At 35.7% G+C, this 57,671-nt stretch carries 59 protein-coding genes and 2 tRNA genes (2 of these 61 running past the window's edge); 33 read left to right on the forward strand and 28 right to left on the reverse strand.

The window, feature by feature from the left end; translation table 11 throughout:
• Positions 1-412 carry the 3' portion of a GNAT family N-acetyltransferase gene (locus BCF58_RS10160; RefSeq protein WP_121461673.1) on the forward strand. Its footprint begins 119 nt before the window's first position, so only the last 412 of its 531 coding nucleotides appear in the window; its start codon lies beyond the left edge, outside the window; it ends in the stop codon at positions 410-412.
• Complete coding sequence (locus tag BCF58_RS10165; RefSeq protein WP_121461674.1) at positions 409-780, forward strand: cupin domain-containing protein; 372 nt, start codon at positions 409-411, stop codon at positions 778-780. Before BCF58_RS10160 ends, BCF58_RS10165 begins: the two co-directional genes overlap by 4 nt.
• 4 nt (positions 781-784) lie before the next feature.
• On the opposite strand, the gene BCF58_RS10170 is transcribed toward BCF58_RS10165, so the two are convergent.
• From BCF58_RS10170 to BCF58_RS10180, 3 genes are all read right to left on the reverse strand, one after another.
• Positions 785-1,681, reverse strand: coding sequence for a hypothetical protein (locus tag BCF58_RS10170; RefSeq protein ID WP_121461675.1), 897 nt, complete (start codon positions 1,679-1,681; stop codon positions 785-787).
• 153 nt (positions 1,682-1,834) lie between these two features.
• Positions 1,835-2,164: a helix-turn-helix domain-containing protein gene (locus tag BCF58_RS10175; protein WP_228434773.1), complete on the reverse strand. Its 330-nt coding sequence runs from the start codon at positions 2,162-2,164 to the stop codon at positions 1,835-1,837.
• Positions 2,140-2,565, reverse strand: a complete 426-nt coding sequence (locus BCF58_RS10180) for a transposase (RefSeq protein ID WP_121461677.1) — start codon at positions 2,563-2,565, stop codon at positions 2,140-2,142. The genes BCF58_RS10175 and BCF58_RS10180 overlap by 25 nt, the downstream gene beginning before the upstream one ends.
• A gap of 1,109 nt (positions 2,566-3,674) precedes the next feature.
• Between BCF58_RS10180 and BCF58_RS17585 the strand changes: the two genes are divergently transcribed.
• Genes BCF58_RS17585 through BCF58_RS10200 form a run of 4 tightly spaced genes read left to right on the forward strand, consistent with a single transcriptional unit; the run spans position 3,675 to position 7,247 of the window.
• Positions 3,675-4,691 (forward strand): tetratricopeptide repeat protein, encoded by a 1,017-nt coding sequence (locus BCF58_RS17585; protein ID WP_228434774.1) that lies wholly within the window; start codon positions 3,675-3,677, stop codon positions 4,689-4,691.
• Positions 4,692-4,716: 25 nt separating this feature from the next.
• Complete coding sequence (locus BCF58_RS10190) at positions 4,717-5,610, forward strand: hypothetical protein (RefSeq protein ID WP_121461679.1); 894 nt, start codon at positions 4,717-4,719, stop codon at positions 5,608-5,610.
• A 12-nt stretch (positions 5,611-5,622) separates the two neighbouring features.
• Positions 5,623-6,465 carry a hypothetical protein gene (locus tag BCF58_RS10195; protein ID WP_121461680.1) on the forward strand — a complete coding sequence of 281 codons (843 nt, stop codon included), beginning with the start codon at positions 5,623-5,625 and terminating at the stop codon, positions 6,463-6,465.
• A 2-nt stretch (positions 6,466-6,467) separates the two neighbouring features.
• A complete protein-coding gene (locus BCF58_RS10200; RefSeq protein WP_121461681.1) occupies positions 6,468-7,247 on the forward strand; it encodes a hypothetical protein in 780 nt (259 codons plus the stop codon).
• Positions 7,248-7,380: 133 nt separating this feature from the next.
• Here the strand turns inward: BCF58_RS10200 and BCF58_RS10205 are convergent, their stop codons facing one another.
• The 4 genes from BCF58_RS10205 to BCF58_RS10220 all read right to left on the reverse strand — a co-directional run bounded on the left by BCF58_RS10205 (position 7,381) and on the right by BCF58_RS10220 (position 10,370).
• Complete coding sequence (locus tag BCF58_RS10205) at positions 7,381-8,124, reverse strand: dienelactone hydrolase family protein (RefSeq protein WP_121461682.1); 744 nt, start codon at positions 8,122-8,124, stop codon at positions 7,381-7,383.
• 107 nt (positions 8,125-8,231) lie between these two features.
• On the reverse strand, positions 8,232-9,011 hold the full coding sequence (locus BCF58_RS10210) for a hypothetical protein (RefSeq protein ID WP_121461683.1): 780 nt from the start codon (positions 9,009-9,011) through the stop codon (positions 8,232-8,234).
• A 75-nt stretch (positions 9,012-9,086) separates the two neighbouring features.
• Positions 9,087-9,701, reverse strand: coding sequence for an HAD family hydrolase (locus BCF58_RS10215; protein ID WP_121461684.1), 615 nt, complete (start codon positions 9,699-9,701; stop codon positions 9,087-9,089).
• Positions 9,702-9,944: 243 nt separating this feature from the next.
• On the reverse strand, positions 9,945-10,370 hold the full coding sequence (locus BCF58_RS10220; protein WP_121461685.1) for a type I restriction enzyme HsdR N-terminal domain-containing protein: 426 nt from the start codon (positions 10,368-10,370) through the stop codon (positions 9,945-9,947).
• 6 nt (positions 10,371-10,376) lie between these two features.
• Here BCF58_RS10220 and holA point away from each other — a divergent pair, with 6 nt between their 5' ends.
• From holA to crcB, 3 genes are all read left to right on the forward strand, one after another.
• Complete coding sequence (holA, locus tag BCF58_RS10225) at positions 10,377-11,414, forward strand: DNA polymerase III subunit delta (RefSeq protein ID WP_121461686.1); 1,038 nt, start codon at positions 10,377-10,379, stop codon at positions 11,412-11,414.
• A gap of 238 nt (positions 11,415-11,652) precedes the next feature.
• Positions 11,653-12,594 (forward strand): thioredoxin-disulfide reductase, encoded by a 942-nt coding sequence (trxB, locus tag BCF58_RS10230; RefSeq protein WP_121461687.1) that lies wholly within the window; start codon positions 11,653-11,655, stop codon positions 12,592-12,594.
• Positions 12,595-12,644: 50 nt separating this feature from the next.
• Positions 12,645-13,013 carry a fluoride efflux transporter CrcB gene (gene crcB, locus BCF58_RS10235; protein WP_121461688.1) on the forward strand — a complete coding sequence of 123 codons (369 nt, stop codon included), beginning with the start codon at positions 12,645-12,647 and terminating at the stop codon, positions 13,011-13,013.
• 245 nt (positions 13,014-13,258) lie between these two features.
• Here the strand turns inward: crcB and BCF58_RS10240 are convergent, their stop codons facing one another.
• Complete coding sequence (locus BCF58_RS10240) at positions 13,259-13,624, reverse strand: helix-turn-helix domain-containing protein (protein WP_121461689.1); 366 nt, start codon at positions 13,622-13,624, stop codon at positions 13,259-13,261.
• 274 nt (positions 13,625-13,898) lie between these two features.
• Positions 13,899-15,494, reverse strand: coding sequence for a DUF6119 family protein (locus BCF58_RS10245; protein WP_121461690.1), 1,596 nt, complete (start codon positions 15,492-15,494; stop codon positions 13,899-13,901).
• 270 nt (positions 15,495-15,764) lie between these two features.
• On the opposite strand from BCF58_RS10245, the gene BCF58_RS10250 reads away from it, so the two are divergent.
• Positions 15,765-15,849: transfer RNA gene (locus BCF58_RS10250), tRNA-Ser, on the forward strand.
• Between the two features lie 387 nt (positions 15,850-16,236).
• Positions 16,237-16,782, forward strand: a complete 546-nt coding sequence (locus BCF58_RS10255) for a hypothetical protein (protein WP_121461691.1) — start codon at positions 16,237-16,239, stop codon at positions 16,780-16,782.
• A 297-nt stretch (positions 16,783-17,079) separates the two neighbouring features.
• Here BCF58_RS10255 and BCF58_RS17390 read toward each other — a convergent pair whose 3' ends face one another.
• The 3 genes from BCF58_RS17390 to BCF58_RS10260 all read right to left on the reverse strand — a co-directional run bounded on the left by BCF58_RS17390 (position 17,080) and on the right by BCF58_RS10260 (position 18,012).
• Positions 17,080-17,226 carry a bacteriocin-like protein gene (locus tag BCF58_RS17390; protein WP_166668319.1) on the reverse strand — a complete coding sequence of 49 codons (147 nt, stop codon included), beginning with the start codon at positions 17,224-17,226 and terminating at the stop codon, positions 17,080-17,082.
• 31 nt (positions 17,227-17,257) lie between these two features.
• Positions 17,258-17,401 carry a bacteriocin-like protein gene (locus tag BCF58_RS17395; protein ID WP_170149002.1) on the reverse strand — a complete coding sequence of 48 codons (144 nt, stop codon included), beginning with the start codon at positions 17,399-17,401 and terminating at the stop codon, positions 17,258-17,260.
• Positions 17,402-17,514: 113 nt separating this feature from the next.
• The gene (locus tag BCF58_RS10260) at positions 17,515-18,012 is read right to left on the reverse strand and encodes a hypothetical protein (RefSeq protein ID WP_121461692.1); all 498 of its coding nucleotides are present in this window, start codon (positions 18,010-18,012) and stop codon (positions 17,515-17,517) included.
• A gap of 410 nt (positions 18,013-18,422) precedes the next feature.
• Here BCF58_RS10260 and BCF58_RS10265 point away from each other — a divergent pair, with 410 nt between their 5' ends.
• Positions 18,423-20,141 carry a sensor histidine kinase gene (locus BCF58_RS10265; protein WP_228434775.1) on the forward strand — a complete coding sequence of 573 codons (1,719 nt, stop codon included), beginning with the start codon at positions 18,423-18,425 and terminating at the stop codon, positions 20,139-20,141.
• On the forward strand, positions 20,125-20,778 hold the full coding sequence (locus BCF58_RS10270) for a LuxR C-terminal-related transcriptional regulator (RefSeq protein WP_228434776.1): 654 nt from the start codon (positions 20,125-20,127) through the stop codon (positions 20,776-20,778). Before BCF58_RS10265 ends, BCF58_RS10270 begins: the two co-directional genes overlap by 17 nt.
• A 397-nt stretch (positions 20,779-21,175) precedes the next feature.
• On the opposite strand, the gene xth is transcribed toward BCF58_RS10270, so the two are convergent.
• The gene (gene xth / locus BCF58_RS10275; protein WP_121461695.1) at positions 21,176-21,949 is read right to left on the reverse strand and encodes an exodeoxyribonuclease III; all 774 of its coding nucleotides are present in this window, start codon (positions 21,947-21,949) and stop codon (positions 21,176-21,178) included.
• Between the two features lie 192 nt (positions 21,950-22,141).
• On the opposite strand from xth, the gene BCF58_RS10280 reads away from it, so the two are divergent.
• The 3 genes from BCF58_RS10280 (at position 22,142) to arr (ending at position 24,832) form a co-directional block, all read left to right on the forward strand.
• The gene (locus BCF58_RS10280; protein WP_121461696.1) at positions 22,142-23,251 is read left to right on the forward strand and encodes an epoxide hydrolase family protein; all 1,110 of its coding nucleotides are present in this window, start codon (positions 22,142-22,144) and stop codon (positions 23,249-23,251) included.
• 153 nt (positions 23,252-23,404) lie between these two features.
• Positions 23,405-23,489: transfer RNA gene (locus BCF58_RS10285), tRNA-Ser, on the forward strand.
• A gap of 941 nt (positions 23,490-24,430) precedes the next feature.
• On the forward strand, positions 24,431-24,832 hold the full coding sequence (gene arr, locus BCF58_RS17690) for an NAD(+)--rifampin ADP-ribosyltransferase (protein WP_394337670.1): 402 nt from the start codon (positions 24,431-24,433) through the stop codon (positions 24,830-24,832).
• An 87-nt stretch (positions 24,833-24,919) separates the two neighbouring features.
• On the opposite strand, the gene BCF58_RS10295 is transcribed toward arr, so the two are convergent.
• A complete protein-coding gene (locus tag BCF58_RS10295; RefSeq protein WP_228434777.1) occupies positions 24,920-25,816 on the reverse strand; it encodes a pentapeptide repeat-containing protein in 897 nt (298 codons plus the stop codon).
• A 176-nt stretch (positions 25,817-25,992) separates the two neighbouring features.
• Positions 25,993-26,388 (reverse strand): VOC family protein, encoded by a 396-nt coding sequence (locus BCF58_RS10300; protein WP_121461699.1) that lies wholly within the window; start codon positions 26,386-26,388, stop codon positions 25,993-25,995.
• Positions 26,389-26,639: 251 nt separating this feature from the next.
• Here BCF58_RS10300 and BCF58_RS10305 point away from each other — a divergent pair, with 251 nt between their 5' ends.
• A complete protein-coding gene (locus BCF58_RS10305; RefSeq protein WP_121461700.1) occupies positions 26,640-27,506 on the forward strand; it encodes an AraC family transcriptional regulator in 867 nt (288 codons plus the stop codon).
• Positions 27,507-27,568: 62 nt separating this feature from the next.
• Here the strand turns inward: BCF58_RS10305 and BCF58_RS10310 are convergent, their stop codons facing one another.
• Complete coding sequence (locus BCF58_RS10310) at positions 27,569-27,985, reverse strand: hypothetical protein (protein WP_121462039.1); 417 nt, start codon at positions 27,983-27,985, stop codon at positions 27,569-27,571.
• A gap of 665 nt (positions 27,986-28,650) precedes the next feature.
• Between BCF58_RS10310 and BCF58_RS10315 the strand changes: the two genes are divergently transcribed.
• The 7 genes from BCF58_RS10315 (at position 28,651) to BCF58_RS10345 (ending at position 35,606) form a co-directional block, all read left to right on the forward strand.
• Positions 28,651-29,907: an aminotransferase class I/II-fold pyridoxal phosphate-dependent enzyme gene (locus tag BCF58_RS10315; RefSeq protein WP_121461701.1), complete on the forward strand. Its 1,257-nt coding sequence runs from the start codon at positions 28,651-28,653 to the stop codon at positions 29,905-29,907.
• Between the two features lie 7 nt (positions 29,908-29,914).
• Positions 29,915-30,547, forward strand: coding sequence for a TetR/AcrR family transcriptional regulator (locus BCF58_RS10320; RefSeq protein WP_121461702.1), 633 nt, complete (start codon positions 29,915-29,917; stop codon positions 30,545-30,547).
• A gap of 91 nt (positions 30,548-30,638) precedes the next feature.
• On the forward strand, positions 30,639-31,721 hold the full coding sequence (gene dnaX, locus BCF58_RS10325; protein ID WP_121461703.1) for a DNA polymerase III subunit gamma/tau: 1,083 nt from the start codon (positions 30,639-30,641) through the stop codon (positions 31,719-31,721).
• Positions 31,722-31,813: 92 nt separating this feature from the next.
• Entirely contained in the window at positions 31,814-32,335 is a 522-nt protein-coding gene (locus BCF58_RS17590; protein WP_228434778.1) for a hypothetical protein, read from the forward strand.
• Positions 32,336-32,733: 398 nt separating this feature from the next.
• Positions 32,734-33,813, forward strand: a complete 1,080-nt coding sequence (locus tag BCF58_RS10335) for a chorismate mutase (RefSeq protein WP_121461704.1) — start codon at positions 32,734-32,736, stop codon at positions 33,811-33,813.
• 123 nt (positions 33,814-33,936) lie between these two features.
• Positions 33,937-34,863: a ribosome small subunit-dependent GTPase A gene (gene rsgA, locus BCF58_RS10340; RefSeq protein ID WP_121461705.1), complete on the forward strand. Its 927-nt coding sequence runs from the start codon at positions 33,937-33,939 to the stop codon at positions 34,861-34,863.
• A 326-nt stretch (positions 34,864-35,189) separates the two neighbouring features.
• Positions 35,190-35,606: a nucleoside-diphosphate kinase gene (locus tag BCF58_RS10345; RefSeq protein WP_121461706.1), complete on the forward strand. Its 417-nt coding sequence runs from the start codon at positions 35,190-35,192 to the stop codon at positions 35,604-35,606.
• 102 nt (positions 35,607-35,708) lie between these two features.
• Here BCF58_RS10345 and BCF58_RS10350 read toward each other — a convergent pair whose 3' ends face one another.
• Complete coding sequence (locus tag BCF58_RS10350; RefSeq protein WP_121461707.1) at positions 35,709-37,547, reverse strand: alpha-L-fucosidase; 1,839 nt, start codon at positions 37,545-37,547, stop codon at positions 35,709-35,711.
• 128 nt (positions 37,548-37,675) lie between these two features.
• Here BCF58_RS10350 and chrI point away from each other — a divergent pair, with 128 nt between their 5' ends.
• Positions 37,676-38,185: a chryseobasin maturation helper ChrI gene (chrI, locus tag BCF58_RS10355; protein ID WP_228434779.1), complete on the forward strand. Its 510-nt coding sequence runs from the start codon at positions 37,676-37,678 to the stop codon at positions 38,183-38,185.
• 204 nt (positions 38,186-38,389) lie between these two features.
• On the opposite strand, the gene rpe is transcribed toward chrI, so the two are convergent.
• The 3 genes from rpe to chrP are packed head-to-tail and all read right to left on the reverse strand — an operon-like array spanning position 38,390 to position 40,447.
• On the reverse strand, positions 38,390-39,040 hold the full coding sequence (gene rpe, locus BCF58_RS10360) for a ribulose-phosphate 3-epimerase (RefSeq protein WP_121461708.1): 651 nt from the start codon (positions 39,038-39,040) through the stop codon (positions 38,390-38,392).
• A gap of 29 nt (positions 39,041-39,069) precedes the next feature.
• Positions 39,070-39,372 (reverse strand): hypothetical protein, encoded by a 303-nt coding sequence (locus BCF58_RS10365; RefSeq protein ID WP_121461709.1) that lies wholly within the window; start codon positions 39,370-39,372, stop codon positions 39,070-39,072.
• 1 nt (position 39,373) lies between these two features.
• Positions 39,374-40,447: a chryseobasin maturation metalloprotease ChrP gene (chrP, locus tag BCF58_RS10370; RefSeq protein WP_121461710.1), complete on the reverse strand. Its 1,074-nt coding sequence runs from the start codon at positions 40,445-40,447 to the stop codon at positions 39,374-39,376.
• Positions 40,448-40,498: 51 nt separating this feature from the next.
• Between chrP and BCF58_RS10375 the strand changes: the two genes are divergently transcribed.
• Entirely contained in the window at positions 40,499-41,203 is a 705-nt protein-coding gene (locus tag BCF58_RS10375) for a DUF4294 domain-containing protein (protein WP_121461711.1), read from the forward strand.
• Between the two features lie 32 nt (positions 41,204-41,235).
• Here the strand turns inward: BCF58_RS10375 and BCF58_RS10380 are convergent, their stop codons facing one another.
• Positions 41,236-41,652 (reverse strand): NUDIX domain-containing protein, encoded by a 417-nt coding sequence (locus tag BCF58_RS10380; protein WP_121461712.1) that lies wholly within the window; start codon positions 41,650-41,652, stop codon positions 41,236-41,238.
• Positions 41,653-41,780: 128 nt separating this feature from the next.
• Positions 41,781-42,455 (reverse strand): tRNA (5-methylaminomethyl-2-thiouridine)(34)-methyltransferase MnmD, encoded by a 675-nt coding sequence (gene mnmD / locus BCF58_RS10385; protein WP_121461713.1) that lies wholly within the window; start codon positions 42,453-42,455, stop codon positions 41,781-41,783.
• A gap of 85 nt (positions 42,456-42,540) precedes the next feature.
• Between mnmD and BCF58_RS10390 the strand changes: the two genes are divergently transcribed.
• From BCF58_RS10390 to BCF58_RS10410, 5 genes are all read left to right on the forward strand, one after another.
• Positions 42,541-43,614 (forward strand): branched-chain amino acid aminotransferase, encoded by a 1,074-nt coding sequence (locus tag BCF58_RS10390; RefSeq protein WP_121461714.1) that lies wholly within the window; start codon positions 42,541-42,543, stop codon positions 43,612-43,614.
• 112 nt (positions 43,615-43,726) lie between these two features.
• Positions 43,727-44,239 carry an FKBP-type peptidyl-prolyl cis-trans isomerase gene (locus tag BCF58_RS10395; protein ID WP_121461715.1) on the forward strand — a complete coding sequence of 171 codons (513 nt, stop codon included), beginning with the start codon at positions 43,727-43,729 and terminating at the stop codon, positions 44,237-44,239.
• Between the two features lie 78 nt (positions 44,240-44,317).
• Positions 44,318-45,355, forward strand: a complete 1,038-nt coding sequence (locus tag BCF58_RS10400; RefSeq protein WP_228434794.1) for a peptidylprolyl isomerase — start codon at positions 44,318-44,320, stop codon at positions 45,353-45,355.
• Positions 45,356-45,491: 136 nt separating this feature from the next.
• Entirely contained in the window at positions 45,492-47,969 is a 2,478-nt protein-coding gene (locus BCF58_RS10405; RefSeq protein WP_121461716.1) for an AAA family ATPase, read from the forward strand.
• Positions 47,970-48,028: 59 nt separating this feature from the next.
• Positions 48,029-49,189 carry an aspartyl protease family protein gene (locus tag BCF58_RS10410; protein WP_121461717.1) on the forward strand — a complete coding sequence of 387 codons (1,161 nt, stop codon included), beginning with the start codon at positions 48,029-48,031 and terminating at the stop codon, positions 49,187-49,189.
• A 514-nt stretch (positions 49,190-49,703) separates the two neighbouring features.
• On the opposite strand, the gene BCF58_RS10420 is transcribed toward BCF58_RS10410, so the two are convergent.
• The 6 genes from BCF58_RS10420 to BCF58_RS10445 all read right to left on the reverse strand — a co-directional run bounded on the left by BCF58_RS10420 (position 49,704) and on the right by BCF58_RS10445 (position 56,391).
• Positions 49,704-51,062, reverse strand: a complete 1,359-nt coding sequence (locus BCF58_RS10420) for a M20/M25/M40 family metallo-hydrolase (RefSeq protein WP_121461719.1) — start codon at positions 51,060-51,062, stop codon at positions 49,704-49,706.
• 7 nt (positions 51,063-51,069) lie between these two features.
• Positions 51,070-52,473 (reverse strand): M28 family peptidase, encoded by a 1,404-nt coding sequence (locus tag BCF58_RS10425; protein ID WP_121461720.1) that lies wholly within the window; start codon positions 52,471-52,473, stop codon positions 51,070-51,072.
• 56 nt (positions 52,474-52,529) lie between these two features.
• Positions 52,530-53,774, reverse strand: a complete 1,245-nt coding sequence (locus BCF58_RS10430) for a DUF1015 domain-containing protein (RefSeq protein WP_121461721.1) — start codon at positions 53,772-53,774, stop codon at positions 52,530-52,532.
• Between the two features lie 3 nt (positions 53,775-53,777).
• Positions 53,778-54,743 (reverse strand): D-2-hydroxyacid dehydrogenase, encoded by a 966-nt coding sequence (locus BCF58_RS10435; protein WP_121461722.1) that lies wholly within the window; start codon positions 54,741-54,743, stop codon positions 53,778-53,780.
• A gap of 120 nt (positions 54,744-54,863) precedes the next feature.
• A complete protein-coding gene (gene serC, locus BCF58_RS10440) occupies positions 54,864-55,928 on the reverse strand; it encodes a 3-phosphoserine/phosphohydroxythreonine transaminase (protein ID WP_121461723.1) in 1,065 nt (354 codons plus the stop codon).
• Positions 55,929-56,040: 112 nt separating this feature from the next.
• A complete protein-coding gene (locus BCF58_RS10445) occupies positions 56,041-56,391 on the reverse strand; it encodes a 4Fe-4S binding protein (protein ID WP_121461724.1) in 351 nt (116 codons plus the stop codon).
• Between the two features lie 59 nt (positions 56,392-56,450).
• On the opposite strand from BCF58_RS10445, the gene BCF58_RS10450 reads away from it, so the two are divergent.
• Both BCF58_RS10450 and BCF58_RS10455 read left to right on the forward strand, forming a co-directional pair.
• Positions 56,451-57,485, forward strand: coding sequence for an acyl-CoA reductase (locus BCF58_RS10450; protein WP_121461725.1), 1,035 nt, complete (start codon positions 56,451-56,453; stop codon positions 57,483-57,485).
• A 34-nt stretch (positions 57,486-57,519) separates the two neighbouring features.
• Positions 57,520-57,671, forward strand: the beginning of a protein-coding gene (locus BCF58_RS10455; RefSeq protein ID WP_121461726.1) for a Bax inhibitor-1/YccA family protein. 538 nt of this gene lie beyond the right edge of the window; the window shows 152 of its 690 coding nt (coding positions 1-152); its start codon is at positions 57,520-57,522; the stop codon falls past the right edge of the window.

Here is a 57,671-nt window from a genome sequence, read left to right on the forward strand (position 1 = left end):
TCCCAACAAAGACCGCTACAAAAGAGAAGTTTTTGAAATCTTTTTCAAAGGCGCTATAGAAAGTAATGGGGCCTTCAAAATAACAGATAAATCATCCGGTGAAGTACTGGGAAGCAGCCGTTATTATGATTTTAACGAGGGAGACAACAGTATTTTTGTAGGGTATACCTTTTACGGTACAAACTCTTGGGGAAAAGGAATTAATCCACAGGTGAAAAAACTTATGCTGGATTATATCTTCCGGTATGTAGACAAAGTTTATTTCCATGTCGGTAAAAATAACCTCCGTTCTCAGATTGCAATGGAAAGATTAGGAGGAAAGAAGATTGCAGAGGAAGAGGTTGCTTATTTCGGAGAACCCGCCAAAACCAATTTTGTATATGAAATAAAAAAAGAAAACTGGCTATCATGAAAAAATATAAAATCCAGACATCCCCGTTTGTAGTTCCTACAATGGATGGAAAATTAATTGAAGAGCATTGGGGGAATTCCACACAGCATTCCAATATTTCCATTGCCCATATGGTAGCTCCGCCGGATTGGAGCGAACCGCATCAGACTCCTGAATTTGATGAATTCACCATTATTGTTTCAGGAAAGAAACAGTTTGAAATAGACGGCGAAATGGTTGTCCTTGAAAAAGGGCAGAGTATTTTGGTGGAAAAAGGTGCAAGAGTACGTTACAGCAATCCGTTTTCAGAAGCCTGTGAATATATCTCGATCTGTCTTCCGGCATTTTCTGTTGAGCTTGTACACAGAGAGGAGGAAGGGGTAGATTAATCATCTACAATTTCAAGAATAATACGGACTTTGTATAAGACTGGCCGGAAGGAAGGTTTATATGTCCATTTCCTGCTCCGGCAGCTCCAAATGTTCCATTGGAAACGCCGTTAATAATAAGACCAGGTCTTTGGATAATAAAACGTATCATGGTATTAGCAGAAAGACTGGCAATGGTAGAAGGTATTTGTATTGCAGTTCCTGTTCCTGCGGCAATACCTACAAAAGTACTTCTTATTCCTGTTAACTGACTCCAACTTGTCCCTCCGTTAGTAGAATATTCAAAATATAAGTTGACTGCTACATATTGTGTTGCCGTACTAAAGTCAGGTCTAAAAGCATTAAAACCTATAAAACCCGAAATCATATAAACACCATTTTCTAAAATTGTAAATGTTGAAGTAGTCTGGTTAAATGTTGTCGCTGTTGAGATTTGATTATCTGTTGATAAAAAAGTGATCAATTGTCCTGAAGTGCTTGTTTGATCCAAAGCCTGAGGTGTGCTGGATTTATAATTGGTCATTACAGTACTTACTCCGGTGGATTTTATAACTTTTCCTGTAGTATTATTTATCAACAGATTGGAATACCCGGTAAGCGCGTCACCTCCTTGCAGGTTTTCTAAGTATAACACATCATTTGTACTTGCATTTCCAACAATATGTACTTTCCCGGACGGATTGCTTTTATTGACACCTACATTCCCGTTATCCAAAATGGTAACCAGTTCATTGGAGACAGGGGTTGTCGAATCGCTTATTTTCAATGCTTTAGTAGCATTTGTATTCCCTTTGCTTACAATATCCAAAGTAGCTGATGGGGAAGTTGTATTAATGCCTATTTGAGCTGACGTTAAAGGAGATAGTAATATTACAAATAAATAAGTTTTTAGGTTTTGCATAGTGTATTTAATAATTCTTGTTATGATGAATAAAGGCTCTGTTCATAGAAGCTATTCAGGATAAAAAATCCCCGACCCAATAGTAGCATAAGGATGAATAAAAAAGTCTATCGGCCGGGGAACCAATTTTAAAAAGTATGGTTTGTTAGTTTGTTAAATAAATTTTTTCTTCCATTGAGAGACCGTATTTTTACTCAGCTTAAAATGTTGTGCAAGCTTGGTATTGCTTAGATTATGAGCTTTTTGATATTCCAGAATTTTAAAAATACTGTTTGGATCATAAGAACGATGAGATGGGTTCAAAACATCTGAAGAATGTCCGAAAATTATGGTATTGAGTTCAATTATATCTAAAGAAGTTAATTGTTTTTTTGATAAAATTTTTTTGCAGTCATCTTTCTTTTGAGGATGTTTTTTATCAAGAATATCAACGTAAATTTTCTTATAATCCGGGCGCATTATTTTCTGTACTTTTTTATCCACTTATATAATGTTGTTTTGGGAATTTTGTATTCCGTCATAACCTGTGATGTTGTTTTTTCATTAGTTTCTATTAATTCCAAAATAAAATCAATTATTTCTTTGGTGTAAATATTTTTTGCCGAACCATAAATTACAGGCTTACTTTTTTCTGCTTTATGGGTATAATTTAGATTGGTAGGGGCATACAAAATAAGATGTTGAGAATATAATCTGAAAAAATCATAATGTAACAACACACTCCACTTCAAAAGAATGTCAGTATCAATATCATCAGCATCATACATCTTGATGATATCAATTTCAGGGATATTAAAATATTCGCTTATCTCCGAAATTTTTATTTTTTTTTCTTCTACAATGCTCTTGATCCAAAGTCCTATCTGAATATTTTTAAAACTCATAAAACTTAAAACTCAAAATAAAAGATGTAATACGGTTTAGAATTACATCTTTTAAATTTTAAAAAAATTAATGGCTAGTTATTGGTGTTAATTCCCTGTCTAGCTGATCAGGTATCTGAATTTGTGTTTTTTTATAACACCACTACAAAGATGTAATTCATAAATATATTTAACTAAAAAGTTGCGTTACATTATATATACTATTTGGTATTTCATGTATACAATTTATATACATTAATTTTAATTTGTTGATTTTCAGTCGTTTGTGTTTTTGCGTTTTACGGTGTGGTATTTTATTGTATTACCCAGAAGGTTATATTTGCAAAATATTCTAATCGAAGTAAGAACAAAATATGAAGAAAATCTTTTACTTTATTTTATTATTTATCTCTTCTTTTTATTCGTCACAAAGTGATTTTGATATTGATCAACAGAAAGTATACACCCATCTCTATAGCAAGGAAATTGAAAAGGCAAAATATTTAATAAAAACAAAATTTATAGATTCAAAAATTGCTTCTAAAAAAATTATCGGTTACGTTTATTTAAGTGATTATTATTCTTTTACAGAAAATGAAGTTGAGAAAGTCAATGCATTGGAGAAAGCTGAAAAAATTGCTCTCCAGACAAAAAATGAACTTGACATGGGATATGCCCAGTTGGGATATGCCAGATATTATCAGAGCCTTAATAAAAACGATTTGTTTATAAAATCGGTCAATAATGCCATTACCATTTTTAGCAGGCACTCCGATGAAAATTTTATCTTGTCACAGCTGTATTTTTTACGATATAATTATAAATCAAAAAACTCTTTGGAACAAGATCTAAGACAGGATTATATAAAGGCCAATGAATATGCGGTCCGGTCAAAAAATAGTGTATTAATAAATTTTACCTATAGTAATCTCGGGTATTATTATAAAAATAAGTTCAACGAAACCCATGATAAAAAATACCTTGACTCTGCCAAAGTAAGCTATCAAAATTCTTTACGATTTATTAGTTCAATAAAGGATACCAAAGCAAATAAAAGAGCTCAGATTGTTTATTATCTCAATTATGGCAGTCTTTTAAATTCATTGACTCCTGACAGTTATGAAAAATGTTTGGAATTGTATCATAAAATTTTAAAAATAAGTGAAAATGATAATGCTTTTAAAGATATTACCGCTTTAACGTATAATAATATAGGCTCTGCGTATGAAAATTTAAATAAAATTGAATTAGCTGAAGAAAATTATCTAAAAGCATACACTTTAACCAAAGATGACAAGAACATTTATACCATTCATAAGCTTATTATTTTAAATAACTTGTCAAGAATTTATGAAAATAAAAAGCAGTTTGTTAAAGCTTTGGCTATAGAAAGAGAAGCAAAAGAGCTGATTAAGGAAGATGATAAGAAGCAATTCAGCAACAATACTAACGCCTTAGAAATTTTTTATAAAACAGAACAGAAAAATCAAAAGATAAAACAGCTTGAAGATAAAAACAAAAATTTTGCAAAACAGAGGTTTTATTTCATAAGTATGACGCTATTAGCTATTTTGGGTTTGGTGCTTTTATTTTTTATATTTCGTTTCAGATTAAAGATCAACAGGCAAAAGACAAATTTGTTAGAGGCTGCTAAAAATAAAGCCGAATTAATACTACAGCTGGAAAAACAAGAAAAGGCCCGTTTAAAAGCTGAACAGGAACTTTTAACTGTTCAGCAGGAACAATTGCAGAAGAAAGCTTTGGCAACTTCGCTTCATTTGGACTATAAAAATAAATTCATTAAAGACCTTAAAGATAGTATTACGGAAAAGGGGGATATAAATTTTGAAAAAATTTTAAAAGAGGATCAATTAAATGATAATGATTTCTATGAGATCGAAAATGTTATTGAACAAGTCCATCCAAATTTTTTTAAGCGTTTAAAAGAGCTCACCAAGGCAAAACTTTCTAATTTGGATTTAAAATATGCATCCTATATTTATTTGAATATGGATAATCAGCAGATTGCCAATATCTTAAAAGCGGATCCTAAAACAGTAAGAGTTACAAAGTATAGGTTGAAATTGAAATTCGGACTAACAAAAGATGAAAGTCTTCAAAATTTCATACAAAACCTGGATTTATAAATATTAATTTAAAAAACACAAAAGAATGCGGACAATTATTAATTTGATTTTTATCATTTATTGCTTTAGTACAAGCGCACAAGTAGGGATTTCTAAAGATCTGGGTTTTAAACCTGACTCTAGGACAATTTTGCATGTAAAACAGGATAATGAAGCCGTAAGATTGCCAAAGAGCAACACTACGGGTATTTTACCTTCTTCCGTTATCGGAACCACCGGAAATGGAACACAAGGTTCAATAATTTACAATAGGGAAACCGGGGGAATTGTTGAAAATGATGGCACGCAATGGAAAGTTTCCGATCCTATTATAGTAAATTTAAAAAATGGAAAATTGGCCCGGTTTGTAAGATCAGGAGGTACTTTAACATCATCTTGCGGAAGTTGTATACTCTGTGGGTTTGAAAATCGGCAGTGTACTCCTGTAGATGTTCCTTTAACGGTTACCGGAAACAATGCGTTTAATGATATTCCGGGTGACGTAGAGTTAATAGCAGCAAGTACACCTCAGATAAGATTTAAAACCACTGGCTTATACAGAATTTCTTTTAGTAGCAGAGTCACATCTAGTTCTCCTACCTGTCTGGGAATAGCTCAAACCATCTATGCAAAAATGAATTTATTTTTACAGGCAAATGGAACGGGAGCTTTTGTTCCTATAAATAGTACCGTTTCACCATATACCTTAAATAGTGCAACGGATCCTCTGCAAATTTTAGGTATTCTTGGCCCCAAGATTAATCATTCTATTTCAAGTACATACGTAGGAACTTTTAATGCTAATGATATCATAAAATTTACATTTTTTGGAAATCAGAATATTACGGTGGGTGGCTGTACAGGAGGTGCAATGAATTTTCAACTGGACGGTACCGGATACCAGTTACCTGAAGTCATTATTGAAAAACTCACAATATAAAAACAAATCTGCATGAAAAATTTATTATTTTTATTAATAACATCTTGTTGCATTAATGCGCAAATTGTTATTGGAAACGATATTATCAGTACCAAAAATATCCTGAAAATAAAAGACGGGAGTAGAGGAGTATTGCTTACCAATTCTAATAATTTTACTCTCTTTCCTCAATATAATGCCGCTTCGAATGATTTATTTAATGATTTACCGAATCTGGAAGGTTCTATTATCTATAATAAAACGGATGATCAGTATTATAAATATGATGGATTCTCATGGAATCCCGCCAGGCAATTACAAGGAAGATTTAATACTAACGTATCTCGGTTAGGCCTTACCAATCCTTTCAGCAACTTTTGTGGAGATTTTTCAGGAGTAAATGCATGTGTTAATTCAGGTTATACTTTAACGTATGGTGGTACTTTTGCCGATAATAAAGATCAATTGTTGGTAGATAGTGGGCATTTAGGAATAAAAAATGCGGCAAATGGAATCGTAATAGCTCAAAATGGGCTTTATGAAGTTGGCGTTTCTTTGGGGGTAAGTGGTGGTGGGCTCTCTGCAGGAATTGGCCTGGTTGAATATCGTTTAGGCCTTCAGGTAAGTTACGATAACGGAGCTACATATGTAGATGTAGCGGAGAAATCCAACTATTCTCTAATGTTTGTTGTGGACCTGAACGGAACCAAGACAACCAGCTTTACTACAACCCTGTCTTTACCGGCAACTGCAAGGTTAAGATCTATAGTTAATATGAAAAGAATTATTGCTTCAGGAGGGGGGCTTGCCACCTATTCAGCGAGTAATGACCCCGTGTATTCCTATCTAGTAGTCAGACAAATCAAAAAATATTAGTTATGAATAAAAATATAATTTGCGCTTGTATATTTTTTATAATAAACCTATACAACTCACAGGTAAATTTCACCAATGGAGTAGGTAGCAATATCAATAGTTCGGATCAGGTCATAGTATATATTAATAATGCCAGTGAAGCAAGTAATATAAAAGGATTTGGTCTTCCAACAGTTAATTCTTTAGCTGATCTCCCATATACAGGATCTAATGCTCCAGCCAGTAGAATTGAGGAATTAAGAGGTTTGTTATTGTTTGTGAACAGCACCGGAGAAACAATGGTTTTTGATGGTTTAGTCTGGACTAAAGCATTTAATATTGTAGGATTAGGCAGTAATATTAGCCGTTTTCAGATCAACAATACAGTTTCTACAACTAACGGACAGGTTACCCTGCCATTTAGTTCAGTCACAGGAACTTACCTAAACGACCCATTGAAGGTAAAAACTAATGTGCCGTCTGTTGCTGCTGAATTGCCTAAATTATATATCAGGCAAACAGGAACTTATAGAGTAAACATCAGTTTAACATTAACATCTTCAGAAAGTGGAGCATTCAGCAAACGTTTAGGTATTGCCATGTTTGTTAACGGGGTGGAAAGAACGAGACTCTTGGAAACGGTTACAGACTTTAATGCCGTTACTAAGCTTGTAAACTTAGATACCGTATTATATCTGAAGCAGGGTGAGTATTTTACTATGGACACTATTTCTGAGGTAGGAGGCGCACAAAGCTTCACCGTTTCAGATAATACCTTTGTCACCATAGAAAAAATATTGTAATGAATAATAAAAATTGAAAGGCAGAGGTAAATTTTGTATCCATTAATCGTCAATATCTAATCTGAATGTTTTAAAGAATAAGGGCAGGTAAATTTACCTGCCCTTATTCTTTATAATAAAGTTACAGGCTTTTTTATTTCAAAATCTCTTTCAAAAATAATAAAGTGTGGTTCCATGCTCTTTTGGCCATTACCTCATTATAATCCGGGGATTTCGGATCTGTAAACGTATGTTTGGAATGAGCATATGTAATGATCTGCCAATCTGCATTCCCTTCATTCATTTCTTTTACCAGATTATCATAATCCTGTTGAGTAACCCCTTTATCATCAGCCGGATTTTCAACAAGAATTTTAGGAATGATAGGATTATTTTTTCTGGTTTGATCTTTAGCAAGGCTTCCGTGGATAGAAACAACTCCTGCAACAGGTAAATTCCCTCTTGCTGTTTCCAAAGCACCGGTTCCTCCGAAACAATACCCGATGACTGCAATTTTATCAGGAATAGCCCCGTTTCTTTTAAGCTGATCTAAAGCTAAAGAAATACGCTTCTGATAGGCTTCATAATTCTGCTTGTAATAGCCTGAGCTTTTTGCAGCTGCTGCATTATCTGCCGGAATATTTCCTTCCCCGTAAATATCAGCAATAAAAGCAATATACCCTTGTTTTTCAAGATCTGCTGCAGCCGTTCTGGCTTCGTCGTCTATTCCTTTCCAAGCAGGTAAGATAAGAACTCCGGGAAGTTTTTTTCCTGCATTGGAAGTTACCATACCATTAAGCTTTTGTGTACCGTCCTGATAAGTTACGGTAGAAAGTTTCTGACTGAAAAGTGTTCCTGATCCCATAAGAAATACGGATAATAAAATTGATCGTATCATATTTGTAATTTTAGTAAAAGGTGATATAATTATTTGTCATTCAGAACATCGTGAAGAATCTCTTAATATTCTTAATCCCCGAACTTTAGTCTTAATGACTGCAAGTTTTATGGGTTGTTCAGGAGATTCCATTTTTGACCATCATATTCATATTTTTTTGTTGTATTGAGATAAGTGATCTGCAGTTTATAAGGATTGAAAATTGTTAGCTGGATAGCAATAGGTCTTGGATTTTCATCCTTGTTCTTTGACTGGATTTTTACAATATTATATTTAGGATTGTAATTTTTAGTCAGGAATGATTTTAATTCCGGGTCATAAGACTTAAGAAATTCATTCATTTTATCCTTTTCAAGCCTTGTTGAGAGCGTTATGGTTCTTTTATACTTGTTAAGGTTTTCCAGGGCACTTTTATTCCAGAATTTGGAGATGAGATAATTATGCTCATCAGTAGCCAACGTGCTGCAACATGAGCCAACCAGGCTGCAGGAATAATTGTCCATGAAATAAACAAAAATAAAAGTATCCGTAAAGCTCTCTTTAGGAAGGTCATCTAAAATATTCTTATTGATCTGGTCATAGACTTTTCCTATATCTTTATACTTCAGCTTGAAATTTTCAAGGTCGGTTTTATCCTGTTGGTAAATATTCTCACATTTCTTTTTGAAGGGTTCAATAGCATCGGTTGCTACTGTTCCTGCTTTATCCGGATTTTTATCCCAATAGAAAGGTATTTTATCGTCATCAGCATCAGAAAGACATTGGTCTTCGGTATATTGTTTTTTGCATTTTTCCAGCAGCATTTGCTCATCCAGTGCTTGCTGATCTGTGGTTTGAGCCTGAAAACATATTCCTATAAAAGGCAATAAAAATAAAAGTTTGTTCATACGTATAAAAAATCCTCATCTAAATTACTAAATAACTTATCATGAGGATTGTTAAATTGTTATAAAACTGGTGGCTTAATCAATTTCTACACCCAGTTTAGCCAGCTCATGCTGCAAATCTGTCTCAGAATGAATATGAATGGTATTGAAACCCAGAGACTGCGCTATTTCAATATTTTTGGCATTATCATCGATGAAAACAGATTCCTGAGCCTGGATATTATATCTTTCCAATAAAACATACCAGATCTTTGGATCAGGTTTGATTAATTTTTCCGTTCCAGAAACCACAATTTTCCCATTGAAAAGCTGGAAGAAATCATAATTTTCCAGCGCATACGGAAAGGTTTCAGCAGACCAGTTCGTTAAACCAAACAGCTCATAATCCGTGTTTCCCAACTTTTTCAGAACTTCTACATTGTGAGGGATGTCACTTTTCAGCATGACGGTCCAGTTATCATAATACGCTCTGATCTCTTTTTCCCATTCCGGGAATTTTTTAATCTGGAGTTCTGTTCCGTCTGCAAGGCTTCTTCCCCTGTCCTGTTCCTCGTTCCATTCCTGTTGGGCAATGTGGGTGAGAAAGTATTCCATTTTTTCATCATCATTGAAGTAATCTTTGAAAAAATATCTTGGATTCCAATCCATTAAAACCCCTCCGAAATCGAATACAATGTTCTTGATGTTCATTTGTAAATATTTTTAATTTAGTGTATTTATTCAACCACAAAAAGCACAAAAATTTTTAATAGAAACACATTAGTACACTTGAGTTTTTAAAAGTTTAATATGTTCAAAATAAAAGTTCACATAAGACGAAAATCAAAGATTTTCAAAAGCTTAAGTGTACTCCTCAACAGTAAGTCTTTCACTTAAATAAAACTTAAGTGTTTAAAACCTTTTGTGCCTTTTGTGGTTATGACCTTCTCAATCTCATTTATAAAACTGATACTGATCATTCTCAAAATAAGCATTGATATGCTGCAAACCATTCGTTAAAATAATTTCTTTCGCTCCGATAATGGAATTATACCTTGCGGTTTGTTCAAATGTCTTCTCCGTTAGTTTTACAGATGGAGCTTTACATTCAATTAAAATTTTAGGCTGGGCTTTTTCTGTGATTAAAAGATCAATTCTTTTCGTTAAACCATTTAAAACGATCTTTTTTTCAGTAATCAAGGCCGATGTAGAGTAGGACTTCACGGTCAGATAATAATGTATCCAGTGTTGTCGAACCCATTCTTCGGGAGTAAGTAAAAGGTAAGTTTTGCGAACCAAATCATAAATAAAAAACTTATCTTTGTCTTTCTTGAATTTAAAATCAAAAGTTTCCTGAAAATTCAGTTTTGGAAGTTCCATTAAAAGATGAAAGAATTAGATTTAATCCTCAAAAATATTAAAAATAAAGAAGTTTTACCGATTTATTTTTTCCACGGAGAAGAACCTTACTTCATTGATGTAGCCGTAAAAGCTCTAGAACACAACTTTCTGGAGGAAGACGAAAAAGCTTTCAACCAGACGGTAGTATACGGAAAAGATACTTCCTACCAGGAAATCCTTTCGTTGGCAAGACAGTTTCCGATGATGGGGGACAAGCAGGTGATTATTGTAAAGGAAGCGCAGGATTTAAAGCTGAATGAAGAAGAGAACAGGATGTTGGAATCTTATGTGGAAAATCCGGTTCCGTCTACGGTTTTGGTTTTCGCCCACAAACACAAAAAGCTGGACAGCCGTAAAAAAGCTACCAAAGCTTTAGACAAGGCAAAAGCACTTTTTCTGAGTGAGTCTGTCAAAGAAAATAACCTTCCGAAATGGATTGCCGATGAGTGCATCAGGCTCAATATAAAAACAGCTCCGAATATTTCCCATCTTCTGGCGGAATATCTTGGGAATGATCTTTCCAGGATTGCCAATGAGCTGAATAAGCTGAAGATCATCCTTCGGGAAGGTGAGGTTTTGGACGGGACGATCATCGAAAATCATATCGGGATCAGCAAAGAATACAATGTGTTTGAGCTTCAGAAAGCTTTGGGAACGAAAAATGCCAATGCAGCCTTCAAAATTGCTCATTTTATGGGTAAAAATCCTAAGAACAACCCCTTTGTGATGATGTTGGCGAGCCTGTACAATTATTTTTCCAATGTTATCGTATACCAAACGATGATTGGACAGCCGCCACAGACTATTGCTTCTCAAATGGGCATCAATCCGTATTTTATTAAAGATTATGCGGAAACGGCCAGATTATATCCTTTAAAACATGCCACCAGAGTGATCTCTATTTTAAGGGAGTTTGATATGAAAGGAAAAGGGCTTGGCGCTGTAAACATGAGCGAAGCGGAACTCATCAAGGAATTGGTGTATAAGATCATCCATGTGGATAAAATTAAAATGAAGGTTTAGTATAGTTATGAGTTATGAGTTATAAGTTATAAGTTGAGGGTTGAGGGTTGAGAGTTTTCAAAATATTATCTGAGGGCATAATTCGTAACCCATAACTCATAATTCATAACTCATAACTCATAACTCATAACTCTCAACTATATTGATCATTGACAAGTATCATTAAAATAACTTTAAATAAACAGTAAAAATTACGAAATTAGCAGTCGTTAATTTTAAATCCTTTGAAAAGAAAATTATGGAGCAAAATATTTTAGATTGTGTGATTGTTGGATCCGGGCCTTCTGGTTTTACAGCGGCAATTTATGCGGCGAGAGCAGATTTGAAACCTGAATTGTATACAGGTTTGGAACCGGGCGGACAATTAACCACCACCACGGAAGTAGATAACTTTCCGGGATATCCTGCAGGGATCACAGGTCCTGAAATGATGATGGATTTACAAAAACAGGCAGAAAGATTCGATACTAAGGTGCATTACGAAATGATTACCAAAGTAGAGCTTTCTAAAGAAGTAGGCGGAGTTCATAAATTGTATGCAGGAAACAAAGAAATTTTTGCGAAAACAGTTATTATTTCTACGGGAGCTACTGCTAAATATTTAGGTCTTGATGATGAGAAAAAATATGCGGGAGGAGGTGTTTCTGCCTGTGCTACGTGCGACGGTTTCTTCTATAAAGGAAAAGATGTAGTGGTAGTAGGAGCAGGAGATACGGCTGCAGAAGAAGCCACTTATCTTGCCAAACTTTGTAAAAAAGTAACCATGTTGGTAAGAAAAGATGTGTTCAGAGCTTCTAAGGCCATGATCCACAGAGTAGAAAACACCCCGAATATTGAAGTGAAGTTTCACCATGAGCTGATCGGGATTGAAGGAGAAAACAGCCTTGTGGAAAGAGCAGTGGTGATCAACAACCAGACTCAGGAAACATCTAAGATTGATGTAGACGGTATTTTCATCGCCATCGGGCACAAGCCGAACACTGATATCTTCGTAGGACAGATTGACCTGGATGAAAACGGATACATCTTAACAGAGAAAGGCTCTACAAGAACGAATCTTCCAGGAGTTTTTGCAGCGGGAGACGTTCAGGATCATATCTACAGACAGGCGATTACAGCGGCTGGAAGCGGATGTATGGCGGCAATGGATGCTGAAAAATATTTAGCGGAATTACATTAATAGTCAATTTAAAAATATAAAACGCACCTTATGGTGCGTTTGTTTTTGATATGAGAAATCTACTGTATATCTTCATCGGAGGGGGAGCAGGAAGTATATTAAGATACCTGATCTCCAATTATACCCAGAAGCTCTGGAACATCAGTTCGTTCCCGATGGGGACTTTCCTGGTGAATATTACAGGCTGCCTTCTGATCGGGTTTCTGACTTCGTATTTTATGAAGAATGATAATTCGTTGAAATTTCTTCTGATTACCGGGCTTTGTGGAGGATACACTACCTTTTCCACCTTTTCTGCGGAAAATTATTCTTTATGGCAGAACCAGCAGTACGGAACCTTGTTTTTATATGCGGGTTTAAGTGTTGTGTTGGGATTCTGTGCGGTGATTGCAGGAATGAAGCTTCAAAGTATAGTATAATATCTATCTAATGATAAAAAGGCTACGGCGCAAACGAAGTTTGCGCCGTAGCCTTTTATTTTCATAAGAAGCCACATGGAAAACAGATGCTTCATCAAATCGACAAAGTCGATTCACATCTTTGCTCACTTAAACTATACACAAAGTATCATAAACCTTTGCGTTGGTATACATGAAAACGGTTTCCTTTTTTGGCCATAAAAAAACTGCTCTTTGAGAAGCAGTTTGTTATGAATAAACGGGATTTATTGCCCTGATTGTAATCTCTCGATTTCGGCTTTTAAAGCTTCTATTTCTTTTTTCAGCAGGTTGATGTATTCCTGTTGGCTTTCCAGTAAATAGTTGGGAACATTACAAAATTGATTGTAATTGATACTTGAATTATCATGAAGAGTAGAATTTTCATTATGCTGTATTTGAGCATTTCTTTCTTCTTTGATATCTTCCACAGAAACATCCAAAGCTTTTGCTAACTTCTCCCATTCATCATCAAATATTTTAACTTCACCGCTTTCTTTACGGCAATAGTTGGAAACATCCGTTGATATTATTTTGGACATATATTCTTGAGTGTAGCCTCTTTGCTTTCTTAGAGTTCTTAGCTTTTCCATAGGGTGTATCGTGTGTTTTAGCAAATATAGAGAATTTTTGTTTTCCTTGGAGTTATAGAGATTGAAAATAATATTAGATTATTAGTCTCCAAAAATAAATAAATTTATTATTAATAATAATGACAAATAGTTGAATGGTTTAGTTCAAAGTATTTTGAAAAACAAGTAAAAAAACATCATTAATTTCATAATATCTTTTTAAGGAGAGTGACAGATTTGGAGCTCTGGACATGTTACAGTCAACAGGTTTCAAAATTATAGCAATAATATAATTTTAATCTATATCAACTGCATTATTATTTTTTCTATCAATGTTATCATATATTAAAAATATTGAACAGGGAATTCCCATTATTTTTAATGCATTTACTGTTCGGAGTAAACTAATGCGAGAAAAAATGGGTAAACTTTTTGCGAACAGATCCGTTTTTTTAGTAATCAATCCATAGGTTACACTATATTTACTACTATCTATTAGCGTACAAATTTCAGGATTATTATCTACTAATTCTTTTAGCTTTTGTTGAGACTCTTCTGCTAATCTCAATAACTCAACCGAATTAACTCCTTGATTAAACAAATGACTTAAACTAGATGAGCGAGTAGAAATTTTTACATGAACTAGATGAAGTGTATTATCTATTATTGAAATTAGATCACATGGTTCTACCTGTGTTTGTCCTGTTGGAGCTATATTTTTTTTATCCAAACATATAACATTTGCATTTGCAGTACTAACAGAATTATTGTAAGCATCTTCCCTTACTTTATTACAAGGATGTAAAAAGCTATGATTGTCAATAAAATAGGGATTAAGTGATGTTTCTAATCTATTAATAAAATCCGTTTCAATAAAATACCATTCTCCTTCACATAAATGATAGGTTTTTTCATTTAATTCACAATCAAATAAAAAACTTTTATAGATGTTATATTGTCTAATTATATTTCCATTCTCATCCATGATTGACATATAATGACGATGAAATTGGTCTACATCATCAATTTGAGTATTACGCTCTTGAAGATATTCTCTATAACCCGCAATAAAAACATCATTGTATTCTAAACTACTTCTTCCTGCGCCTGAATATTTCACTTTAAAAGGATCTGAATAATCAACTATTTCAGGTATAGATAATACAAGCTCTCTAGGAGCTTCCGTAAATGCATCTAACAACTTTTCATTAAGTAGAATTATTATATCTGGATCTCTTACAGGCTCTATATTACGGATGTCTGGAAAAGTTTGAAGATAGTCTTCTTTTTCATAAATTTCAATAAGTGATCTGCATAAGTCTATAATTTGATTAGGTTGAAGATCTGAAGAAATCCTTAAACTATTAGCTCCTGTTGCATTTTTAAACAAATCATTATATTCTGCTTTTACAGAACCTGTTAATTTTTTAATAATAGATTCATCATGCCTAATGTCAAAAAAATTCAAACTTGAAGCTGTTGGACTTTGAATTCTTTGACGTTTAGCATTCTCTGGTTGTAATATATCTGTAGATTTAATTTTTTTAGGATCTAGTGCATTTAAAGTAGTTCTTAAACCAAAGTCATACTCAAAAGAGTTGTCCTTTAGTTGATGATATGTACTTCCAAAAGTTAGAACTACCCAACGATCATCAACAGGTAAGAAAACAATAGCCCCTTTTTGTGCTTGATATAAATCTATGTCTAACCCCCAATAATTCTTCCACCAAGGAGCATTCCCCGGTTTATCTGAAATATACATGATTGAACCATCAGGAAGATTTGTGTTATCCTCATCTATTTGTTCTAGGTTATGATCCTCTTTAAGAGCATTTTCTGCTGAAAATGTAGGTTTCAATAAATAAATGGAAAATCCTCTGCTTTTTGCCATGATGTTTAGTTTTAATGATTATTAGTTAATTGTTTTTATCCATATTAAGGACAATATATAGAAAGCAGAAATGAAACTATTACGGAAAACCATAATTAATTAAAAAAATGTAAGATTATAAGTATATGTAATGGATTTTCACGAAAATAATCCACCTGATTTTTAGCCCATTATTAAGCTTTCTTAAAATTTCTTCAGAAAATATTTTGCCAAAAATAAAAAACGTTCTATATTTGCACCACTGAAAACGAAGGCACAGCCGGAGTTAAAGGAGAGTTGGCAGAGTGGTCGATTGCGGCAGTCTTGAAAACTGTTGACTGTAACAGGTCCGGGGGTTCGAATCCCTCACTCTCCGCTAAGAGGGTCTTTTAATAAAAGATCCTCTTTTTTTTCGTATATAAGCAATCCTTTTTATTTTATTTTCAAGTGATTATGTGGCAAATATCCGATACTATAAGTGTTCGATAGATTCTGTTTCATAATAAAGATTGTTGTCGCAAAAAAAACAGGACAATGGGACACGATGTTCCGTTAAGATAGCTGGGAATTGCGAGTCTTATCTTAAGCCATTTTTTCTATAACTCATTGAGGCCTATCTGAAGAATTACGCCTGAAAAGAGGCGTCTATTACCTATATATAGGGAATTTTCACTACCTATAATTAGGTAATTTCAGCCTAAAAAATTGTCCAATCAAAAACATGTTCTACTTTTGGCTCTACTAATCACTAAATATAAACAAAATGAAAAAGTCACTTATGTACCTTTTGCTCGCCAGCTTCACAATATTATTTTCCTGTGGAGGCAACGATGATGATCCAATTACCGATCCACCTGCATCTGAATCTAGTTGGAAGCTAGGTAGTTATTCCTATAACAGAGGCGCTTCCTCCCAAGGTAATAGCGGTGGTTTAGGAGGAATGACGGTTACGACATCCGGGGATGGGGGTAATCATGGTGCCTATTCGGGCAGCTCATTAACTGTTGTTTTCCAAGCTTCTTTGGGAGCGGGGAAATATACTTTAACGAGCAGCAGCGTTATGTCGGCCAACCCTACTGTACGTTATATGGCGCTTACCTGTGCTGTAGGAACCGCAGTGACAAGCGGTGCAGTAAGTTATGCAGCGACTGCCACTTCAGGCGGAACGGCTGATGTTACGATAGATGCCAATGGCAAATACCATGTTCATATTACAACTCCTGTTACACTACAAAAAACGCTGGTAACCGGAGGAGGAATCCCGGGAGCACCAGACACCTATAATTTAACGGTGAATAATGCTTATTAGGAGTAGAAAAAATTGCTCACAAATTCTCGAGATCATATTTTTATCTTTCCATACCGCCAATGGCAAAATAAAAACAATCAACAAAAATCCGTTCCCATGAACGGATTTTTCTATGCCTCAAAGCTTTGAAAATATAAGAGATAAACTTTAAAAAAAGCTTTTTTAATATGTTAATGGAAGATTCTTCCAAGGCTTAAAAAAGCTGCAGTTTTACAAAATTGCAAAACGGCAGCTTTTCGTAATATCAGCAAAAAAAAAGCCTTAGAATTTTTTGATTTTCTAAGGCCTTTTAATTTTCTAGCTAAGGATGTCACATGGCGCTACACAAACAATCCACGGACATCTTTTTATTCCCGGAGGTGGGCAGCATGCCTCAGAACAGCTTAATGCTCCGCCGTTAATACCTTTTAACTGGTCTCTTGAAATTTTTTTTAGATTTTTCATAATAATATGGTAATTGGGTTAAACTTAAAATTTAAGGCTGGTTTCCACCGCCACATCCGTCGTAGGGTCTGCATTCCCATTTTCCGTTGATCAGGCACAATTGGCCGCCCCGGCAGCTGATTCCGCCTTTAATAGCTTTCATTTCCTGTCTTTTAATCTTTTTTAAATTTTTCATACAAATAGGTTTAGTAATGTTCTAAATTAATTAATTTTCACCATTTAAAGTAAAATTTTTCGGAAAATTTTTATTTTCAACGTGTCTGCTTGTATTATCATGGGTACTACAATCTAGCCTTTAGCCAGCCTGGCCCATTCTGTTTCAAGGTCAAGATATACTTCTTTCTTATTTTCACGGTTGATATAGACCATAAGGTCTCTATCGGGAGTAATCAGGTTATAGTAAAGCGGATCTATGCACTTCTTATAATCCACCGTGAACTGCTCACCCATATCGGTAGTAATGCGCAATTGCAGGACCACCTGGGGAATATCGTTGATGCTTACACCCGTACGCCGCATATGCATTACTCGGGCCTTGCCTTTGAGGCCGTTGGCCTTCAGACCGGCAATATTCTGCGCATTTTGGCGACCGAAATACCCTATGATAATGATTAAAAGATTAGGGAAAATAATGAAAAAAGCTCCCATTGCGTATAAAAAATAATTGAGCGGGTAACCGTCGTCAGTAAGTGAACCGGGAGGAGCAAAGTATCCTCCAAGAAGCATCCCAATTCCTACAAGCGAAAATATGATGGGAATAATATAGAAAACCGGATTATTTTTCATGTCTTACCTTTATTGTGACTGAAAGATAAAAAGATTTTTACAATTTTCAGCACCTAATGGATTGATTGGTAGTTCCTTTGAGAAGCATAAAATGAAATCCTGCCCATTGAGTGGGATGGTATTCATGATTGTCAGTTTTTTTTGCATACATAATGTTTTATAATGATGAATTCTTTAAATTTATTAAAACATTTTGATGTGATCATATTAAATTCTTTAGATTTTATCTGATACTCATTATTCCGAAAAAGAAACGAAAAATTACTTTAACTTTGCTCTAGGAATAATGCGCATCAATAAACGGCATTTTTGATGTTTTGTATTGTTTTTAATCATACCAAATAGACAAGTAATCAGGAAATAATTTAACTGATAAGACATATATGAAATATAAATTCTTAAATTTTAAGTTGAGAAAAATTGTTCATTACTCACTGATCATTTGTATTTTATTAATACAGGTTATTATAGCTATATTTTTCTATAATGAATTCGTTAATGAGAAGAAACTGAAATTTATCGAAAACCAGCTGAAAGAAAGCAAATTGTTGGAAACGCTCGCCGATAATTCAAAAAAAGATTTCAGTGATGCCCAAAATTCCCTTCAAAAATATATGATCAGCCGGGATGAGAAAGATCTGGAATTGTATTTCCGTTTTCTTAAAAAACTCGATAATAATTTTGACAAGATAAATGAATATGAAAACAAGATTCCCGGACTAAAAAATAATCTGGCCAGACAAAAAAGAGATACCCTTAAAACGATAAAGCTGAAAACGCTTATAGATTCTTCTTACCAGTATTCTCAGAATCCGCCTGCCCAGTTTCAGGATCCGGATTATGAGCTGATAAAATATAAGAGTAACAATAATTTTGATGATCTGAATATACAGACCCAAACGTATTCCGATACAGTGAAAAAGAAAGGCCTTATGGGACGTTTGAAAGATGCTATATCGGGTAAGGTAGATGTACAGAAAGAAAGTACGGTTGTTACTTTAACGAACAACAGAAATGCTGTTCTGTCCAATATAAAGTCAAAAATGGACAGCCTGGAAAAATCCATGAATAAGTATTACATCACTGAAGTAAGGAAAATCCAACTCTCTACCGCCAAAAGCCACCGGGATAATATGGAAGGCAGTATGCGGTTTTATAGTAACTTCAGTAATTTATTGATATACAGTAACGGGCTCATTAATGTGTATGATAATGCCATTAGGCATTTCAAGTCGGACCTGGAAAAAGAATACGAAAAGCAAAGCTCTATTAATAATAAAATCAGAACCTATCTGGTACTTGGCCTGATGGTCTTAATGTTCATTGTATCCATTCTGATTATGTATTTTACCAGGGTTGCATTCATTTATGAACAGAAGCTGAATGCTGCCAATAAGCAGATTAAAAACAACCTTAATTTCAAAAACAGAATTCTTGGTATGCTGAGTCATGAAGTAAGGTCGCCGTTAAAAATCATCAATATTTTTATAGATAAAATTATCAGAACTACAAAAGATGAAACCATAAAAGAGTATCTTAGTTCAATAAAGTTTACCAATAGTACATTGCTGATACAATCTAACCAGATATTGGAGTATACCAAAAATCAGGAAACTGAAAAGAAGCTTATCAAGAAAGTCTTTAATCTCAAAGATGAGATCAACTCTATTGTTACAGCCATTACTCCTTATATAGAAACCAGGAATAACAAATTTGTGGTAACCGACAACATACCCGCAGATACAGTTGTATATTCGGATAACATTAAGATCAACCAGATATTCATGAATATTTTGGGAAATGCCAATAAGTACACGGAAAACGGACAGATAGATCTTACAATGGCAACAAAATTGATAGATCATGACAGGATTTCCCTGATAGCAACAATAGGGGATACAGGAGTGGGAATATCGGAATCTGATCTTGCAAAGATTTTTGAACCTTATTATCAGGGAGCGGTATCTGATGAGATTGATAATCTTGGAGCAGGTTTAGGGCTAAACTTATGCAAAGAGATCATAGAGCTGTTTGATGGAGAAATATCTGTGTCCAGCAAGTTGCATGAGGGAACAAAAGTAACATTCAGGATAAATTTAAATATCAATGACAATGGAATTACCAATTGAAAATAAAGAGATTGTTTTCCTTTTAGCAGATGACCATAGTATTGTACGGCAGGGAATGGCACTCACCATTAATGAAATTGTTCCCAATGCTAAAATTTATCAGACTTCATCCCTCCAACAGATTGTAGAGGAGGTGCAGGTAAAGGGAATAGAAATAGCAATTATTGATGCTCATTTTCCCGGTGGAAACAGCCTGCATATCTTGCCACAGATAAAAAGTGTAAATCCGGATATTAAAATACTGATTTTTTCGGGGCTTGAAGAAGATCTGTATGCCCTTAAATATATTAATGCCGGGGCAAACGGCTACTTAAGCAAATTAAGCGAAGAGGAAGAGGTGAAATGGGCTATCCGAAGCATCATACATAAAGGCAAATATGTATCTGCCGTTGTCCAGAACCTGCTGGTACAGTTTGCAAACGACCCGAATGCTATAAATCCCCTTAGCCACCTTACCAAAAGAGAATTGCAGATAGCGGAAATGTATGCGGAAGGTTATGGCAACCTGGAAATCGCAAACCATCTGGATATCAAGCAGAATACCGTAAGTACAATTAAGAAAAATATCTTCGATAAATTAAAGATCGAAAACCTTGTCGAACTGATTGATCTTATCAAGACCCATCATAAAATCTAGATTTCTACATTCTGTCTTCATTTGTTTCATCGTGTAACACCAGTTATATCGATAAATATCTATGTTTTTATCGATATATATCTATGGATGTTATAAGGAATTTTATTGGGTAATGTTGTTACTTTGTATCAACAAAAGCACAGATGAATATATATACTCTTTAAGAGAAATATTAAATGGCTGTAAGAATTATAAATTATGGCTATCCGGAAAACACAATGATGAAATTAATATAAAAGGTGTATGTATGGCCTTTAACCAGCTTCTTGAACAAAAAAAACACAAAATTATTATAAAGAAGCAAATTGGTCATTAAGGTCATGAATACAAAAAAAAGAGAGGCATTTTGCCTCTTTTTTATTTATACGCAACAACTTACCCAACATACATTCTATTCTTATTTTTCAATTTCAATCCACACCGGCGCATGGTCACTGCTTTTTTCCCAACCACGGACATGGCTGTCCACTCCTCCCGATTGTAAGCTGGATATCAGGTAAGGGCTTAACAGAATATGATCAAGCCTGATGCCGGCATTACGCTCATAAGCCTTATAAAGATAATCCCAGAACGTGTAGACGGTATCTTCAGGAAAAAGTTCACGGATAGAATCATGCCATCCTTTGGCCAGCAATTCCCGATAAGCCTTTCTTACTTCCGTTCTGTACAATGCATCATTTTCCCAACGCTCAGGCTTATAGACATCCATCGGTTCCGGAATGATATTGAAATCACCGATTACGATGGCCGGAAGCTCCATCTTGATAAGCTGATTGGTTCTTTTTTGTAAACGTTTGATCCATGATAGCTTATAATCAAACTTAGGCCCCGGGTAAGGATTGCCATTAGGAAGATAAAGACAACAAATAACCATCTGGTCAATAATTGCTTCAATATACCTGCTTTGAAGATCTTCCGGGTCACCCGGTAAATAATTCTGAACTTCAGTAATATCAAGCCCTCTGGTAAGAATAGCAACACCGTTCCAGCTTTTTTGTCCGTGCCAGATGGCCTGATATCCCGCATCATTTATTTCCTGTATCGGAAAACGTTCTTGCGGGGTTTTCAGTTCCTGAAAGCATACGATGTCGGGTTGTGCTTCTTTCAGCCACTTCAGTAAGACGGGTAGTCGGCCGTTGACTCCATTAACATTGTAGGTAGCTATTTTCATGGTTCTTTTAGTATAGAGAGGATATAAGTGAAACAGCAATAATTATTCCTACAATAGATATGAATTAATGGATAAAGAAAATTATTTTTAATTAATAATTCAAAATCAGAGAAATTTAAAAACGTTTAATATATTAATAGTTAAATGATTACATATTTATGTTAAATTTGTTCACCAACCAAAATAAAAAATATGAAATCATTTACCGTAAACATCTCAGATCAGGTGATCAATGACCTGGAAAACCGTATTCAAAATACCCGCTGGCCGGGTGAAGAAGACAATTCAGGCTGGAATTTCGGAACCAGCGAAAAATACCTTAAAGAACTAGCTGATTATTGGCTAAATGACTATGACTGGAAAAAACAAGAAACCTTGTTGAACCAATATCCGCAGTATCTTGTTGAGATAGATGGGATACAGATTCATTTCCAGCATATAAAAGGGAAGGGCGAGAACTCTAAACCGTTAATACTGACTCATGGGTGGCCGGACAGCTACTACCGCTTTCATAAAATCATTCCTTTACTTACCGAAGGAGATCAGAATTTCGATCTGGTGATTCCCTCTATTCCCGGATTTGGATTTTCGGGAAAAGTAGCAGTTAATAGTGAAGCCGTGGCTGATCTTTGGAAAAAGCTGATGACAGAAACATTAGGGTATGAGAAGTTTTGTGCTGCAGGTGGTGATGTGGGAATGAGCGTTACAAAAGCTTTGGCTTCCAAATATGCAGATGTGGTAGAAGCGGTCCATTTTACGGATATAGGATATCCGATGGGGCAGGAGGATCCAAGTACCATGACAGAAGAAGAGCAGCAATTTGCCCAGTTTGTACAACAATGGTGGTACAGTGAAGGAGCGTATGCGATGGTTCATTCTACCAAACCCCAATCATTGGCATATGGCCTCAATGATTCACCCGTAGGACTTGCAGCCTGGATATTGAGCTTTGTAAATGCGGGTGCACCACCTGAATTGATTGAAAAAGCATTTGGCGGAAAGGATGAAATGTTAACGAATATAATGATTTATTGGGTAACACAGACGATAGGAACCTCCATGAGGATGTATAAAGCAGATGCAATTGCGCAATGGGGAGGTTCAGTACCTTTACAGAAATCTGATGTCCCTGCGGGACTTGCCGTATTTCCTCGTGAAGCGCAATTTCCACGCGAATGGGCTGATCGGTTTGTAAATGTAATACATTTTGTAAAGATGGAAGAAGGAGGACATTTTGCTGCGTTAGAAGTTCCAGAGGCTTTTGCCAATGAATTAAGATCATTCTTTTATTCTGTAAAATAAAGGTATATACAAACTGTATAATTTGACCTTTAATCATTGATTGGAGGTTTTTACAGACTGTCTCATAAAATATCCGATTGCTCAAATTGTTTTGCCAGAAATAAAAAACATCCTATATTTGCACCACTGAAACGACAATACAGTCGGAATTCAGGAGAGTTGGCAGAGTGGTCGATTGCGGCAGTCTTGAAAACTGTTGACTGTAACAGGTCCGGGGGTTCGAATCCCTCACTCTCCGCAATAGCGTTAAGAGCTTATTTGCAAACGCATTTAAAACTGATAAAATCCTGCAGTCACAATGATTGCGGGATTTTTTGTTTTCAACGTTTTCCGGCGATGTTGTGGCGCTTAAAACTATACATACAATGCCAAGAAATTTGCTTAAATTATTGATTGCAACATATTAGTAGGTGAACGGCTTGATTAGATAATACATTTTTTCGTATTACTAATGTTTAAAAATATGCTAGAGAAAAGCTACGTTACCATTCTTTTAAAAAAACTAAAAAAATAAGGTAAATACTGATATTCCTTTGTTGCCAAAAGTGTTGGAACTAATAGAAAATATAAGAATGATCCAATATGCGTTCTGTTTTCCTTATTAAGTCAAGCCAGAAAATCGCTACCAAGCTGAAGTTAGCAAAGGTGATCCGATAATGCAATTGTGGGCGGAATTCCTGCAAAAAGTTATTACAATCATTTGATCATTTAAAAAACAATGTAATCGTAATGACTTCAATAATGTAGAGGTAATGGCGCCTGTTTGTGAATTGTTTCGTATCTTACCTATTCGGTTTTATCGGTTAAATTAAATAAAAATTAAGTTTTAATTAGAATATGGAATTTTCACCTTTCAACCATGTGGTTAAGCTTTGTATTCAGGGGATGAATATGGAAGAAGAGAAGAAGCCTGAGGAGGCTTACAAATTATTCCTGCAAGGTTGGGAAGAGGCTGCTAATGCCCATGAAAAGTTTCTTGCTGCTTATTATGTATCCCGTCATCAAAAAACGGTCGCCGATAAATTGAGATGGCTTGAAACGACTTTGGAATATGCTTTAAAAGTCAATGATGATACGGTGAAGAGTGCTTTCCCTGCTATATATTTGAACATTGCCAAATGTCACGAAGATTTTGGGGATAGGGAAAAATCGAAGCATTTTTCTGAATTGGCGATATCGCTGAAGCACAATCCTTCAGACAAAGGTCCTTTTTATCACGGGACAAAAGCAGATTTGCAGGTGGGTGATGTATTGACGGCAGGCAGCCATTCCAATTATAAAGCTGAGCTCAAAATGAATCATATTTATTTCACTGCCTTACTAAATGGTGCAGGACTAGCAGCGGCATTAGCAAAAGGTGATGGGCGTGAACGTGTATACATTGTTGAACCTACAGGAATTTATGAAAATGATCCTAACCTGACAGATAAAAAATTTCCGGGGAATCCTACACGTTCTTATCGTTCCGAAGCCCCCTTGAAAATCATAGGAGAAGTAACGGAATGGAGTAGACCAGGCCCGGATGAGCTTCAGAAATTCCGTGAGAAATTAAAAGACAATACAGGAAAAATCATAAATTAGTTATATAACAGATAAAAGTATATTATGACTTATAAGCGAGGAAGGGCTTCATTATGAAGCCCTTCCTCGCGGATATAGAATTCTTTTTTATATTATTAATAACGTGATGCCGCTTAGGTCGGCTTTTCCGTTTTTCAGAAATTCATACGTCATCCGGTCAGCTTGACAATCAATAAACCGGATTTTTTTCAAGCTTCTGCATTTAAAGAAAGTATTGATAAGAACTGCATTCTGGAAAGTTACTTTGGTCAATTCGCAGTTTTCAAAATAACAATCTTCTAATGTTCCTTCAAAAATAATATCGGCAATCTGGGAGTTGGTAAATGAAGTATGATGAAATACAGCATCCGACATATTGCTTTTCTCAAAACCACCGGATGTAATCATGGCTCCTGTAAAATCAGCTCCTGTGAAATCACATCCACTGACATAGCTTTCGTAAAATTCTGCTCCTATCAATGAACAGTTCCTGAATATATTATTAGCTAAATGAGAGCTCTGGATATCACTGTTGGTGAAATCAGAGTTAGAGAAATCGCAATGATCAACATTATTCCTTTTTAAGAGTAATTCCGACATATCCGAACCAATAAATTTGCAGCGCTGCATATTGGATGAACTGAATTTCTCATTTAGATTTTTTAAACCGGAAAAATCCGCATCTACCCAGTTTCCACGGGACATATCCCAGTTCAGCTTTTTCTCCTGCTTTTCAAGGGATAATTTATGCAGTTGTTTAGCTGGAGATTCAACAGGTGTTGTTTCGATAGTGTTCGATCTGAAATTCTCTGAAAAATAGTTGAGGTCAACACTCATGATTTCTGCTAATCTGTTAAGGGTAATGATATCGGGAATAGATTCTCCACGTTCCCATTTTCCTACAGCTTGAGGACTTATAAATAACTGTTCGGCTAATTGTGCCTGAGAAATATTGTTCTCTTTTCGTACCTTGGCAATTTTACTGCCAATGATCTTTGTATCCATAATAATTGGGTTTTTATGTTCAACACAGCAAAGATATTGGGCTCATGTCAGTAATCATTATAAAACATGGAACCTGTTAGTTGTATCTGCGCTACTTTTGGTTGTATTTTGCAACCAATGGTTGTATAAGTAATGAATGGAACATTTAAGGCATCAATTTATATAAAAAATCGCTATTATATTCCCATTTCTATCAATAAGATATTAAACTTATGTCCGTCAGGATCTGTAAAAGTAAAACCGTAATAATCGGATCCGTTTCTTTCGGTTTCATTGGAAATATTGCCACCTGCTTTTTCAACTCTGTCTTTCCAATCTTTTACTTCTTCTTCAGATTCTGCTGAAAGGGTAAATATGATTTCGCCGGTATGGAACCCGGGAGGTAGATATTCATCTATTTTTGTTCCCTGTTCAAAAAAATGGATCACAAAATCATGATCTCCAAAAAGAAAGCTGGCTAGTTTCGGATCGGTATTGAAGGTATTGGGAGTAAACCCCAATCGGGTGTAGAATTCATGCGTGCGTCTGGCATCTTTTACACTATAATTGGCCCAGATTTTTTTTGATTTCATATATTGAATTTGTATTACTTTGATAACGTAAAACACATCATCTTCGTATTTTTACCAATTTCATACGTCTTTATATCAAAATAAGAATGAAAAGACTCTTTATATTTGCAACAGATGGAATAATGATGTCTCTAAGGGACAGTAATTCGAAATTTTTTTTTTTCATCATTTGTGTTTTTTTTTAACCGTATCTGAACAGATGCGGTTTATTATTGATTCAATAAAATAACACCTATTACCGTTTTGAGATTATGAAAGAACTTTTAACAGAACCTTTTTTACATAATGGTAATGATTTTAAGGAGATCAATACAAAGGACATATCAGATTTGTTATCGCTAAGGCCGGAGCAACTTTTCCAGCCCCATAGGGTTTCATTTTATGTGATTCATCTTTTTTATGAAGGCTTTGGGAAACATTCTGTTGATTTTAATAGCATTGATATTAAAGAAAAGCATATCCTGTTTGTTTCGCCGGGACAGACCGCACAGTTTCATCATCCGGCAGATTACAAAGGGCGGGTTCTGATTTTCACTGAAAATTTTTTTTGCAGAAATAATGCCCAAACCCAATTTCTGGGACAAACCTGTCTGTTTAATGATCCGTTGAAGCTGCCCTATTTTTGTGTGGATGATAGGTTTGAAGAGATTGTAAACCTGTTTGGTTTTATTCAGAAAGAGTTAGAAAGACCCTTCAGTGAAATAAAGTCTTCGATCATCAATAACTATCTTTTTAATATATTACTTATTGCGGAAGAACTTTACCACCCGATGGATACTATTCTCGATACCCATCCGTATAAAATCCTGGTTTCGAAATGTAAAAGTATAGCCAACAAGGATCTTAGTTGTCAGTATCCAATTCAATATTTTGCAGATCAGTTGAATGTGAGCATAAGGACGCTGGAAAAAGCATTTGTTGAGGTAGAAAAAATCACTCCTAAAAAATGGTTAACGGAAAGAATGATTTTAGAGATGAAAAGAAATCTGGTCTACAATGAAATTAGCATCAGTGAAATTGCATATACTCTTGGATTTAAAGAAGTAACGAACTTTACAAAATTTTTCAAAGCGAAAACAGGGCAGACTCCTTCTCAGTTTAGAGAAAATTTACAATGATATCCCATAAAAAAAAATCCACAATGCTAACATTGTGGATTTTGACAAGTAATATATTATAATTAAGATTCGGTTTTCATTAATCTGTAGTTCAATGAAATGGGTTCTTTGCCAAATAAACAGGCAAATATATTCTGGAATTCATGGATGTATTTACACCGGATCGCATTACCATATATTTTAAGCCCGTCAACAATTTTTCTTGAGCTTAAGTCAATATCATACTTTATAAACGGTTCAGGTCTTTCATACCGGATTCTCTGTTCAGAACTGTAGGTCCTTGAGAAACCGAATTTTTCAAGCCATTCTTCTGTGATTTTGATAGGCTTGATAGTATCCGCCGGAACTGACACGCTCTGGATGTCATTTTCAATTCGCACAAAATAATTTTTTTCATTGTTTTGGAATATCTCAGCTATGGTAAAAATCTGATTTTTATATTCCACTAGATTCCTAATCTTTAGATCTGCAACGTTCATATTATTATATTTTTTGTGTGGGTTTGGGTACAAGTATGTGTTGGTAAAATTATACTTACAAATATTATGCCTTATTTGTTATTTTTTTTAATATATATATTAATTATGATGCAAATAATTTAATAATTATTAATGATTGGTTCAAATTAAGCATAGCTTGCTGTGATCCGGTATCCGGAAGTTGTTCATATCAAACATGTTAATTCCATATTCCAATTGAATGAACACCTATGAATAATACTAATGCAGTAGCATATCATCAATCCGCTTAAGCATTAGGTTGCACCAATGTTAAAGATATTGTCATTAATGAAGTTTTTGGTGACAGGCGGTTGGTGAATTACAGGGCAGGCTATCTTTGTTAATGGCGGGTAAGCCACCAGAGAGTAGATTTTAAAGTTTTATAAATGAGATGGTTGTGTATGTTGCCATCTTTTTTTGCAATAATTACAGTATTTGTTTTTTTTTTTGTTAATTTATGGAGAAATAAAAACAGTAAATGAATATTTAAATTCTTAGAAAAATCAATTCAAAAATGTGAAATAATTTGATATTCAATAGATAATTTAAAAGAAACTTAACTATAGTTTTTTTTTGATTAAAGGTTGAAAATCTGGCTTCAAAAATCATATATTTGTTCCTTTAAACAGCTAAAACAATTAAGGATGAATATTGATTTTTTAACAGCCACATTTAAGGATTTTGAGAATATCCCCAATTACGATATTGCTCAAAGAGCAGATTATTTTTATGAATTTCTGAATCATATGAAATCTAGAGGACACATGAATTACAGATTAAAAAATGTTTCGGGAACCAATGCAACATTAAATATAAATATTGCAGATCAAAAAAAAGAGTATGTAAGCTTCGTTTCCAGCGATTATTTGGGATTTACACAGCATCCTAAAGTGAAGCAGGCTGCCATTGAAGGTATAGAAAAATACGGAACGGGTACCGGTGCAACTCCGCTTATCGGCGGATATTTTGATTATCACTATGCATTGGAGAAAAAAATTGCCAGCTTTTTCGGGAGAAATGAAGATGAAGCAGTGATATATACTACCGGATATACCGCTAATAGTGCCACTTTGCAGATTTTAATGCATAAAGAAGATCTTGCTATTTTAGATATGGCTGTGCATGCCAGTGTACATGAAGGATGTGCTTTTACCAATAAAAAAACATTTCCGCATAATAATTTGGAAGCTTTGGAACACATTTTGAAGATATCTGAACATACGTACCGTACAAAACTTGTTGTAGTAGATGGAGTATATTCTCAGGATGGGGATAGTTCACGTCTTAATGAGATATATGATCTTGTAAAAAAATACAATGCTTATCTTATGGTAGACGATGTACATGGTGTGGGAATTTTAGGAGAAACCGGAAGAGGAACAATTGAGCAGGCAGGTTTACTAGATAAAGTGGATTTCATTACAGGTACATTCAGCAAAACTTTTGGTAACCTGGGCGGGTTTGTGATTACGAATAAAAAAATCGCATCATTCCTTAAATTCCAATCCAGGCAGCAGATATTCTCAGCAACAGCCCCCCCGTCTTCATTAGGGATAGTGAAAGCGATCGACTTGATTGACGAAGAACCGATCTGGAGAGAAAGGCTTTGGAATAATATCAACTATTTCAAGAAAGGACTTGATGATTTAGGTTTGGATACAGGAATCACTTGCTCCGCAATTATCCCGGTGAAAATAGGGGATCAGAATAAGATGTGGGATATCGGAAAAATGCTAATTGATGAAGGCGTGTATACCAATCCAATTATGTATCCTGCCGTAGCAAGAAAAGATGCACGGATAAGAATGAGTGTAACAGCGAGACATGAAAGAGAGCATCTTGACAGAACATTAAATGTATTTGATGACATTAATAAAAAAATGCATATCGCGAAAAAATAAATAAATTATGCCTAGAAAAGTAGTGCAAGGCCCGATTAGGGACAAAGAGAAAACAAAACAAAAACTGCTTGCAGCAGTGGGTAAAATCCTGAGAGTGAAAGGGTACTCAGGATTAAAGGTAAGTAAGATTGCAGCTGTAGCCGGTTTTGATAAAAAGCTGATCTACGAGTACTTCGGAAGTACAGACAAACTTATTGATGAATATATCAAGTCTCAGGATTACTGGAGTAAATTTAATCCCAATGTAGAAGAGGAAAAGGTAACAACAATCGGTAAAGAAGTTCTGACACAAGGAATATTGATGCAATTTGAGAGTTTGAAGAAAAATAAAGAACTCCAAAAGATTATTCTTTGGGAACTTTCCGAAAGCAAACCTATACTTAAAAAGCTGGTACAGCAGAGAGAAGATGTGGGAGCTGAGTTATTTGCAGTTACAGACCCGATTTTCGGTGAAAATTCCAAAAGGTTTAGAGCAATTTTAGCTTTGATCGTATCAGGAGCATATTATCTTAACTTGTATCCGGCTTATAACGCTAATGAATTTTGCGGGCTTGATATGAAAACTGATGAAGGCCGGTCTGAAATTGAAAAAGCGATTGTTGATATCATAGATTTTGCATATCAGAAAGTGAAAAAATAAAATAGTTTTCGGGTTTGATCAGAAATGATTTTGTTGATAATTTGAAGACTTTTGGCTTTCAGATTAAAACTATATTTCTTACTTTTGGGCAATGGAAAATTTTATAGTATCTGCGAGGAAATACCGTCCACAAGAATTTGAGACTGTTGTCGGGCAATCTCATATTACAGATACTTTAGAGCATGCAATAGGAGAAAATCAGTTGGCTCAGGCTTTACTGTTCTGCGGGCCTCGTGGTGTCGGGAAGACGACCTGTGCCAGGATTCTTGCGAGAAAAATCAATGAAAAGGATGGTTCCGTTTCAGAAGACGGCTTTGCCTATAACATTTACGAGTTAGATGCGGCATCCAACAACTCTGTTGATGATATCCGTGAGCTTATAGATCAGGTTCGCTTTGCGCCTCAGGTGGGTAAATACAAGGTATATATCATCGATGAGGTTCATATGTTATCGTCCGCAGCTTTCAATGCTTTTCTTAAAACTTTGGAAGAGCCGCCTGCACATGCTATTTTTATTCTGGCTACCACGGAAAAGCATAAAATCATTCCTACGATTTTATCACGTTGTCAGATTTATGATTTTAAAAGGATCACCATTGAAGATATTCAGGGGCATTTAAGAAAAATTGCTCAGCAGGAATCTATTCAATACGAAGATGATGCTTTATATCTGATTGCTCAAAAAGCGGATGGAGCTTTAAGGGATGCCCTTTCCATATTCGACAGGCTTTCCACATTTTCCCAGAAGAATATCACGTTGGCAAAAGCAGCCGAAGTTCTCAATATTCTGGATTATGATCAGTATCTTACCATTGTAGATCTCGCGAAAGAAAATAAAATCCCGGAAGTGCTTTTTGCATTTAACGAGATTGTAAAAAGAGGTTTTGATCCGCATATTTTTATTGCAGGACTTGGAAACCACTTCAGGGACCTGATGATGGCTCAGAATTCTTCGACCATAGATTTAATAGAAGTGGGAGAGAAAACGAAAGCAAAATTTGTAGAGCAAGGGCAGAAATGGACCGCACAGCAACTTATCGATGCTGTGGAGATTTGTAATTATGCCGATATTAATTACAAGAACTCTAAAAATCCCAGACTTACCGTTGAAATTGCATTGATGCAATTGGCTTCTTTGACCGCTGGTTTAGATTCTAAAAAAAAAAGTTCATAATATTAGCCCCGTTCCTTCATGAAAAAATTGAGGTAAAGCCCATTAGCAAGCCACAAGAAAAGATTGAAGAAAAAATTGAAGAACAAGAAAGCTTGGATAATACCCCTCAGGAAATTATCATAAAAAAAGCTTCCAAACCTCTGTCAAGGAAAACGGTTTCTTCAGGATTCAGTATTCATTCTTATTTGAATAAAGAAGAAAAAGAAGAAAAACAAGAATCCCAGGCTATAAAAACGGAAAATCTTCCGCAAAACCACTTTACCGAAACCGACCTGCAAATGGAATGGAATTTGTTATTAAAACAACTCCAGTCTAAAGACCCGTTTGTTTATAACGCAATCAAAGCATTTAAACTGGTTAAGGCAGATGAGAATGCGATCAAGGTTTTATATCCTTCAGATTCTGCTAAAGTGGAATTTGATAAGATCAGTGGGGAATTTTTCAATCACTTCAAAAGAAAAGTTCATAACTATGCCATTGAAGTGGAATATAAGAAAGATCACGAAAATCTTAAGATTGAAATCGTTACTAAAAAGAAGGTATTTGAGAAATTCGTGGACAAAAATCCATTACTGAAAGATTTAGACGATTTATTAAAGTTTGATTTGACATAAATTTTCTATATTTGTCGAATCATTTTGTAAAAAGGAATTTTACAAGCCAAAAATATTTAGGAAAAGTTAAAAAAATTACAAGCTAAGGCACATAGAAAGTGGAAAAACGATTTATCCCATATCTGTCTCATAGTAAAGCTGCTTATTTTGTAAGCGGTTATTTTAGCTTTCCTGCTATCTATTATAGAAATTTCAGAAACTATTACCGATTTTATTGGTATTGCTAACTGAATTTCTTTCTCAAAAAAAACAGGCATTCTAAGAGCTCTCTTAATTTCCTGAATCCATTAAAATTTTTAAACGGCATTTTTTGAAAGGAATTATAAAGTAAATTTTATAATGAAAGAACTATTGGTGTAATTTTAAAAAGAAATAAGAATATTAACAAAAATAAAAAGATGAATTTAAAAGACTTGAAGAATGAGTGGGTTAACGAATTTTCGCAGCCACTGATGATTGCGGGACCTTGTAGTGCGGAAAGTGAAGCCCAGATGCTGGAGACCGCCAGAAGAATAAGAGAAACCCATGCGCAGGTGCCTATTTTCCGTGCAGGAATCTGGAAGCCACGTACAAAACCCAACGGTTTTGAAGGAGTAGGAGTAATTGGCCTGAACTGGCTTAAAAAAGTAAAAGAAGAATATGGCTTCAAAACCGCGACGGAAGTAGCCAATGCGCATCACGTTTTTGCAGCGTTGGAAGCTGATGTGGATATTCTTTGGATCGGGGCCCGTTCTACCGTAAATCCATTTACTGTCCAGGAAATTGCCATGGCTTTAAGAGGAACCCATAAACCAGTTTTGGTTAAAAACCCGGTGAATCCGGATTTAGCCTTATGGATTGGGGCTTTGGAAAGACTTTTAGGGCAGGATATTAAAAATTTAGGAGTAATTCACAGAGGGTTTTCAACTTACCAGAAAACGAAATACAGAAATAATCCGAACTGGCAGATTGCCCTGGACTTCAAAAGTCAGTTCCCGAATATTCCAATGATAATAGACCCTTCCCATATTTGCGGAAACAGAACCGGTTTGGCGGATGTTACCCAGGAAGCCATGAACGTAGGCTACCAGGGAGCTATCATTGAAACTCACTCTAATCCCGATGAAGCCTGGAGTGATGCGTCGCAACAAATTACCCCGGAGGTCCTGGCTGAATTGATCGGAAATTTAAAAATAAGAAACTCCGGACTGGCAGGGTTTGATGAAGCCATGGGAAGACACAGGACGTTAATTTCTGATATCGACTTTCAGCTAATCGAACTTCTTTCTCAAAGAATGAAAATTTCAGAAAAGATCGGTAAGCTTAAAAAAGAAAACGATATCGCTATTTTCCAGCCGGAACGTTGGAAAGTGATTACGGAATATGCTACTCAGAAAGCTAAAGAAACAGGGATGTCACAGGAATTTATTGAGAAAGTATTCAAGGCGATTCATGAAGAGTCGATTGAAGTACAGAATAGTATCATGATCGACAGATAACAGTTGCCTGAGAAAATTTTAGGGCTTAGGATTCAGGGACGAGAGGTTCTGCATTTGCAGTGAGAATTTCTCCAAGCCTTACATCCTAAGCCCTAATTCATTATATTTGCAGTAACAATATTTATGAAAGGAAAAATCATTAAATCTACAGGAAGTTGGTATCAGGTTTTGGACTTGGAAACAAATAAGATTTTCGAGGCCAGAATCCGGGGCAAGTTTAAGCTGATTAAAACAAGACTCACCAATCCGCTTGCTGTAGGAGATTTTGTAGAATTTCAGCTCGAACAGGATGATATTGCCTGGATCACCAAAATTGAGCCGCGCAAGAATTATCTGATCAGAAAATCTGTTAACCTTTCAAAAGAGGCGCATATCATTGCATCTAATATCGATCTGGCATGTTTTATCTTTACTTTGAAGCATCCTGAAACCTCTTTGGGTTTCCTGGACAGGTTTCTGGCATGTTGTGAAGCATACAATATAGAGCCGTTAATTCTGTTCAATAAAATGGATGTGTTGGATGCTGAAGAAATAGAAGCTGTAAAAGATATTGAATTTCTTTATCAGGAAATAGGATATGCTACTATGCCGATTTCTTCTTATTCCAAACTTAATCTTGAAAATCTTCAGGAGCTGTTAAAAGATAAAACTTCAGTGTTTTTCGGGCATTCCGGATGTGGAAAGTCCACTTTAGTCAATGCGCTTCAGCCGGGACTCAACTTAAAAACTTCTGAAATATCTGATACTCATCTGAAAGGTAAGCATACCACGACATTCGCCCAAATGCACTTCTGGGATTTCGGCGGAAATGTTATTGATACTCCCGGAGTCCGGGAATTTGCCATGATTGATATTGAAAAAGAAGAAGTGCAACACTATTTTCCGGAAATCTTTAAAAAAAGGGAAGAATGTAAGTTTCACAACTGTCTTCATATCAATGAGCCCAAGTGTGCCGTTCTTGATGCTCTTGAAACCGGGGAGATTCAGATTTCCAGATATTCCACTTACATCAAGCTGATGGATGAGGCGGAAGAAATTACTCAAAAATAAATTTTATTTTATATGAACTATTTGTAATATACCTCTGTTTTATTTTAAACAGAAAACATACTTTATTTAAATAATTCATGAAATCTGAGTGATGGGTTAGTTTTTCGGGAATGCCGATCAATAAAAAACCCAGCCGAAGCTGGGTAAAAACTAATAACCATGAAAACTCAAATTAAACATGAGAATCGCAATAGAATAAACAATTACTGTGCCAAAAATAAGTTCACACTTTCTTAATAAAAGTTATTTTTATGTTAAAAAAACTTTAAAATTAAACTAAAGGATATTTTTTGTAATTTTGCGCCATTAAAAAATTTAAAATATTTATGTCTAACATTACATTTACTATGATCAAACCGGACGCTGTTGCCGACGGACATATTGGAGCGATATTAGGAAAGATTGCAGAGGCTGGTTTTAAAATCAAAGCAATGAAGCTTACTCAGCTTACTGTTGCAGATGCTAAAAAATTCTATGAAGTACATGCGGAAAGACCATTCTATGGAGAGTTGGTGGAATTCATGAGCTCTGGGCCTATCGTAGCTGCAATTTTAGAAAAAGAAAATGCTGTTGAAAGCTTCAGAACATTGATCGGTTCTACTAATCCTGCCGAAGCTGCAGAAGGAACTATCAGAAAAATGTTTGCGAGAAGCATCGGGGAAAATGCAGTTCACGGATCAGATTCTGATGAGAATGCTTTAATTGAAGCCCAGTTCCATTTTTCAGGAAGAGAAATCTTCTAATCAGTAAACAAATATTCAATATAAAAAAATCCAGAGGTTTCCTCTGGATTTTTATTTAAGACATTGTGTCACAATAAGCAACACATTCATGCTGTTGGCTTTTTATAAGTTACTTTCAATAGCTCCTACCTCCTCACGATATAATTCTATAGGTTTGTCCAATAAAATGGCAATTACGGTCATGCTTTTATCCAGCCTTTCTTTAGGGACATCAATATAAATAATTCCGGGAGTCTGGCTCCAGTATAATTTATTATAGATTTTATGGTTGATAATAGAGCCCTCACCGGCAATACGTACTCTTGCGATATTATTTTTTATCCCTTTTAATGCAACAGGTCCGGTAGGAGTTCCCTCTATAAAAAGGTAAAGAGTCTGTCTGTCCTTTGAAAGAGCGCTCATTCCGGAGTAATGACCTGCAGGTAATCCGGTTCCTGTTTCAAAAAGAGCTTCAGCATGCTTACTGATCCAGCGTAAGGTTTCAGGGTTTGTTTTTGTTGTCTGGATTTTCATATCCATTCCATCGTAAGTAAGCCCGGAGTGGTTGAATATGTCATTTCCGGCATGCAATTCGCCGGCGATGGTATAAATTGCCTGTTTGGAATTTTTATTTTCCAGCAATTCTGATAAAGAATGTTTTTCTTTGGTCATATTGTTTGAAACTGCAACAGGATCATCAAACTGAAGCTGAACTACGGTAACATCCCGGTCAAAATTGACTTTGGACAGGTCAAGGGTTACAGTACCTGCATTCCAATCGAAGGTCAGTCCGGATGTTTTATCTCCGACAATCTTCGCATAAACAGGCTTGGTGGTTAATCCGTAAATTTTATCAAAATCTTTTGCTTCTTCCAAATAGAGGAATACTGATTTTCGGTTTCCTGAAACAGCAGATTTTCCTTTGTAATTTTCAAAAGGCAATCCTTTCCGTGTGCCATATATCGCCTCGGAATGCTTTGAAGTCCACCTTCCCAGGCTTTTCAAAATTTCCACCTGTTCTTCAGGAAGTGTACCATCTGCTTTCGGTCCGATATCCAGTAATAAGTTCCCGCCCATACTGATAACGTCTGCCAATGTCCTAACCAGCATATTGGGTGTTTTGTAATTCTTGTCAAACGGCTGATATCCCCAGGAGTCATTCATGGTATAGCATAATTCCCAGGATTTGCTTTGGGGAGGAATTACAGGAATTCCCTGTTCCGGGGTTTCATAATCTCCATGTTGATTAAGCCTTGAATTAATAATGATATCCGGATTGATCTTCTTTAGATTCTCCAAGGTTTCCGGAGCCCGCCACTCCGCGGAAGAATGCTCCCAGTCACCGTCAAACCATAATAAATCGGGTTGATATTGGCTTGAAAGTTCTTTAAGCTGAGCCTGATAATACGTCACAAAATTTTGCCAGCGTTCAGGATCGTCTTTCAGTTCATACCTTTTTCTGGTTCTGGTATTGATGTCATAATAAGGGTGGCTCCAGTCTGGAAGAGAAAAGTATAAACCTGTTTTCAAACCTGATTTTTTGAGTTCCTGAACAAATGGAGTTAAAACATCTTTATGAGCAGAGGAGTTCGCCGGAATAGTGGTTGCTTTTTCAGCTTTGGAATTCCATAATGAAACACCGTCGTGATGTTTGGTGGTAATAACGGCATACTTGGCTCCGGAATTTTTGATCAGCTGCACCCATGCTGCCGGTTGATATTGAGAAGCGGTAAAACCATTAAGCTGTTTCATGTAATTATCATGGTTGATATAATTGTTGAAAAAAGCCCAGGACTCGGAAATCCCATCCACAGAATAAATTCCCCAATGAATAAAAATTCCCAGTTTGGCATTATTAAACCATTCCATTTTTGTATTGCCTGAAAGTTTATGTTGAGCATGAACAGAATGGGTGCCCAACGCTAGGCTTAATAAAAACAAACGGGTCAATTTACTTCTCATTTTTCCTTTTTACCGCTAAAATAAGGAAAGTGAAGGGAACTTATATAAAATATGATGACTGAAAATATTCAATCTTATTTATTAGTAATTTTAAACAAACAACGGAATCTAATCACTAAAATATCGATATGAAAATGACAGTAGTACTTCTTATGATCACAGCAACACTCACGGCACTTATTGGCGGGCTTTTCTATGCCTATTCGTGTTCGGTTATCCCGGGGCTGGGCAAATTATCTGATGTGGAATATCTGAAAGCCATGCAGTCCATCAACCGGGAAATCCTGAATCCGGTATTTTTTCTGAGTTTTATGGGAACAGCCATAATGCTTCCTGTTACAACCTTAATATTCAGAGGTGAAAATCCGACATTTATATTTCTTTTATCAGCTACACTGGTCTACCTGACAGGTGTTTTTGGCGTTACTATGTTCGGAAACGTTCCGCTTAATAATCAGCTGGATCAGTTTGATATCGCCAGTTCCACCGTTGATACCGTTAAAAAAATGCGTGCCGTGTTTGAAAACAGATGGAATTTCCTTAATCATATAAGAAGTATCTGTTCCGTAGTGAGTATTATTCTTGTAGCTTGTGCGTGTATCTGGTATAAGTTCCAGGGAATCCCGTCCGGATCGTGAAATTCCGTAAAAATACTGAATGAAATTCCGTGTTTTTACGGATGCTTGGTATTGATTTTATATTGATCTTTACATCAGCATTAGAACAAAAGGAAATTTAAGCATTAAAGTCTCCAAAAAAACTAATAACCATCAACGCTCAAATTTTCAGAGTGAAGAAAGGCAGCCTTAATAAGCTGCCTTTATTTATTATATAAGAATCCTTTAGATTTTTAAAAGCTCAATGGTTCTTTCAGGGCTTTCGGAAGAGAAAACAGCGTTTCCTGCGACCAGGACATCTGCTCCGGCTTCAAATAGTTTGGAAGCATTATCAAGATTTACCCCGCCATCAATTTCAATAAGTGCTGTAGAATTATTACTTAGAATAAGGTCTTTGGTTTCTGCGATCTTTTTATAGGTGTTTTCAATGAACTTCTGGCCGCCGAATCCGGGGTTAACGCTCATCAATAATACCAGATCCACATCTGCAATAATATCTTCCAACATTAATACCGGAGTGGAAGGGTTCAATACAACTCCTGCTTTAGCTCCTTTGTTCTGAATATGGTGAATGGTTCTGTGAAGATGGGTACAAGCTTCGTAATGAACGGAAACAAGATCTGCACCATGGTCAATAAATTCATCAACATACTTTTCCGGTTCTACAATCATCAAATGGACATCCACAAATTTCTTTGCATATTGCTGAACTGTTTTCATTACCGGAAAACCAAATGAAATATTAGGAACAAATCTTCCATCCATTACATCAATATGGAACCAGTCGGCCTGTGAATTGTTCAGCATTTCAATATCTCTTTGCAGATTCCCGAAGTCTGCGGATAAAAGGGAAGGAGCAATAAGCTTCGTTTTCATTTTTACTTTTTATACTTTTATTTATTTCTTTACCCTATTGAAAAAGATTTATCATTGGTGTAATAATAATATATCAGAAAACCTGTAATTAAAACTACTTCTATTATTGATAACTTTATACTGTTGATTTTCTTTACAAAATGCCTGTCTATTACAAGCAAAGCAAATATGATCAGTAAAAAAATCATTTCAATGGTTAACCCTAAGCTTGAACTTTCATCAAATGTAAAATATTGATAGATCATTAATGGAATACCCAATCCAAATAATAAAATGCTTACAATTGAGATAAAAGTTGGTTTTCTAAATAGATCAGAAAAAGAATCTAACATCTTAATGATATTTCAATTTCATTTCTGGTTTTATCTTCAAAACCGTTTCATAGATCAGTTTGATTACGTTTCCTACATCTTCTTTAGCCACCATTTCCACTGTCGTGTGCATATAGCGCAAAGGTAAGGAAATTAATGCACTTGGAACCCCGCCATTAGATAAAGCAAATGCGTCGGTATCTGTTCCTGTTATTCTGCTTGAAGCTGCTCTTTGATAAGGAATTTTCTTAGTTTTTGCAGTATCTATGATCAATTCTCTGATGATATGGTGAACGGTGGGTGCAAAGAAAATCACCGGCCCGGCTCCGCATTTCTGATCGCCTTCTTTTTTCTTTTCGATCATGGGAGTTGTAGTATCGTGGGTTACATCGGTAACGATTGCAATATTCGGTTTTATAACGTCAGCAATCATATCAGCTCCGTACAGTCCGACTTCTTCCTGTACAGAATTGGTAATATATAAACCGAAAGGAATTGTTTTTTTGTTTTCCTTTAAAAGCCTTGCCACTTCCGCGATCATAAACCCTCCGATCCGGTTGTCCAGTGCCCTGCACACGAAATATCTGTCATTGAGTTCAAAGAATTCATCCGGATAGGTGATCATACAGCCTACGTAAATCCCCAGATCTTCCACTTCTTTTTTAGTAGTGGCACCGCAATCGATGAAAATATTTTCAATTTTCGGAGTCGGTTCATTCTGATTGGTTCTGGTGTGAATAGCAGGCCAGCCGAATACGCCCTTTACAATTCCTTTTTCCCCATGGATATGCACTACTTTCGAAGGGGCAATAGTCTGGTCCGAACCCCCGTTACGGATCACGTAAATCAGCCCGTCATCGGTAATATAATTCACATACCATGATATTTCATCCGCATGAGCTTCAATCACCACTTTGAATTCTGCTTCCGGATTGATGATGCCGTAGCAGGTTCCGTAATGGTCTATTTCTATCTTATCTACATAAGGACGGATATAGTCCATCCATACTTCCTGGCCTCTGTGCTCGTAACCTGTTGGGGATGATGTGTTTAAATATTTCTCTAAAAATTTTAAAGATTTCTTTTCAAATTTCATAAAAAGGAATGATTTTTGCGTTTAATTTTTGTTCTAATACGCGTAAAAATAATGAATTTTAGTAAGATTATTTGCCTTTTTCTTTTCTTTTTCAGCGTGTGTGTTTTCGGCCAGAAAGACTCTATCATAATAAAGTCTTTGAGCCAGTATCCACCGGAAGAATTGAGAGTAGATGAGTTTGGGAATAAGTATTATTATGATGAAAGGCAAAAAGCCAGAATCTATGAAATAAACGGTGAAGTAGTGATTGTATTGGATGAGCTTGTATTGCTAAACAAGCCTAAGTTTAATAATCAACTGGACAGAAACTATTATTATTTCCTCAATAAAAAGCTCTATAGGGTTTATCCTTTATTTCTGACGGCTTTGCAGCAGTACAGGGATATTCAGAAGGAAATGAATGATATGGACAGCAAGGCTAAAAGAAAGTACATCAAAGACAGGCAGAATATCCTTGCGGATCAATATGAAAAGCAGCTGAAAGACCTTACCACAACAGAGGGACAGGTTTTTGCCAAGCTGATGAACAGGGCGACGGGAAAGAATGTATTTGAAATCATCAAAGAGCTGAGAGGAGGTTGGAGTGCTTTCTGGTGGAATGTAAAAGGGAGAATGGCGGATATTGATATCAAAGATGCATATAACCCTCATAAAAACAGAACCGATGAATTTCTGGAATCCCTCCTTCAGTCTAACTGGAACTCCGGATATTTACAGCCTTACCCCGGGGCAAGCGATTTCAAAGCTGAAAAATAAGAATACTCAGATATAAAAATTCCTGTAATCACTTACAGGAATTTTTCTTTTAATTTATCAAAGACAATCTGATCTATGGGTAGTGGAAACGGATTATCCGGTCGGTTGATGTCAATCCATTCCGTTTTTTCAATACAAGGATCGAGAATCAGGAAATCTTCTTCGTTTACAATATTCACAATATAATATATGGTAAGCAGTTGCTCATTTTCCTTGAAACGGGAAACCAGAAAGCCCTCCTGTGTATAAAGATGTTCCACAATCTCTATTTTAACGTTCAGCTCTTCATCGAATTCACGGTGAAGGCAATCAATCAATCCTTCTCCGTATTCCAGACCACCGCCGGGAAATTTCATTAAAGGTTCACCTGCATATTCTTCAAATAAGGTAAGGACTTTATTGTCTTTTACGGCACAAGCATACACCCTAATGTTGATCTTGTCTATCATATATTATATTTTGTATAGCTAAAATAAGGAAAATTGTTAGAAGTTATGAGTTAAGAGTTATGAGTCATGAGTTAATTAGAATGCTGTAAACTTATAACTCATAATTTATAACTCATAACTCATAACCCTTAAAGTTTTATAGCATTAATCATCTCTCTCTTTCCCGGAGGCCCCTGTTTTTTCTCTACCCTGAAATGAAGCTCTTCAAGAATTCTTCTCACGCTTCCTTTGGAAGAGTAGGTTGTTAACAATCCGTTGACATCCATTTTGTCGGAAACCATTTCAAAGAGTGGTTTTTCCCAAAGATCGGGCTGAACTCTTGCGCCGAAGCAGTCGAAATAAACGAGGTTGATTTTAGGTAAGTCTATGTCTTTCAGGTCGAAGAAGTCACATTCGATCTTTTTAAGGTGGAAACCTTTAACAATTTCCTCAGATTTTTCCCAATTTGTCTGATGAATTTTTTGATAAATATTTTTGAATTCAGGGTTACCAAAAAGCTCATCATACGCTAAATTTTCAATTTCAGATTCATTTATGGGATATTTTTCCAGAGAAAAATAATTGATTATATGATTTTTGTCAGTTTTTAAATATTCATTAATTGTTACCAAAACATTCAAACCTGTTCCAAAACCGAGTTCTAAAATATTAATTTCGTAATGATTTATTAAATTTAATCCATTTTTGATAAACACGTGTTCGGCTTCCTGCAAAGCTCCGTGGTGAGAATGGTAGTTTTCATTTAATTCATTGATAAACAATGTTTTACTACCGTCATTTGTGGTCTTAATTTCTCTTTTCAAGCTATTTTTTTGTCAAATTTACTCCAAAATTTTTATATTTAGAAAATTATGTTAAATTTGTAGAACATCGTAAAAAATTTTAGAAATGATAATTCAAAAAACCGAGAAATCCAGAATTTCTACATTCGATCCTAATAATTTTTCATTCGGAAATACTTTTATCGACCATATGATCATATGTGAGTACGAGAATGGAAAATGGGGTGAAGTAAAATTAATGCCTTATGGTCCTTTAGCATTTACACCTGCGATGATGGGAGTAAACTACGGACAGGCTTGTTTTGAAGGAATGAAAGCTTATAAAGATAAGGACGGACAGGTTTTTCTTTTCAGGCCTGAAAAGAATTTTGAACGTATCAATAAATCAGCGAAACGTCTGGCTATGCCGGAAGTAACGGAAGAAATGTTTTTAGACGGTTTAAAAGCATTAGTAGATATGGACAGAGACTGGATCCCTTACGGAGAAGGAATGTCATTATATATAAGACCATTGATCTTTGCTACGGAAGAAGCCTTAAAGGCAAGAGTAGCGAATAAGTATATGTTTGCCATTGTGGCAACACCGGCAAAAAGCTATTACAGTGCACCGGTTTCCGTGAAAATTTCAGATCACTATTCAAGAGCGGCTAACGGCGGAGTAGGTTCTGCTAAAGCGGCAGGAAACTATGCGGCATCTTTCTATCCGACTCAATTGGCTATCGAAGAAGGGTATGATCAGATTATCTGGACGGATGATTCGACTCACGAGTTTTTTGAAGAAAGCGGAACCATGAATGTTTTCGTGAGAATCAATGATACCATTTATACACCGCCAACTTCTGAGAAAATTCTGGACGGAGTAACAAGAGACAGCTTCATCCAGTTGGCTAAGAGAAGAGGATTCGAAGTAAAAGTGGAGCCGATTAAAGTAAAAGATGTGGTGGAAGCTCAGAAAAACGGAACATTAAAAGAAGTTTGGGGAGTAGGAACTGCAGTAGTAACAACGGTTTTCGAAGCTTTAGGATACCAGGGTCAGAAATTGGAATTGCCTAAACTTTCAGATGAAGAAAGCTACGCGGCAATTCTTAAAAAGGATCTTGTGGATCTGCAGAACAACCTTTCGGAAGATCCTTTCGGATGGAGAGTATTGGTAGAAAGAAATGTTCTTGAAACAGTTTAATTGTTAGATATATATTTATAAGTAAAGCCGGGAATATTATTCCCGGCTTTTTGTTTTAATATTCATCAAGTTTTGTAATTGATTAACGAAATGTGTATTTTCGCAAAAGTTTATGAAAAAATTAATCTTCATATCGGTATTGGGATTGTTGAGCTGCAACAGGAATTCGCAGACTCCACATCCTCCCGTGGGTGGTGTTTTGAGCCAGAACGACCTTGATGTTTCCAAAGAAAGGATGCGAAATCTTAACGGCCTGGAAAGAAAACATATCCAGGAATGGATCAACAATCAGTCCGTAAAGTATTATCCGACCCAGCTTAATTACTGGGTGAATGCGGAAGGATATGATACCCGTGAAAGAAGACAAGACAATACTTTCATCTCTTATTCCTATGAGTTGTATGATTTCGATCAGACGAAGATCTATGACCAGCCGATCGAAAGGAGGGATGCCAGATTCGGACACTTTGATGAATTGAAAGCGGTGGAAAATGCATTGCGTTTTATCCATGATGGAGAGGAAGTTACCCTTTTGGTACCGTCTTCTTTAGCGTACGGAACGTATGGAGACGAAAAGAAAATAGATAACGATATACCATTAATCATAAAATTAAAAGCGCTATAAATGAGATTGTTTAACAAGAATATAATTCTGGCGGCGGCAAGTATTTCGCTGATGAGTTGTACACCAATTTATAAAAAAATGAACGTAGACAAAGAAACTTACGAAGGTCTTAATGACGGACTTTATGCGAATCTTCAGACAACGAAAGGGAATATGATCGTGAAGTTTGAGGACAAGAAATCACCGGTAACTGTAGCGAATTTCATCGGTCTTGCAGAAGGAAAAATTGATAATAAAGCGAAAGCAAAAGGAGTTCCTTTCTATGATGGAACCATTTTCCACAGAGTGATCAAAGATTTTATGATCCAGGGAGGTGATCCTCAGGGAACAGGAATGGGAGATCCAGGGTATAAGTTCGAAGATGAAAAAAACGATCTTAAGCATACCGGAAAAGGAGTTTTATCTATGGCAAATTCAGGACCTAATTCAAATGGTTCCCAGTTCTTCATCACAGAAGTTCCTACCCCTTGGTTAGACGGAAGACACACGATCTTCGGGAAAGTGGTAAAAGGAGAAGATGTGATCGATGCGATTGCGAATGTAGAAAAAGGTGCTCAGGATAAGCCTAAAACAGATATCGTGTTGCAAAAGGTTTCCATATTCAGCAAAGGTGACGAGTACAAAAACTATGATGCTGCTAAAACTTTCAACGAAGGAAAGGCTAAAATTGCAGAAAACAATAAAGCATACGCAGCGAAGGAAGAAGCAGAAAGAAAGAAAAAAGAAGAAGAGTTCAAAGCGAACCAGTTGAAAATGGTTGAAGACCTAAAAGCAGGAATGCAGAAAACAGAATCCGGTCTTTATTATAAAATCACGAAAACAACAGAAGGAAAAGCCCCTAAAGCAGGAGACAATGTATCGGTACACTATGCAGGAAAATTAGTGGACGGAACAGAGTTCGATTCTTCTTTCAAGAGAAATGAGCCGATTGATATTCCAATCGGAATGGGAAGAGTGATCAAAGGATGGGATGAAGGAATCCTATTGTTAAAAGAAGGAGAAACGGCAACCTTATTGATCCCGCCTGCAATGGCTTACGGAGAAAGAGGAGCAGGAGGGGTGATCCCACCAAACGCCTGGTTAGTTTTCGATGTGGAGCTTGTGAAAGTGAAGTAATTGAAAATTGAAAATATTGTAAAGCCACCTGTGAAGGTGGCTTTTTTTGTTGAAAAATTCCGTAGAAATACGGTTTTCCGTAATTAATTAAACATGTATATTGATACATTTGAAAATACATGAAAAAATCATTAATATGAATAATATCGATCAGTCTTTACTTATGTTTGAAAATGTCAAAAATAATATTGATAACTTCATTAAATCTGATAATAATGAGTCGGATACAAGATCTAAAATAATTGATAATTACCTAATTAATATACTTGGGTGGAGTGAATCAGATATCAAAAGAGAAGGGAAATTAGAATCTGGTTATTTTGATTATAAAGTTAGTTGTCCATCAATTTCTTTTGTAATTGAAGCAAAAAGGAATCACAAAGAATTCATTCTTCCTTCAAGCCATACTAAAGTAAAAATAAAATCCATATTACGTGAAAATAATGATGTAATTCAACAAATTAGAAACTATTGTGTAGATATTGGATTGCCTTATGGGGTAATAACTAATGGTAAACAATTTATTATATCAAAATTTTTTAATACTAATGGGAGTGATTGGAAAGAAAATATATGTCTAATTTTTCATAGTATAGAAGATATAGAAAATAGATTTGTTGAATTTTATGAGAATTTGTCAAAATACTCATTAATAAATAATGGAGGTTTTAAATATGATTATATTCCTATTGATTTAGAAGCAAAATCAATATTGTCCACATTGATTCAGAGAGATAAAGAGATTGATAGAAATAACTTAAGTTCAGAATTGTCTCCTATAATTGATAAATTTTTTGGAGAAATTTTTTCTACAGAACAAGAAGATGATTTAAATTTTATAAAGGAATGTTTTGTTGAAAATATAGAATCAAAGAAAAACCGGGATGAGATAGAAAGATTATTTGCAGATAAAGCTCCTCAAATGGCAAATGTTGTTAAAGCAATTAATACAAATAGTATAGTTTCCCAAATTGTAGAAGAAATAAGCGATGATCAGATTAATATTAAGAGTCCTAAATCTCCTAAACCGATAATTATTATAGGAACTAAAGGAGCGGGAAAAACTACTTTTATAAATCATTTATTTAGAACACGTGATAATGAATTCTCAGAAAATCATTTAACTGTATATATTGATTTTAGAGAATTTTATGAAGCATATAAATCATTTGAACCAACAAATATTTCTAAAGAAATATATGAAAAACTTACAGATAAGTATTCAGAATTGGAACTTCACAGCCTCAAAGCTTTGAAAAGAATTTATCAAAAACAAATAAAACAAAATGATGAAAGCATTTGGATGTTTGTTAAAGATAAAGACGAAGACACATATAATAGATTATTAACAGAATATCTATCTGAAAATTTAAAGGATTACTCAAAACATTTAGAGTATTTAAACAATTATTTAATTAGGGAAAGAAGAAAAAGGATGATTGTAATTATAGATAATGCCGATCAATATTCAATATTAATTCAAGAAAAAATTTTCCTATTTTCTCATTCATTATCAAGGAATTCCAATTGTGGAGTTATCTTTTCATTAAGAGAAGGCTACTATTATAAATGGAGAAACAGACCCCCTTTCGATGCATATGAATCTAACGTCTATCACATTACTGCACCTAAATATTCCGAAGTTTTACTAAAGCGTATAAATTATACTTTAGAACATTTAAATAATTTTGAGGGCAAAGCTTCTTCGGTTACAAGTAGGGGGATTAAAATTGAAATGCCTAATCAAAAAGTTATTGAATTTTTATCTGGATTAAAAGATTCGCTTTTTTCTGATTATAATAGTGATTTAATTAATTATTTGAGTTTTACAACTTACCCTAATATCCGTGAAGGACTTAGGGTTTTTAAACAATTTTTAATTTCAGGACATACAGATGTCAGTAATTATATCTTAAGAGAAGTTTATAAAGAAGTAGATAGAGTAAATAAACAAATAATTCCCATTCATGAATTTGTAAAATCTTTAGGATTACAAAATAAATTATATTATAACTCGGAATTTAGTATTGTTAATAATATTTTTATCCCTCCGAAAGACTCAAACGATCATTTTATAAATTATTATATTCTAAAAAAATTTTATGATATTTATGAGACTAAAGGAATTGCAAATAAATATATTTCTTTCTCAGAGATAATAGAAATTTTTAAGGAAATTGGTTATAGAACTAATATTATTATTTCTTCAATAGAACGTTTATTAGATTATAACTTACTAGAGTCTGATGAACTTATAACAGATATAGAGTTTGGAAATTTAGATGCTGAAATTGATTTATGTATTTCATCTAAAGGATATTATTATTATAAAGAATTAATAAAAAGGTTTCATTATATAGATTTAGTATTGCAGGATACTCCAATTTTTTCACAAGAATATTTTAGTAAGATTAAATCTGTTTTTCCTTTGTCGGATAATAAAGGGCTAAGAGACTTGAAAGCTAGAGTTGAAACTGTAAAAGAATTTGTTAATTATTTAAATAAAGAAGAAAATAGACAAGCAGTAGGTGTATTTAATATGTTTGGCAAACCTTTAGATTATATAAATGAACAGTTAAATGCGGATATATTAAGAATAGAAAGTAAGCTATAATAAAGTATTTTATTTTCTTTATTAATTTATAATCCCTTATTTTAGCAAAAAATAGCCCCATGAAGAAGATTCTACACTTATTTTTTGCTTTTTGCGTCATTCATACAGCGGCACAAGGGAAGAAGTTTTTTGATAGCGGAGAAGTCCAGCTTAAAAATCCGGTTGAAAAGATCAATCTACAATATGTGAGCAACCTGCCTTTTGTGAAGGTGAGTATTAAAGGAAAACCGTATAATTTCCTATTCGATTCCGGAGCCCCGACGGTGATTTCCAGTGCTATTTACACAGAACTGGGTCTGGAGAAAAAGCATAAAAGTAATGTAAAGGATTCCCAGAAAAACAAGCAGGAACAGATTTTTACCCAGCTTCCGGAAATGACTATTGATCAAGTGGTTTTTAAAAACATCGGAGCAATTGTGATTGATTTAAATAATTCCGAGTTAGGATGCTTCAAGATTGATGGAATCATCGGAGCTAATCAGATGGCGAAACTGTTTTGGAGAGTCAACTACTCTGAAAACTCATTGGAAGCTACCAAAGACCTGTCCCGTTTTGACCTTAACGGTTATGAAACCATTCTTCCGTTTGATTTTAAAGCTCAGAAAACGCCTATCGTTGAAACGAAAATTTCAGGCCAGAAGGTTAATCTTACTTTCGATACCGGGTTTACGGGAAGGATCAGAATTACGGAAAATTATTATCCTTCATCTGTAAGCAAAAGCATTGAAACCTATGGGGTGAATGCAGTAGGAGCGTATGGGACCGGAAAACCGGAGACCAATCATATTTTCAAAACGAATGAGCTTCCATTAGGAAATGCCAGGTTTATGAATGAAGTGATCATGACGGGGAATTCCAATATTATCGGGAATGAGTTTTTCCAGAATTTTTCTTTCATTATGGACTGGAAGAATAAAAAAGTCTATATGAAGCGTATAAAGGAAACCGAAGCCAAAATTGAGTCTTTCGGGTTCGGATATCGTTTCATTGACGGAAAAGCAGAGGTTTCCTATATTTTTAAAGAAGATCATTTTCCGGTTCAGATAGGAGATTCCATTATCAGCATCAATAATGTTGCTTTGGAAAACCTGGATAAGGAAACCTCATGCCACTATTTCATTAACAGGGTGGAAAAAGATGCAAGATCTCTTACTATGAAGGTAAAAAGGAACGGGAATATAATGGATATCAGGCTGACTAAAAAAGAGTACCTGAAATAATATTTTTTTGGAAGTGATGCCGAGCCGGATATTCCGGATATTGAAGATCTGTATTCACTTAGTAAAAAACCATCCCGAAGAGGGATGGTTTTTTTAAATAATATTAAATAATTGCTATGAGTGCCTTTTTGATAGATCTGCATTGCTGGGCAAGTAAGTGAAGCAGACCTGCCCGTTTAATGCAGTTATGAAAAATCCGGGTAATCGGTATCTTTCATCATTTGTGTGTTGAGTATTATTTAACCACTTCTGTGCCAAGTTGATACCCTTTTTTTCTGTGCCGGAAAACATCGGAATGTAATTAATTCTCTTTTTAGGTTTTGTATTTTGGTTATTTACAGAGAACAGTTTATTTGATATCGTTTTATTCATACAATGGGTAAATCCGATTAATAAAAATAAGTGTAAGATGACGTGAGTTTTTTTGAAATGTCGACATTGTTCTACAGGGATCTAGATTAAAATCTACAATAAGAAACAAAAAAAACCGCCTCTCAGGGCGGTTTCAATATATTTACCAGTTCTTATCGATCATATAAATGAGCTGGGTCATGACGGCTGCCCCCAGGAGTAATTCTCTCCGGTTAACCTTTTCAAAAGTATCTTCTTCGGTGTGATGAATATCGAAATATCTTTGAGGATCAGGGACCAGTTCAGCGGTAGGAACACCCATATCACGAAGCGGATAGATATCCGCTCCCGAATACCTGCCTTCAAAGTTATAAACGCCGTACGGAAGGAAAAGATGCCCCCAGCTTATAATCTGGTTTCTTCTGGCATCATCCATTTCCAGGGAAATTCCTCTTGGTGAGAATCCTCCCGCATCTGATTCTATGGCAAAAAGGTGTTTTTCACCGCTTTCCTTTACTGTTTTCCCGTACTGTAATCCGCCTTTAAGCCCATTTTCTTCGTTGGCAAAGCAAACGACTCTGATGGTATGATTATTTTTAATGCCTAGTTTTTTGAAGGTTCTTAAGACTTCAATGCTCTGAACGATTCCGGCTCCGTCATCATGAGCCCCTTCACCTACATCCCAGGAATCCAGATGGCCACCCACAACAATGACGTTTTTATCTTTTTTACCTGTGATTTCACCAATTACGGAGTGGGAGAGTTTTTCACCCTTCATTCCACAGTTGGAATTAAGCTTAGCCGCAATTTTCTGGTTCTTTAAAAGAGCTTCCAGTTCATCGGCCGTGGTATTTCCGATGGCTACAGCCGGAACTTTGGCAACACCGTCGTCATATTTCATGGCACCGGTATGCGGAACATCATCAAAAGCTGATGAGAGAGAACGGATAATGGCAAATTTACCGCCTTTCCTGGCTGTTAAAGAAGCTGCAGTCCTTCTGTAAACTCCCGCATCGCGATATCCAAGGAAAGTCTGCACATATCCCTGGTTGAAAGCATGGTTGAAGAAAACAATTTTTCCTTTCACCTTTTCGGCCGGAAGCTGCTCATATTCCTCCAGCGATTTTACCATGATAATTTCCCCGGAAACATCTTTTCCGCCCGTTCCTTCGGAATTTCCAAGGGAGAGCATTTTTAAGCTTTTCCATTTTCCGTTGGAAGTCTGGATATGAAGAGATTCTTTCCCTCTTTCCCAGACCGGGAGCATCACTTCCTGAAGCCATACTTTATCCGCTCCTGCCTCACGAAGCTTCTGCGCTGCCCATTGAACCGACTTTTCGTAGGCTGCAGAACCGCTCAGACGATGCCCGATATTTTTGGTTAAATCCTTAAGCTCCGTATATCCTTTTCCGTTGTTTAAAATCTCTAAGGAAATTTTACTGAATTGTACCGAATCTTCTTTTGCCTGACCGGATACGGCCATACCAAGAAGCAATACTGAAGTACCTAATAACTTTTTCATATTAATTTTACCAATTACTATCAATCATTAAAATCATTTGTGTCATGGCAACAGCACCTAATAAAAGCTCTCTTTTATTCACCTTGTCAAAAGTATCCTCCACGGAGTGATGGTAGTCAAAATACCTTTGAGTGTCCACCACTAATTCTGCCAAAGGGATATCAAGCTTTTTGAGTGGGGAAATATCCTGGATTGCTTCTGTTTGGTCAAAATCATACACGCCATAGGGAAGGAAATACTCTTTCCAGGCAAAAACCAGTTTCCTTCTTTGCGGAGCCATGTCCAATGAAAACCCCCGCGGAGAATATCCTCCCGCATCGGTTCCCAAGGCGAAAATATGCTTTTCTTCTTTCTTTTTTACGTAAGCAGCGTACACTTCACGGCCTTGTCCGCCGTTTTCGCTGTTGGCATATAAAACCACCCGGATGGTGTGATTGTTTTCATAGCCAAGCGCTTTCAGAGTTCTTAAAACCTCGATACACTGCACAACTCCCGTTCCGTCATCAATGGCACCTTCTCCAAAATCCCATGAATCTAACTGAGCTCCTAAAACAATGACTTTAGAATCTTTTTTACCCTGGATTTCAGCAATTATATTAGGGTTGGTGATTTCTCCTTTGGATTCCGCAGTCATGTTGATTTTTGCAGTGACTTTTTGTTTTTTGAGTATTTTTTCAAGTTCGTCTGCGGATTTTGTGCCAATTGATAAAGCCGGAATTTTGGCTTTGTCATCCGGTTCATAGTAAATCATTTTAGCATGGGGCGTATCATTGTTGGCTGTTGTTAATGATCTTATAATTAATGCCTTCGCTCCTGTTTTAGCGATCACGGAAGCGGAGATCAATTTTGATTTGGCGGCAATTAAGTAGGAATCACTTGTATTGATGATTTTCGGGTCCATCGGAACATTAACGAAAACAATTTTGTCTTTTAATTGTCCTACAGACATCTGGTTAAGCTCGGAAGTAGAATTAATTAAAACGATTTCACCCATCAAATCCTTTCCTCCTGTTCCTTCTGAGTTTCCGAAAGAAAGCATTCTAATATTTTTCCATTCTCCGTTTCCGGCTTTTATCTGCAAAGATTCCCGTCCTCTTACCCAGACCGGAGCCTTGGCTTCCTGTCTCCAGATCATTTCTATACCGATTTCCTTGAACTTCTTTTCAGCCCATTCTACAGCTTTTGCATACCCGGGAGTCGCACTAAAACGGGAACCGATACCTTTTGTCAATTCGCCAAGGTTATCATATGCCTTTCCTTGGGTCATGATTTCGTCTGAAATCTTTTTGAATTCCTCGTGGTAATTAAATTTGGCTACAGGTACTTTGGTGAGTTTTTTTTGCGGCTTTTTTTGAGAAAATAAAAATCCACCCAAAAAGAGTGGAAGTATTAGAATGAATATTTTTTTCATTTTTTATTTACACTTATCTTTTCCGTGCATAAAAATAGGGAAAAAATAGTAATTTATCAGGATTTCATATCATACATTAGCAATGCTGTAATCAATTTAGGTTCAATAAAAGTACATTTTGGAGGCATACTTAATTTAAGATCAGAAATTTTAATCATATCATTAAAACTCACCGGATAGATTCCGAAGCCCACTTTACCTTCACCGTTATCAATATTTTCTTTTAAAATATTAATCCCGGCAATAGTAGAATTCCCTTTTACGTAGGAAATCTTTTCAGAGCTGTCCGGATCTTCAATTTTCAGGATATTCTTGAAAATATACTTATCTAAAAGATGATGATCCAAATTATCCAGAGACATTTCCGTGGAACGGAGATCGTGCTTCACGTGAAGAGAGTAAAACGTCCCGTCCAGGTACATGGAAATATGGAATTTCTGGGAAGGGAAATACGGAGTTTCACCTTTTTCATGGATCAGGAAATATTGTTCAAGTGCTTTTAAAAACTCTTCAGTGGATAATCCGTTCAGATCCTTTACCATTCTGTTGTAATCATGGATTTTGATGGATTGATTGGAAACGATGAAACTATATACAAAATTATACGGTTCCGTACCGTTATGCCTTTTGTTTTTATCTTTTTGATATTTGGCATTCAAAGCAGTGGAACCGATTCTGTGGTGCCCGTCTGCAATGTAGAAAGAATCGATCTGATCGATAACTTCTTTAAACTGCTGCAGCTTTAAACGGTTATCAATTCTCCAGATTTTATGCCTGATCCCTTTTGAGTCCACATGATTGAAAATCGGAACGTTTTTCTCTTCATGATTCATCAACAGCTCAATTTTTGAATTGGCGGGATATGTCAGAAGAACGGGTTCTGCCTGCAGGTTTACTTTTTCCAGATAATGAGCCAGCTTCTCTTTTTTCTGAGGAATGGTGCTTTCATGCCTTTTGATCTTTCCGCTCCAGAAATCCTCAATACTAGCCAAGCCAAGCAAGCCCCTGAAAACCTGTTTGCTGGGATAGATCTGCTCATAAAGATAATAAGCCGAATTGTCCTGAACCAGTTTTTTCTCTTCCAGGAGTTCTTCGAAGGTAGAACGGATTTTTCTTAAATTCCGGTCAATATCTTTAGATTTACTTACCACATAAGGTTTGATCATATGGATGTAAGTATCTTCTACTTGAGCTTTCTCTGCAATTTCTTCCTGGGTGAAATTATCCAGGGGATGAGTAGGGAAAGTACTCTCAAGGTCTTTATGAGGTCGTATTCCGCGAAAAGGTTTAAAAACAGGCATATATTATTGTATAGTTTCTTTTTTTAGCTTAATGATTTGTTCTGCAAGTTCAAGGCCGATTTTTTCCTGTGCATCCACCGTATTTCCTCCTACATGAGGGGAAAGAGACAGGGAAGGGTTCATCAGTAACGGAAGTTCCGGAGTCGGTTCATTTTCAAAAACATCCAAGGCTGCCCCCATTACTTTTCCGGACTCAATAAAATCGAGCAGTGTAACTTCATTGATCACACCACCTCTTGCCGTATTCACAATATAAACACCATCTTTCATTTTTTCAAACTGTGGAGTGTCTATAATATATTCATTAGTTTTAGGAGTATTGATACTGATGAAATCCGCGTCTTTAAGGAATGCATCCGTATCATTGGTAGAAGTTATTTCAAAGTTCACGGTTTGTCCGTCAAAAAAACTTAATGTAAGAACTTCTGTTCTGGGCTTTCTGGTCAGAACTTTTACCTTCATTCCCAGAGCGATCCCCATCTTCACCACTTCCTGCCCGATGCTTCCAAAGCCAATAACTCCCAATGTTTTTCCTGAAAGCTCATACGCATTATGGAATGACTTTTTCAGGGCATTAAAATGGGTTTCCCCTTCCAGCGGCATCAACCTGTTCGATTCATGAAGGAATCTTGCCAGTGAAAAAAAGTGAGCAAAAACAAGTTCCGCCACCGATTTTGAAGATGCAGTCGGAGTATTGATTACTTTTATTCCTTTGCTCCTGGCATATTCCACATCTATATTATCCATCCCGATTCCGCCTCTGCCTATAATAGAAAGGCCGGGACACGCATCAATAATATCCTGTTTTACTTTGGTTGCACTTCTTACCAGAAGAACATCCACATTATTTTCATTGATGAATTTAATAACGTGATCCTGGGCAACACGGTTATTCAGAACTTCTATTCCTGCTTCTTTTAAAGCTTGCTCTCCGGCTAAGGAGATTCCATCGTTGGCTAAAACTTTCATGGCTTTTATGATAATCTAAATAATGAAGACTGAAATATTTTACATTTTAAATTGGCGCAAATTAAGAAATTTAAAATAATTCCAATTTATATTGCAATCTTCTGATTTTTAATGATTTAATTATTTGATTGATCTCATGACGTCTACCAAAACCTGAACACTTTCAATCGGTAAAGCATTGTATAAACTCGCTCTGTAACCTCCTAAGCTTCTGTGTCCGTTCAAACCGCTGATTCCCGCTGCTTTCCATGCATTATCAAACTCTTCTTTCTTGCTTTCGTCGGTGATTTTGAAGGAAACATTCATTAATGAGCGGTCTTCCTTCACGCAGAATGTTTCAAATAAAGGATTGCTGTCGATTTCATCATATAAAAGCTTTGCCTTTGCCTCATTTCTTTGTTCCGCAGCTGCAATTCCTCCGTTTCTTTCCAAATACTGAAGCGTTAGTAAAGATGCATACACAGGAAAGACAGGTGGCGTATTGTACATGGATTCTTTAGCAATATGCTGTGAATAATCTAACATGGATAGCATATTCTCTCTGCCTGTTTTTCCAAGAATCTCTTTTTTAATTACTACCAAAGTAACTCCTGCGGGTCCCATGTTTTTCTGGGCTCCGGCATAGATCAGATCGAATTTTGAGAAATCCAGTTGTCTGGAGAAAATATCTGAACTCATATCACAAACCATTAAAGTATCCACTTCAGGGAAAGTCTTCATTTGAGTTCCGTAAATTGTATTATTGGAAGTACAGTGGAAATAATCATACTCGGAAGATACCGTATAATCCTTCGGAATATAAGAGTAGTTAGCTTCTTTGGAAGAACCTACCACATCCACTGTCCCTATTTTTTTAGCTTCTTTAATGGCTCCGGCAGCCCATGTTCCCGTATCTAAATAAGCAGCTTTACCACCTACTTTCAACAGGTTGTAAGGGACCATAGCAAACTGCAGGCTTGCTCCGCCCCCTAAATACAAAACTTCATATTCATCCCCAAGATTCATCAGTCTTTTTACAATCGCACGTGCTTCGTCCATTACCGGAACAAAATCTTTACTTCGGTGGGAAATTTCCAAAAGAGATAAGCCGATACCGTTGAAGTCCAGAATAGCTTCTGCTGATTTTTCAAATACTTCTTGTGGTAAAATACACGGACCTGCACTAAAATTGTGTTTTTTGCTCATATTTTATTTTGTTTTTTACAGGACTTGCGAACCTGTGATTTTGTTTATATTGTATTGATCAGATTTATATATAATTAAAAAAACCGTCTCATACTGGCTGAGACGGCGTATTTTATTCACCGTGTAAGAATGCTTTTTTATTAAGTAAAGCTTCTTCAGACTCTACATGGTCTTCATCCGGAACACAGCAGTCTACCGGACAAACGGCTGCACATTGTGGCTCTTCATGGAAACCTTTACATTCCGTACATTTATCTGTTACGATGAAATAGACATCGTCATTCACGGGTTCCTGAGGCGCATCCGCATCTATCGTTAATCCTGACGGTAATGTTACAGTGCCTTTCAATGTGGTACCGTCTGAAGCTTTCCAATCTACGGCTCCTTCATATATTGCATTATTCGGGCATTCCGGTTCACAGGCTCCACAATTAATGCATTCATCAGTTATTTTAATAGCCATCGCTAATTTTTTTTAAATTTGCACAAAATTACAAAATATTCCCCAATTTTAAAGTAATTATGAGTATTGAAAATCGAGTTTTAGGACTTTCTGAGCTAAGTGGATATATTAAAGCGTTTTTAATAAAAAATTCTGAAGATTATAATGAAGGTGATCTTGAATTTGAATTATTATTAAAGAAGTCTGAAATGGAAAATCCGTGGTTCACTATTGAGAATCAGAAATTTGCTTTAAAGCAGTGGGCTGATTTATTGACTGAAGAAAATGTAAAGAATTGGCTTCAAGAGTATTCTGTATCCAAAATTTCAAAAAGGGTAGGCCTGATTCTGGCCGGAAACATTCCTCTGGTGGGATTGCATGATGTGATTTCCGTGGTGTTGAGTAACCATATTCCGGTCATTAAATTATCATCAAAGGACCGGCATATGATTCCTTTTTTACTGAAAAAATGGAATGAATTCTCCGGAAACGAAATTGAATTTGAGTTTGTGGAAAAACTGGAGAATTTCGATGCGGTAATTGCAACAGGAAGCAATAATACGGCAAGATACCTGGAATATTATTTTAAAGACCGTTTGAATATTATCCGTAAAAACAGAACTTCTGTAGCGGTTTTAAAGGGTGATGAAACAGAAGAAGAGCTGCAGCTTTTGGCCAAAGATATTTTCCAGTATTTCGGATTAGGTTGCAGAAATGTGACGAGGGTTTTCATTCCGCAGGATTTTGTGATCGACAGGTTATTTGAAAGCTTCATAGGATTCCAGGATATTATCAATCATAATAAATATGCCAATAACTATGACTATAACAGAGCCGTTTACCTGTTGAATCAGGAAAAGTTCTGGGATAATAATTTCGTGATGCTGAAAGAGGATGATAAATTGTTCAGTCCGCTTTCCGTGATCAATTTCAGCAGATATGATGCGTTGGATGAAGTGAAGGTTTTCATAGCTGAAAATGAAGAAAATATTCAATGTGTAGTGGCTAGGGAGGAATTGGGATTGGATTCAATTCCGTTTGGTGAAGCGCAATGTCCCGGTTTGGATACCTATGCGGACAATGTGGATACGATGAAATTTTTGGAGGTGATTTAATTAATTTAATATATTTAAAAATAAAAAAATAACTATGATGACAGATGTTTTAGTCGCCCATTCTTCAGATGTTGAGAAGGCGGATTTTTACAAAAAAACGTATTGGCATGTTGCATTGGCAATTCTTGCATTCATTGGTGTGGAAACGGTTTTGATCAATGTGGTTCCGGTGGAAATTATTAGTTT

The organism is Chryseobacterium defluvii (assembly GCF_003634775.1).
Classification (GTDB): Bacteria; Bacteroidota; Bacteroidia; order Flavobacteriales; family Weeksellaceae; genus Chryseobacterium; species Chryseobacterium defluvii.

Excerpts from the sequence above, each read along its gene's own strand:
- BCF58_RS10165 (WP_121461674.1), top strand. The coding sequence starts at position 409 with ATGAAAAAATATAAAATCCAGACATCCCCGTTTGTAGTTCCTACAATG.
- BCF58_RS10170 (WP_121461675.1), bottom strand. The coding sequence starts at position 1,681 with ATGCAAAACCTAAAAACTTATTTATTTGTAATATTACTATCTCCTTTA.
- BCF58_RS10180 (WP_121461677.1), bottom strand. The coding sequence starts at position 2,565 with ATGAGTTTTAAAAATATTCAGATAGGACTTTGGATCAAGAGCATTGTA.
- BCF58_RS10190 (WP_121461679.1), top strand. The coding sequence starts at position 4,717 with ATGCGGACAATTATTAATTTGATTTTTATCATTTATTGCTTTAGTACA.
- BCF58_RS10195 (WP_121461680.1), top strand. The coding sequence starts at position 5,623 with ATGAAAAATTTATTATTTTTATTAATAACATCTTGTTGCATTAATGCG.
- BCF58_RS10200 (WP_121461681.1), top strand. The coding sequence starts at position 6,468 with ATGAATAAAAATATAATTTGCGCTTGTATATTTTTTATAATAAACCTA.
- BCF58_RS10205 (WP_121461682.1), bottom strand. The coding sequence starts at position 8,124 with ATGATACGATCAATTTTATTATCCGTATTTCTTATGGGATCAGGAACA.
- BCF58_RS10210 (WP_121461683.1), bottom strand. The coding sequence starts at position 9,011 with ATGAACAAACTTTTATTTTTATTGCCTTTTATAGGAATATGTTTTCAG.
- BCF58_RS10215 (WP_121461684.1), bottom strand. The coding sequence starts at position 9,701 with ATGAACATCAAGAACATTGTATTCGATTTCGGAGGGGTTTTAATGGAT.
- BCF58_RS10220 (WP_121461685.1), bottom strand. The coding sequence starts at position 10,370 with ATGGAACTTCCAAAACTGAATTTTCAGGAAACTTTTGATTTTAAATTC.
- holA (WP_121461686.1), top strand. The coding sequence starts at position 10,377 with ATGAAAGAATTAGATTTAATCCTCAAAAATATTAAAAATAAAGAAGTT.
- trxB (WP_121461687.1), top strand. The coding sequence starts at position 11,653 with ATGGAGCAAAATATTTTAGATTGTGTGATTGTTGGATCCGGGCCTTCT.
- crcB (WP_121461688.1), top strand. The coding sequence starts at position 12,645 with ATGAGAAATCTACTGTATATCTTCATCGGAGGGGGAGCAGGAAGTATA.
- BCF58_RS10240 (WP_121461689.1), bottom strand. The coding sequence starts at position 13,624 with ATGGAAAAGCTAAGAACTCTAAGAAAGCAAAGAGGCTACACTCAAGAA.
- BCF58_RS10245 (WP_121461690.1), bottom strand. The coding sequence starts at position 15,494 with ATGGCAAAAAGCAGAGGATTTTCCATTTATTTATTGAAACCTACATTT.
- BCF58_RS10255 (WP_121461691.1), top strand. The coding sequence starts at position 16,237 with ATGAAAAAGTCACTTATGTACCTTTTGCTCGCCAGCTTCACAATATTA.
- BCF58_RS17390 (WP_166668319.1), bottom strand. The coding sequence starts at position 17,226 with ATGAAAAATCTAAAAAAAATTTCAAGAGACCAGTTAAAAGGTATTAAC.
- BCF58_RS17395 (WP_170149002.1), bottom strand. The coding sequence starts at position 17,401 with ATGAAAAATTTAAAAAAGATTAAAAGACAGGAAATGAAAGCTATTAAA.
- BCF58_RS10260 (WP_121461692.1), bottom strand. The coding sequence starts at position 18,012 with ATGAAAAATAATCCGGTTTTCTATATTATTCCCATCATATTTTCGCTT.
- BCF58_RS10270 (WP_228434776.1), top strand. The coding sequence starts at position 20,125 with ATGGAATTACCAATTGAAAATAAAGAGATTGTTTTCCTTTTAGCAGAT.
- xth (WP_121461695.1), bottom strand. The coding sequence starts at position 21,949 with ATGAAAATAGCTACCTACAATGTTAATGGAGTCAACGGCCGACTACCC.
- BCF58_RS10280 (WP_121461696.1), top strand. The coding sequence starts at position 22,142 with ATGAAATCATTTACCGTAAACATCTCAGATCAGGTGATCAATGACCTG.
- BCF58_RS10295 (WP_228434777.1), bottom strand. The coding sequence starts at position 25,816 with ATGGATACAAAGATCATTGGCAGTAAAATTGCCAAGGTACGAAAAGAG.
- BCF58_RS10300 (WP_121461699.1), bottom strand. The coding sequence starts at position 26,388 with ATGAAATCAAAAAAAATCTGGGCCAATTATAGTGTAAAAGATGCCAGA.
- BCF58_RS10305 (WP_121461700.1), top strand. The coding sequence starts at position 26,640 with ATGAAAGAACTTTTAACAGAACCTTTTTTACATAATGGTAATGATTTT.
- BCF58_RS10310 (WP_121462039.1), bottom strand. The coding sequence starts at position 27,985 with ATGAACGTTGCAGATCTAAAGATTAGGAATCTAGTGGAATATAAAAAT.
- BCF58_RS10315 (WP_121461701.1), top strand. The coding sequence starts at position 28,651 with ATGAATATTGATTTTTTAACAGCCACATTTAAGGATTTTGAGAATATC.
- BCF58_RS10320 (WP_121461702.1), top strand. The coding sequence starts at position 29,915 with ATGCCTAGAAAAGTAGTGCAAGGCCCGATTAGGGACAAAGAGAAAACA.
- dnaX (WP_121461703.1), top strand. The coding sequence starts at position 30,639 with ATGGAAAATTTTATAGTATCTGCGAGGAAATACCGTCCACAAGAATTT.
- BCF58_RS10335 (WP_121461704.1), top strand. The coding sequence starts at position 32,734 with ATGAATTTAAAAGACTTGAAGAATGAGTGGGTTAACGAATTTTCGCAG.
- rsgA (WP_121461705.1), top strand. The coding sequence starts at position 33,937 with ATGAAAGGAAAAATCATTAAATCTACAGGAAGTTGGTATCAGGTTTTG.
- BCF58_RS10345 (WP_121461706.1), top strand. The coding sequence starts at position 35,190 with ATGTCTAACATTACATTTACTATGATCAAACCGGACGCTGTTGCCGAC.
- BCF58_RS10350 (WP_121461707.1), bottom strand. The coding sequence starts at position 37,547 with ATGAGAAGTAAATTGACCCGTTTGTTTTTATTAAGCCTAGCGTTGGGC.
- chrI (WP_228434779.1), top strand. The coding sequence starts at position 37,676 with ATGAAAATGACAGTAGTACTTCTTATGATCACAGCAACACTCACGGCA.
- rpe (WP_121461708.1), bottom strand. The coding sequence starts at position 39,040 with ATGAAAACGAAGCTTATTGCTCCTTCCCTTTTATCCGCAGACTTCGGG.
- BCF58_RS10365 (WP_121461709.1), bottom strand. The coding sequence starts at position 39,372 with ATGTTAGATTCTTTTTCTGATCTATTTAGAAAACCAACTTTTATCTCA.
- chrP (WP_121461710.1), bottom strand. The coding sequence starts at position 40,447 with ATGAAATTTGAAAAGAAATCTTTAAAATTTTTAGAGAAATATTTAAAC.
- BCF58_RS10375 (WP_121461711.1), top strand. The coding sequence starts at position 40,499 with ATGAATTTTAGTAAGATTATTTGCCTTTTTCTTTTCTTTTTCAGCGTG.
- BCF58_RS10380 (WP_121461712.1), bottom strand. The coding sequence starts at position 41,652 with ATGATAGACAAGATCAACATTAGGGTGTATGCTTGTGCCGTAAAAGAC.
- BCF58_RS10390 (WP_121461714.1), top strand. The coding sequence starts at position 42,541 with ATGATAATTCAAAAAACCGAGAAATCCAGAATTTCTACATTCGATCCT.
- BCF58_RS10395 (WP_121461715.1), top strand. The coding sequence starts at position 43,727 with ATGAAAAAATTAATCTTCATATCGGTATTGGGATTGTTGAGCTGCAAC.
- BCF58_RS10400 (WP_228434794.1), top strand. The coding sequence starts at position 44,318 with ATGAACGTAGACAAAGAAACTTACGAAGGTCTTAATGACGGACTTTAT.
- BCF58_RS10405 (WP_121461716.1), top strand. The coding sequence starts at position 45,492 with ATGAATAATATCGATCAGTCTTTACTTATGTTTGAAAATGTCAAAAAT.
- BCF58_RS10410 (WP_121461717.1), top strand. The coding sequence starts at position 48,029 with ATGAAGAAGATTCTACACTTATTTTTTGCTTTTTGCGTCATTCATACA.
- BCF58_RS10420 (WP_121461719.1), bottom strand. The coding sequence starts at position 51,062 with ATGAAAAAGTTATTAGGTACTTCAGTATTGCTTCTTGGTATGGCCGTA.
- BCF58_RS10425 (WP_121461720.1), bottom strand. The coding sequence starts at position 52,473 with ATGAAAAAAATATTCATTCTAATACTTCCACTCTTTTTGGGTGGATTT.
- BCF58_RS10430 (WP_121461721.1), bottom strand. The coding sequence starts at position 53,774 with ATGCCTGTTTTTAAACCTTTTCGCGGAATACGACCTCATAAAGACCTT.
- BCF58_RS10435 (WP_121461722.1), bottom strand. The coding sequence starts at position 54,743 with ATGAAAGTTTTAGCCAACGATGGAATCTCCTTAGCCGGAGAGCAAGCT.
- serC (WP_121461723.1), bottom strand. The coding sequence starts at position 55,928 with ATGAGCAAAAAACACAATTTTAGTGCAGGTCCGTGTATTTTACCACAA.
- BCF58_RS10445 (WP_121461724.1), bottom strand. The coding sequence starts at position 56,391 with ATGGCTATTAAAATAACTGATGAATGCATTAATTGTGGAGCCTGTGAA.
- BCF58_RS10450 (WP_121461725.1), top strand. The coding sequence starts at position 56,451 with ATGAGTATTGAAAATCGAGTTTTAGGACTTTCTGAGCTAAGTGGATAT.